Here is a 56581-nt window from a genome sequence, read left to right on the forward strand (position 1 = left end):
TGCTGTATATCTGCAGAGGAGTGTTTTCATGGTCGTTGTTTCGTTGTTAGAAGTTTTCTTTTTCGAAGGGATGTCAGGGAGCCTGGTTTTCGTAAAAGATGACGGAGGAATGAGCTCCGTTCGGCTGGGGGGCGGGGGAAGGGGTGCTGTTGAGGTAGGAGGCGGTCGGGGAGACCAGGGAGATATCCAGCTCGCTTGGAAGGGGGGCGGGACTGGCATTGAGGTAGGAGGCCGCTTGCGAGGCGACGACAAACTCGAACTCATCGTCCAGAGTCTCCGGCACGGCATTCAGAAAGCTGCTGACCTGGGAGGAGACGGCGAGGTTGAGACCCTCGCCTTCCGCGCCCAGCAGGCCGCCATGGAGGTAGGAGACGACTTGTGAACTGGCTATCATCAAGGGGGCGGAATCCGCATTCAAAGGATCGCTGCCCTCGCGCAATTCATCTGGATCGGAGATGCCATCGCCATCGCTGTCGATTTTGGTGGGGTCGGTATTGCTGCGGATTTCGTCGCCGTCGTTCAGGCCGTCGAAGTCGGTGTCCTCGTCCCCGTCTTTGATGCCGTCGCCATCGCTATCGGCCTCGGCGGGATTTTGGAAAAGAATCACTTCCCCGACGTTGGGTAATCCATCGTTGTCGAAGTCTTCCATCCCGTCGCGGATGCCGTCGCCGTCGCTGTCGGGGTTTTGCGGATCAAGCCCCAGTGCTTCTTCCAGATCGTCGGGCACACCATCGGCATCGCCATCTTCAAAGCCGTAGATTTTGAAAGTGGAAACGAAGGGCTCGCTCAGGCGATTGCCAGCCAGATCGGTGAGCCCGGTCTCTATCCGGAATTGGTAGATGCCGGGCACGGCGTCGGAGGGAAATTTGAGGAAAAGAGTGGAGGTGTCGTCGTAATACTCGCGGGAGATACTCACGGTTTCGTCATCCGAGGTGCCGAAGACGCCATCATGCCCGGAGCGCCGCAGGCTCACATTGCGGGCGAGGAGCTCGGGCTTGATGGGCTCGCTGAAGACTGCCAGCAAGCTGGTCAGAGAACCGATGAGGTCGCCATCGGAAGGGTTCACGGCCCGCACCCGGGGAGGGGTGGCATCGGGGACGAGCTGGAGGCTGACCGTCTCGGAGCGGGCAATGTTTCCTCCCGTATCGGTGGCAAGGGCATAGACCTCGAAGGTGTCGTCCCCATCCTCGATGGCCGGGCTGATGAGGCCGAGTTCGAAGGGAAAATTGCCATCTAAGGCTACGGGGACATCGTCGATAAAGTATTCCACGCTGCGGACCATCACGTCATCAGTGGCTGGGGTGCGCACGGAGAAAACCTTGCCTTCTTCCACTTTGCCGTCGGAGGCTTCCACTTCAATGGCGATGGTGGGGGCCTGTCCGGCGGTGTCGAAGGCCAGAAAGTTGATAACCTGCAGCCCGCTGGAGCCATCGGCAATGTAGGCGAGACCGTTGTAGAGGGAGACGGCAATGGCCCGGCCCGGAGTGGGGTAGGTGGTGATGAAGTCGTCTTCTCCAAAATCACCGTCGAGCCGATAGAGGCTGACGTCGTGGGCTCCGTCGGCCGTGCTGTTGGGGCTCAAGGTGCTCACTCCGAGGGCGCTGCCGGTGGGGACGATTTGTTTCCAGCCTTGGGCGGCGGTGGAGTTTTGTTCCGAGAGGGAGGGATCGGCCAGATTCGCGAGGTCGAAGACATTGAAGCCAGAGGTGTGGAGGGCGAAGAGAAAATCGTCGCCAATGACGAGTCGTTGTCGGATTTGACCGGCCCCCAGGGAGCCCGGGGAGTTGTCGTCGCCCAGCAGGGTGAGTTGATCGCCAAAGGTCTCGAAGGTGTAGAGACGTCCGGTGACGAGAGCATAGAGGTAGCCTCCCCGTTGCCCAAGGTCCTGGATGCGGGAGCGCACCTGGGTGTTCCGGGCGATCTCCAGGCCAGTGACCATGTCGACCATCACGATGGTGCCATTGTTCAGTCCTGCGAAGGCCACGTTGCCTCGTGCGGTGACGGCATTGACGGGGGAATTGAACTTGAGCTGGTGCAGCACGCGGGAGGCGGGAGGGTCGGAGATATCAATCACCGCCAAGCCGCCCGGCCCATCGGCCACCGCGATGTAGTTGCTGAAGCAAGCGACCCCGAGGGCGTTCCCCTGGGTATTGACTTGAGCAATCCGGGTCGGGGCGTCGCCTTGGCGCACATTGAAGACGGAGACGCCGGCTTCGCCACAGGGTACGATGGCAATGTTATTGATGGTGCAGACGTCCACGGCGGGGGCGGGGGTCGGTCCGCTCGCGATAATGCCAGTGGCCGCGAAAAAGCCATCAAGGGGATCGCGCCCTTGCCTCACCTCGGCCCCGTCGGAAAAACCATCGCCATCAGTATCGGGGTTGTTCACATGGGTGCCGGCGATTTCCTCCAAGGGATCGGGTAGGCCATCATTATCGCTATCCGGGGCGTTCTCGAGGAGGGCGTAGTCCATGCAGGGGATTTGGAAGGCCCGCCCCGCGCCGGGAGTGGTGAAGTCGATGGTTCCCAACGAAAGGGTTTCTTCGTAGAAGGACAACATGCGGTAGGCGGTGCGGGGGCGCAGAATGATATTGTCGATTCCTTCCACGTCCATTTTGCCCCGGGCGATGATTTCCGAGCTTTCCAGCTCAGCCATGGCCCAGTAGAAATTACCGCCGCCGAAGACGTCGCGGTCCACCACGAAGTTGGAGATGATTTGCCCCTTCTCAATCGCGCCTCCCTCGAATTGACCGCCCGGGGTGGTCGGTGAGGGCTCGGAGGGGACGGGTTCCTCATCTTGAGCGCCGGCGAAGGGCGCTGTCGGAAGAAGCAGCCCGAGGAGAAGTGCCGGAAAGAGCGGGCGCGGCGGGTCGCCCAAGCTGCAGAGGGAGGGGTGGAACCGTTTCATTGTTTTGATTTCTTAAGGAGAAGGCTCAGGATGATCAGAAAGGCGAGTAGGAGGAGGCCGATCAGCACGGGGACGAGGGGAGAAGGGGACGAAGGGTCGGCCTGCTCTTTTGTCTGGTCCTCTTCAGACTCGGGCAGGGGCTCGATGAACCCACTTTCTCCAGCCCTAGCAGCCTGCGCCGGAGCATTGGCCGAGTCCGGCTCTTCATCCTCTGCGGTGGCCGGAAGGGGGGCTGGGCCAGCCAGCTCTCCCCGGAAAAGAGGCAGGAGGACCGGGCCGAAGAAAAAGTTCTCGTCTTTGAGGAGACTGTCGAAAATGCCTTCCATGTAAAAACTGGCCAACTTGTAGTCTCCGCTCTCCGGCTCCCGGTAAACGGTTTGGGTGCGGACTTGGCCGTCACTAGTTTCGTAAAAGACGAGGAAGACGGGATCGGCTTTGAGGAGAAAGACGACATGGCAGCCCATGGCCTGCATGTCCCGCACGTAGTCGGCATAGCCCCCGGCGGGCAAAGAGCGGGCCCAAGCGATGAGCTTTTGCGCGGAAAGCGGCGTGAAATGAGCGGCATACCTAGTGGCTTCGCCGCTGGTGAGGTCTTGTTGGGCCCGCCAGAAGGCCTCTGCTGCCGGATGGTCAAAGATGTCCGCAGGTTTATCCTTGGCAAAAGCATCCCAGCTACCGGCTTGCCCGTCGAAACGCCAGAAGCCGTCGACCAGAGGGATTTCCCGTCGATAAGCCAGCGCGAGGGCTTCAGCCGCAGGCACAGGCTCGCTCCGTTCTTCCAGAAGCAATTGTTCCGCCTCCGCCAACACGTTCTGGAGCGCGGTGAGTTGCACGGGCTCCATCTCCTCCAGCCAAAATTGTCCAGCTTGTAAATCCGCCCGCTTCTTGCTAATGCGAGTGATGCGACGAAAGCGGGTGTCCTCGACCTCGATTTCCCAGGCGACATCGACCTCGGTGCCCAAATCATAAAGCCCGGTGACTTGCATGCTATCCCAAGAGTCGGCGAAGCCTTGGATGAAGAGTGCCGCTAGCTCCCTGCTTGGTGTGCCGTCAGGCCCTTGGCGGTTGTGGCTGGCGACGAGACTTTCCGTATCTCCTTCGGCCATCGCTTGGACAAGCCCCGCAAAGAGGCGCTGGGCGTCAGTCCCGTCATCAGGATTCAGCTGGGCAAAGGGCCGTTGCCAATCCGCGTGGGGCAATTCCAAAAGGAGGTTAGAGGGGACTGCCTCTTCATCGATTTGCATCGCGACTCTCAGATATCGCTGGGAAAACTCGGGTTCCCCCGGGGCCTGCGCGAACAAGGGCAGTTGGCTCAGGCTTGCCAAAAGAAAGCTGGCGAGGAGAACTCTCATCTAAAAGACCTTTCCTCCTTTCCAGACCAACTGGGTGAACTCGAGAGGAACGCCACAGTAGCTGATGGCAGCTCGGAAAATGATGCCCCCGATCGTCACGCTCCCATTAAAGCCCGAGCAAGAGGTTCGGGAGTTCCACCCAATAGAGCCGGAGATGGGGATGTGGAGGGATAGGGGGGTCACTTCAATGTCTTTGAGACCAACGGTGCTTCCAAAAATGCGGACGTAGGCGCTGAGCTTGATGGTGACATTTGGAATGAGGGTGAAATTGACTCCGACTTGTCCATAGTTACAAGCCACGCCTTCGCAACGATTTTCCCGGGTTCCGCCGCTAGCGTGAAAGCGCACATCGGGAAGATCCACATTGATGCCGGCATCCAAAACGAGCGCCGCCTTTAGGACCTTGAAGTCCGCCACGTGGCGAATGGTGGGAGGGCCCCAGAGTTTCGCCTTCGCCTGGCCTGAGATCGCGTATTGCCCTTCTGTGAAGAATTCGCCCCCAGTGAGAAGTTCGCTACCTTGACAGCAATCCCGGATGCCGCTGCTTAAGGAACCGACGGTCTCCTCAAGTTTCAGGTTCAACCGTGGAATGCGGTTTACCGTGTTCTCGATCTTGCGCACGAGAGGCTTGATGTTAGGGAGTTTGAGCGAGCCTGAAACGGTGCTGAACTCACCCTCTTCACAATCAGGATCAGGATCGGGGTCTGGATCAGGATCAGGGTCTGGATCAGGGTCTGGATCAGGGTCTGGATCAGGGTCTGGATCGGGATCGGGGTCTGGATCCGGGTCTGGATCAGGATCAGGATCGGGGTCAGGATCAGGATCAGGATCAGGATCAGGATCAGGATCGGGGTCTGGATCGGGATCGGGATCTGGATCGGGGTTGCCATCCGGGCCGCCATTGGGGTTGCCGTCGGGGCCTCCATTGGGATCACCTCCCCCCCCACCAGTGCCGGGGCCTTGACCATGCCAACCGGGTTGGCGCACACCCACGCCGAGATCGGTCACGACCCACAGACCGTCTTCGGTGACGTGCATGGGACCGGCAATTTCCCAGTCTCCCGTATCGTGGTTGAAGCTCCAGAGGGCGGACTCCTCGCCCGGGGCCAGCCGTTGTCCGGTGATGGGGTCGGGGGTATTGGGAAGTCGCACCGGAACGGGACGGTCGAAGTTGGTCGCTCCATCCGTCTGAATGGTGATCACGAGCGGGAGATCGAGACCTTCGGGAAGAGGTTCGGGCAGTCGGTCTGGCGGGACCGGGGCGATACCGACGCGTCCTCCGCGGGTGCCGTCATTGTTGAAAAGAGAGTTGGCGGGGACGTCGATGCGAGTGCCTGCCAGCTCGGGTGATTCCTCGAGAACGTCACCAGGGAAGGTGACCTCGGTATCGTCGGATGGACTGACAGGTTGCAGACTGCCGGGACAAATGTAGGGGAGAAAAATTTCTCCCGTGCCCGCCGCGAGGTTGTCGAGCTTGCCCGCCTGGGCTTGCCACACCTTTCCAATGAAAGGGTAGTAGCCACCCTCGGGAAATTCGCCGGTGACCGGGCGCCCATCAATATTAACGAAAAATTCGCCCGCAGGCACCGGGGTGAGGGTGAAGGAGCCATCGGCGGCAGTGGTGGTGCGGGTGCGCTCTTCATCTCCCACGACTTCGATAATCACTCCCGAGAGGGGGAGGTTGTCTCCTTGGGGGCTCCGCTTGGCCTCGTAGACCGTTCCAATCACGGCGGTCTGGGCTACGGGGGTGATAGTGGTGGTGTCGAAGTCAAAGACGAGCTTGCCACCGGCGGAACCATCGCGATCCATGTCGAGTGGGCGGCCTTGTGAGTCGCTGATACCTGCCCCGTCAAAGGTTACCCGCACCCGGGCACTGCTGGGGAGATTTTCCAAGTAGAAGAGGGTGGCTTTGAGGCGGTCGCTGGAAAGCTCGATGCGGGTGAGCAGCTTTTGGCCGCCGAAGGTAGCGTAGAAATTGGTGTTGTCCAAGACGGTGCCCTCGGCGAGGGGGAGAGAAAAGCGAACCACCGATTCGCGGGTTAGCGCCACGTTATTCTCGCCATGTCGCGGACTGGTTTCCAGTGGTCGGGCGAGGGGAAGCTCCGAGATGTCCCGTTGTTCGAGCACGGCTTCAATGAGGCGGTCGACGTCATCCCCGTCGATGTCGCCGTCGGAATCAATATCTGCGAAAGCCTGCGAAGTAGGGTGCAGGAACTCGCGCATTTGGATGTGGTTAACCACTCGGACGACATCGCGAATGGTGAGGCGGCCATCTTCATCGAGGTCACCTTTAGCGGACGGCAGGGCGCTCACCATATTCCAACAGACTGCGGAGAGCAGCATGAAGAGGAGGAAAGGGAGCGACCGTCGGGGTGCGATTGGAAAAGACATGGGTAGGCAGGCTTCGGTAGAATGCGAAAAGGAAAGGCGGACAAAAGGACAAGGAGGAAGGTGGCTGGCACCCTTGGGTCGATGCTTAAGGGGTCGGGCTTTCGGGTTGCGAGATTTCTATGCGCATAAACCCTTTGGGTTCATTGGATACCGAGTTGACGGCATGAAAGGTGACCACTTCGAAAGAGCCTGCTTCTTCCAGATCGGTCACGGCCGATTCCTCGCCTGGTTGGGAGAGATCGGTGGTGGAGAGAGCGCGCACGTTGAGGTCTTCGACTTCGATGCGGCGGCGCATTCTCACCGCAAAGTATTTCTGGTTTCCCTCTTGCAAGAAGAAGGGAGTGCTCGGGAGAGGGGCCTGATCCCACACCTTGGGATTGGTCCCTTCGGCATATTCCCAAAGATTGCTGCGGCCGTCGCCATCGTGATCTCCTTCGGGTTGCAGGGAGGGAGTTTCTTCAGAAAGGGTGGGGAAGTGATAAGCGACCCAAGCTGGGTAGTTGGCGAGTGGGTCGCCGGCGACGGTGACCTCGACCTTGCTGGAGTTGATGATTTCTCCAGTGCTGGTGGTGGCCACTGCGCGCACCAGGGCTGGCCCGGGCTCGAGGGGGGCCCACGTGACATCCTCCTCCGACGAGCCCAAGGAGCCAATAATCTGACCATTGGCAAGAATGTCGACGTGCGTGATGCCATCCGCCGCGAAATCGGCAAGAGCTCCGATGGCGAGAGGATTCCCGGGGTCCACCGGTTCGCCGGTATTGGGTAGGGAGAGTTCAATGTAGGGAGCGACCCTGAAGGATTTCTCCAGTCCATAATCGTCTGAGACGATGACGCCCGACATCGCCAAGGCCCGGGAGCCTTTCGGGACGTCGGCCTTCAGGGTGACGGGTAGGGTCAGCAAACGCCCATTGGGGAGCAGATCGCCTTCTTCTCCGAGGATGAGCAAACGATAGTGAGTGTCCGAGATGGCGGCACCCACGGCGCGAAAGCGATGAATGCTTTCTTCCTCTTGCGGGATGCCAATTTCTGCAAGCGAGGAATCGAATGATATCTCTATCTGTAGACCACCCAGTCGATTGTCACTATCTAGCAAGATGGGAATCGCTAGCGTTTCCCCCGAAGTCCCGGAACTCGGCCCTAGCGAGAGCTGGGTTCCTGCCAGCAGGAGAGGAGAAATCAAGGGGGCGAGGCTCGCCAGACCCAAGAATGAAGGGCCCCGAGTGAAAAGAGTTGAAGCAACCTTCACGAAGGAAGGTTGGTCAGATTGTATAGCTTTTAACAAGAATAAAGGTAGATATTTCGGAAGTAATTGCGACTAAAACTGTAAGGCTCTTAGTCTAAATGTTTCTCAGGATTATAGATAGATTTCCTTTGCGGATATTGATGGCTTGAGGATGTGAAAGGAATTACCTCGCAAAGATGGGAGGTGAATCTAACTATCTATCAAGGCGGTAATTTACAATTACGATGAGGGGCTCCCTCTTGTTGGGAGGGGGGAAGAGCGCACGCTGCGGGGATCGTAGATTTCCCCCTTCTGAAGGCCGCCCTCTTGCCAGAAAATACGGTACCAGATTCGGCTTCGGACGGGGTGCTTGTGGTTATCGTGATTGAGCGAGTGGGAAAAGTCGACCGGGATGGAATAGCGGTAAATCTCGACTGTCCGGGGATTCCGCCCGGCTTGGAGGGCCTGATCGACCGCCCACTGGGCCATGGCCCGCAGTCCCCGCTCTTGCCAGCTGCCCTGCGACTTGTGCCAGTAGGTGAGGGCTTTGCGGGAAGGGTGATGATGATGACCTCCTTCTTCAAAAGCGAGCCGTAGACTGGAGGGCCGTCCGGTGAAGGGATCCCAGAGCTTTCCTTCGCTGGTGCGCACCAAGAGCCGGAGGGCTTGGTAAGTCTTCTCCGGGTTGCTTCGATTGGCGCTGTGTTCGAAGGAGCTATGGGTGAACATGCCCCAATGTTGATCGAAGCGGAGGTGGCGGCTGAGAAAGCTGAGGGACTTGTCGGCCCAGGGGGGCTCGATGCCCAGACGCGGAAGCAAAGTCTGTACCGTAACGGCGTAGAGAGTGAGTAGAAGCACTGCTCCGGCTAGCATCTCCCGCCCCCGGTGGGAGCAGAAACGACCGGTGCAGCGTCCGAGCTGCGAGATGGAGGTCACCATCTCTTCGTCCCAAAAGATGGTCAGAGCAGCGATCATGACCCAAGGGAAGAATCCCAGTGTCATCGTCAGGGCCATGCCCAAGTGGAGGGCGGTGAGGGAGAGCACGGCCACCCGGCGCACGAGGGTAAATTGAAAGCCGCCGAGCAAAGCCAGCGGGGCCGCGAATTCCAGCCCTACCACCGTTTGCCCAAGAAGGTTGAGCAAACTTACCGGGAGATGTTGGCTGAGCCAGAAGCCCCCATCGCTGGCCCAGGTCATTCCTGCCAGGCTTCCGCCCAGAGGGTAGCCTGCCACCCATGCCGGGTCACTGAGCTTAAAGAGCGAGCCCGCCAGATAGATGAGACAAACCTGCAGCCGTAGAGCGAAGATGGTCAGGCTCCGGCCTCCTTGCCCTTGTGGCAAAAGGAGGAGATAGATCATGAGGAGAGCATAAACACTGGCTGCCGAGCTCGTCAGTGGGCGGGCGGTGCAAATGACCCCCGAGATGAAAAGGAGGAGATAGCCTGCGCTCCAGCGGGTGGCTTTGCCGCGAAGGAGCGAAATCCCTGCCACGGCGGCCGTGATGAACAGAAGGTAGGTCCATGCCGCGCTGGGGAAGAGGGCGAAGAGATTCGCGGTGCCCGGGTATTGGGTCGGAAAGGGAGGGAGGAAAAACGGGGTGAGGAAGGGGAGCAGATTGCCCAGCATAAGCAGGGTGACCAGGCCGGCGGCCTGATGGAGTAGACGACCCACCTGCGAGTCGGCCCTCGCGAAGTCCCTGCTCCAGGTAGCCAAGTGAGGCCAGAGGGAAATGCGCTTCCGTGGTCCCGACCCCTCATCCTTGGGTGCTGTCATCTTGCCAAGGTTCTAAGAAGCTCCTCCCACCCTGCCAAGAGGGAAAAATAGCAAAAAACGCAGAATATCAGGTTTGGTTTAAATTTTTCTTTCGTGGAAAATGGATTTTTCTGTCATGCTTGCGCGGCTAGAAGCTTCCGCTATGAGATCGCGCGCCCTTTACCCCTTCAGAGGCCTTTGCCTGCTGGCTCCGTTCTTCTTGTTGCCTGCCTGCCAGGTGAGTTCCCAATGGGAGGGGAGCCGGGTGTCTCTCGCCAAAGCGGCGCCACCGTATCGCTTTCAGGAACGTTCGCCGGTGAGCTCCTATGCAAGCTACCCCAGCTATCGGGTCCCCTTCTTCCCGGCACGGGGTGAGGTGCGGCTGGTCAATGGCCGGGCTATTGCTCCTCCCGGGGCCCCTGCGGTGGTGCAGCGGGCGGTGGCGGCGGGCAATCGTTTGCAAAACAAGCCCTACAAGTGGGGCGGGGGGCATGCCCGACTCGATGACTGGGGCTACGATTGCTCGGGGGCGGTGAGTTATGTCTTGCGCGAAGCCGGTCTCCTCCAGGGTCAGATGCCTTCTTCCGGATTTTTTAATTACGGAAACCGTGGCGAGGGCGATTGGATCACGGTTTGGGTGCGCGAGGGCCACGTTTACATGACCATTGGTGGCCTGCGCCTGGATACCGGGGGCTCGACTGATCGCACCGGGCCGCGGTGGAAGGCCAAGCCCCGCAATAGCCGGGGCTTTCTCGCCCGCCACCCTCGCGGGTGGTAGGGCGTGCCTTTCGGTCGGACCGTTTCGCTTATTGTTGGGCGGTGGCGGTGGGGGGCTCGATGGGCTCCAGTTTCACACAGGCTCCACCACCGGGAGCGAGGCGCAAGGTGAGGGTGTCTTTTCCTGAGACGGTGCGGGTTTCGACCTTATATTGTTCGCGATTTTCCTGATACGAGGTGGTCGCCGCATCTTGCATGATGGTGGCCTTCATCTGCTGGTTACCCAAGAAGTCCAAGGCCACGGGGAGTTCGCGAGCCTCCTCATTGGTGGTCGCGCCCAGCAGGATGGTGCCGTCGGCCGCCGTGCGCCGCATCATCAGGTATTCTCCAATCTGACCGGCAAGGGTCTTGCTCTCTTGCCAAGGCTGCTTCTGGGCAGCCATGAAGTCGAAGAGTTCTGGATGAGCGCCAAAGGACTCGGGTGCGTCCAGGACGATGGCTTGTCCGCTGAAGGTCAGCAGCGTGCGGGCACACTCAGCCACGATGGTGGAGGGGATGGCCTCAAAGACGCGTGGGCGGTTCACCTCCACCCCTTCCAGAGAGAACATCCCGTTGTTCATGTCGATGGGGCCACCGATCATGTTGACGAAGACTGAGGTGTTGAAGGTGGTCGGCTGGAAGGATCGCTTGGCATCTGCTTGCGCATGGCAGTATTCCCGCGTGGTGCAGTTGGGCCAGGTCCGGTAGTCGCCACTTGGGGCCACCGGGCCGTCGTGGAAATTACACATCAATTTATATTTCGCACACAGGCGAATGATCTCATTGGTTTTGTTGACCTTTTGTTGGCGGTTGCGGGCTCCCATGAAGCCATACTTGATGCCCACCGCGCCCCATTTCTGATAAGTGGCCAGGGTTTCTTCGAAGTCGAAGTTAATGCGTGCTTTGTCGTTGATATAGAGGAAGATGCCTACTCCTTTTTCTTTGGCGTAGGTGATGAGGGCGGGCACGTCAATGGGGTCCTCCCAGTCAGCAGGAGCGGCCTTGCGGACAATCTTGCCATCGGGGAGCTGCTCCAGCATGTGGTCGCGGCTCACCGTGGGATTCATGGTCGGATCAAACTCCGGGCCATACCAGTTGGCATCGAGAAGGAGGTAGGGCACCTCGTGCTCGCTCGCGAAGTCGATGAAGCGTCGCCAGGAAGCCATGTCGAGACCATATTCGAAGCCGTCCGGAGCCTCGTAGCCCCAGGTCCGCCAATCCCAGAAGGTGAGGCCTGGCTGAATCCATTCGGGGTTCTCGATGGCGCAGGGTGGGTTGAGGTTCTCCAACAAATGGGCGTCCACGAGATCGCCCGGTTCGTCTCCCACTACCACCGCGCGCCATGGGGTGGCGAAGGGGAGCTCGATGCGGGAACTCTCCAGAGCGGCCTGGAAGCCGAGGTCAGCCCCGATTGGCTTGAGATCGATCCAGCTGAAATCATCGATAGCGGCTTCCGAGAGGGAGGCGTGGGCTCCGTCTTCAAAGCGAACCGTCAGTGGTAGGCGGCGCGTCTCTGTGATACTGGAGAGTGTTTCCGGTCCCTTGTTGGCGCGCTCCCCATTGTAGGACCAGGCTGTGCCATCTTGCGCAAAGTTGAATTCCGACAAATCTTCGCGCACCTCCAGAGGAGAAGCATGCTCGCCGGGCGAGATTTGATAACGGAAGGCGAATCCCTCGTCAGTGACCCGAAAGACCACCGCGAGTCCCGGGGAGGCCGGGTCTTCCGCCTCCAGGGTGACCACCGCCTGCTGGTAGTGATTGAGCACTTCGGCTTGTTTACCCCATACGGGCTGCCAGCGCTCCTGGCCACTGCTGATTTCCGCCGCCAGCCCAGTCCACCGGGTCGTCTCCTGGCTCCAGCGGAGTCCGGTCGCACTGGGTTTGATCAAGGCTTTGCCATCCCGGTTGACCTCATAGCTCAGCACTCCCTCATGCAGTGCCCAAGAGAGCGAGAGGCGGCCGTCGGGCGATTGAATTTGTGGGTCGGGAGCTCCTTGCGCCAAGGTTGCGAAGGTCAGAACTGAGAACGGAAATATGAAGGAGGATGTCATGAGATTGCGGAAAAAGTCTTCCTCTATCAACTACCTCCCGAACGAAGATTGGACAGAAATCGAAGACGAATATCTCCAATCCTCTCAAGGTGCGCCCTTTTCGGGAAGGAAGAAAAATGTGCAACAGTTTACTTGTCCGGCGTGGTCAAGCCGATCACGAGGTCCCATTTCACCGCGAGTTCACCGGTTTCTTTTTGAGGAAGAGCTTGGAAATCACCAGTCACCAGCTTGCGCTCGGCCTCGCTCATGCGGCGGTAGATGCCATCGCGAGCGTTCTGGGGCTCTCCTTTCACATAGAGTTGCGTGGTCAGCACGCGGCGACCCTTTACGCTCACTGCGGCATGGATGTGCGGGGTGCGCCCCGGGTAGGGCACCGGCTTGATGGTGCGGAAATAGTAGCGGCCCTTGGAGTCTGTCGAAAAGCGCCCGTAGCCCTGGAAGTTCTTATCCTGTCCTTCCTTGTCGGCCGCAGTGTGGAGATAGACCCCTTTGCCATCCACTTGCCAGATCTCGACCAGAGCATTGCGCAGCGGTTGACCCTGAAGGTCGCGCACCGTGCCCGAGAGATGAGTCACCTCGCCCACCGCCGGCGTGATGCCATCGTTGATGATGAGGAGGTCGTTGTCGGTATCGAGCGGTAACTGATCGGGATAAAAAGGCCCCTCGGTCTGGCGGGGAGTGGCCTGCAAAGCCTCCGCAAAGGCCCCGGGAGTGAGAAAAGCGCTGGCCCCCATTCCCAAGCCCGTCAGAAAATGGCGGCGATCCCAAGTCGTGATCCTATCAAATTTCATCTCTGGAGCTTAGCACAGGGAGAGGTTGAGCGGGAAGAGGGAACTTCCTGGCGCCGACTGCCGCTCTCACCCTGTTAAACCGAGGCCCGGGAGCTTCTTATTAGGCTTGCTTCAAGTGGAGCCAGTCGGCAAGGAAGGGGACCCCGCCCCCGTTTGAGGGGGCTTTTTCCTTCTCTCCCTCAATGAGTCCGACCACGCGCTTTCTTGTCTCCCACGTTTTCATCGCCCTTGTCGTCAATTTCTCCATCCTCTCGGATCTCATTCGATTCGACAATACGGCTCTTTGTGAGGAGGGGAGTTTCGTGGAGGACATCTCTTTCTTTTCTTTCCTGGCGGGAGCTTTCGTCTTCTTTTCCGCCTCCTTTCATCGGGAGGGCTTTGCCCGCTTCGGAGCGAGAGCGCTGGCCGTGGCCTATCTCGCCTTCTTTCTCCGCGAAGTGGATGTGGCTGATCACAACGTCCCCTTTCCCCTCAAGCAGCTGGGTTCCAATTTGCTGAAAGACACTCTGGTCGGGCTGGCGGCGCTGGCTTTTGGCTTTGTTTTTCTCCGTCGTTATCGCGATCGCATTCCAGCCCTCCTTGCCAGCCATCGTCTCCTCTTCACCCGACTTCTCCTCTTGGGGTCTGCTTTGTTTGTTATCGCTTCTGGCTTTGAGCAACGGGACCTGATGGTGGTCGAGGAGATTCTAGAAACCAATGCCGCCTTCGCCTTCTTCGTGGCTAGTCTCCTCTTCAGTCAGAGCGATCCCCTCCGCTGAACCCCCGTCACGGCTTTCGGGAAGACCCTCGGATGATGAGCTTGCCCTGCAGAGTGATGCGCTGGAAGGGGGCATCGGGATTCTTCAGCCGGTATTGCATCACCTCGGCGGCGACGCGTCCGATGTTTTCGCAGGGCTGTTGGAAGGTGGTGAGGGGGACGCTGAGCAAAGACGCGTATTTGACATCGTCGAAGCCGCAGACCTTGTGCGTTCCCGGAATGTCCGCTCCCGCGTCGAGGAGGCTGCGGAGAAGGGGGGCGGCGGTGGCGTCATTGGCGCAGATGATGCCGTCGATGTCTTCCGCCAGTAGCTCGGCCACCGCTTCTTCGGGGGCTTCTTTGTGAAAGTCGACGGTGAGCAGGCTGCGGGCCCGGAGCCCGTTCTGCACGAGGGCTTCGCGACAGCCGATGCGGCGCAGCTGCACGGTGGCGGCAGGATTGGGGCGGGAGACGAAGGCCAGCTTGCGACAGCCGGACGCGATGAGGTGGCTGGCGACCACGTATCCGGCTTCAATGTTGTCGATACCGACGAGATCGCAGGGGGATTGCCGGGGCCAGGGATAGATGTCGCGGTCGAGGAGAACGACGCGAATCCCCAGCTCGCTGAAGCGCTCGATGAGGCGGAGATTGAAGGCCTGTTGGTCGGGTATGTGCTCGGCGGGAGCGAAGAAGACGCCCTTGACCTTTTCCGCGATGAAGGTTTCCGCCAGGGAGGCGGTGACGCTCTTGAGGTCGCCGGCGAAGTTCAGCTGCGAGGGGTGGATGACCCGCATGCCAGCCTGCCCGGCGGTATTGGCGATGCTGGCGCAGATGGGCTCAAAGATCTCGGTCTCGAGGATCTGGGGCACGAGGAGGCCGGTGAGGAGCTTGGATTGGCTGGGAGCCAGCACCTGGGTGCCGAATCCGGCTTTGCGGCGCACCAGCTTTTCCTTACCAAGAAGATTGAGGGCCTTGGCCACGGTGGGACGGGAAGCCCCGAATTCTTTCCCTAACTCGGTCTCCGTGGGGAGGAAGTCGCCCGGCAGATAGCCTTGATTACGAATCCGTAGCAAGATTTCATCGTATATCTGCAAGTATCTTGGCTTTGAGTCAGTCACGGGCGAAATGTCAGTTATTTGCAATTATAGGTCAATCTTTTTGTGAGCTTTCTTCTTTTCATTTTAAAGAAAATGCGAATAGTTGATGACCTCGCGGGAGCCGATGGTCGGTCCAGCCGCGATTGCTACTTATGAAACCTCAATTCAAAATCGCCGGACTGGGGGAGACGCTCTGGGACTTGTTTCCCGATCGGAAACGGTTGGGCGGAGCGCCCACCAATTTCGCCTGTCATTGCCAGCAGCTCGGGGCCGCAGCCTCCCTGATCAGCTGTCTGGGGGAAGACGAACTCGGACGCGAGGCCCGCACTGAACTCGCCGCTCTCGGTCTGGACCTCGCGGCCCTCGCCGAGCACCCCCAGGCGCCCACCGGGACGGTGGGGGTGGCTTTGGATGAAGGGGGCAAGCCCAGTTATCAAATCGCGGAAGCGGTGGCTTGGGACGAGATTCCCTTTTCTCCAGCAGCCGAAGCTCTCGCGTCCGAGTTGGCTGCAGTGTGCTTCGGCAGTCTCTCGCAACGCCATCCGGTCAGCCGCCAAACCACCGGGAAGGTCCTGGCCGCCATGCCGGAGGAGGCCCTCAAGATCCTCGACGTCAATCTGCGTGCGCCCCATTACTCGCAGGAAATCATCACGCCGTTGCTGGAGCAGGCCAATGTGCTCAAGCTCAGTGACGAGGAGCTGCCCGTGCTGGCGGACTACTATGGGCTATCCGGCGATCTTGGCGGGCAGTTGCAGGCCTTGCGCGAGCGCTTTGCCCTGCAATTGGTGGCCTACACCCGGGGAGCGGAAGGCAGCATTCTGCAAACCGCGGAGGAGGAAGACCACGCCGCCGCCGTGCCCACCACTCCGGTGGATTCGGTGGGAGCGGGCGACTCCTTCACGGCGGCTCTGTGCATGAGCCTGCTGCATGGCCGTTCCCTGGCCGAATGTAATCAATTTGCCAATCAGGTGGCGGCCTATGTCTGTTCCCAGCAAGGAGCCTGTCCGGCCCTGCCCGCCCGCCTGCGTCCTTTTTCCTAAACCCTCGCAAGAAACCCCAACCTCAACCCCTATAAACCTATGAACGAACCCTCCCAAGCGGAAGCGCTGAGCAAGCTCAGCGAAGAACAACTGCCGGTGCCCCCGCACAAGCTGCACGGCTGGCGCCACTTTCTCGGTCTCTACGCGGGCGAGCACGTCGCGGCCACCGAATTTGTCATCGGTGCCACCTTCGTCGCCCTCGGAGCCACGACCATGGATATCATCCTCGGCCTCTTCATCGGCAACATTCTGGCCATCCTGAGCTGGACCCTGGTCACCGCGCCCATCGCGACCCAGACCCGGCTCAGTCTCTACACTTACCTGGAAAAGATTGCCGGCCAGTCCATGACCAAGCTCTACAACTGGGCCAACGTCCTCATCTTTACCGTCATTTCCGCCGCCATGATCACGGTCTCGTGTTCCGCAGTGCGCTTCCTTTTCAATATCCCGGCCCAGCTCGACTGGTATCCCAATGATATCGGCTTCGTCTTTGTGGTGCTGGCGGTGGGCACCATCGTGGTGCTGGTGGCGATGTATGGCTTCAATGCCGTCTCCGACTTCTCCGGCATCTGTGGCCCGTGGCTCTTCACCATGTTCCTCGCCGGTGCGCTGGTGATGTTCCCCGCTCTCGCCGAGGGCGTCCTCGGCCGCACCACGCTGCAGGGCTTTGGCGACTTTATCAAAATCGGCGACCAGTCGATCTGGACCGGGATTGCCGCCAATGGCGAGCCGGGTATCGGGCTGCTCGAGGTCATTGGCTTTGCTTGGGCGGCCAATACCATCACCCATATCGGGCTCATCGACATGGCTCTCTTCCGCTTCGCGAAAAAGCCTATCTACGGTCTCTGCACCAGCTCGGGCATGCTCTTCGGCCACTTCATTGCCTGGATGTCGGCCGGCATCATGGGGGCGGGAACCGCCATCATCCTGGGCAAGTCCATTGCCGCCCTCGACCCCGGTGACGTCGCCCTGCAGGCTCTGGGCTGGTCGGGATTCGTGATTGTGGTGGTCGCGGGTTGGACCACTGCCAATGCCAATCTCTATCGCGCCGGTCTCGCCGCGCAGGCTATCTTTTCCCAGTATTCCCGGCGCAAGACCACTCTCGCGGTCGGTATGGTGACCGTGGTGGTGGCCTGTTTCCCCTTCGTCTTTTCCAAGATGCTGCCTCTGCTCACCTACGCGGGATTGCTGGTGGTGCCGGTGGGCGCCATCGTCTTTACCGAACACATGATTTTCCCCCGCCTCGGCTTCACCCGTTATTGGGCAAAGTTTCGCAATCTCCATCACAGCACGCCCGCCATCGCCTCCTGGGCCATCGGGCTGGCCTTTGGCTTCGGGCTCAATGCCCTGCAGGTGATGTCCTTCTACTACCTCTTCATCCCCACCTGGTTCGTGACCGCCATCAGCTACACTTTGTTGGCCAAAAAATACGGCGCCGACCAAGCCTATCCTGAGGAGCAGGCGGCCCTGGAGGAGCAGGAAAAGGCGATCGCCGACTACCAGGCCCGGCAGGCCGAGGAGGCCCCCGCCGTCGTCGTGGATCCCACCCCGCAGACCCGTATTTTACAGACCGTGGCCTGGCTCTCCCTGGGCGTGATCAGCATCCTCGCCTTTGTCACCCTGTTTGGCAGTGACGACCTGGCAGCCTACGAAGAGCACCGCGACCGCTTCTATGCCATCGCCTTTGCCTGCACCGTCATCTACTTTGTGACCGCCTATTGGGCCTTGCGTCGCAAAAAAGCCCTGAACGCCAACCCTCAACCCGCTCCTAAAACCGCATGAACCCTCCCTACCGTCTCAATCAGAAAAACCTCTCCCAGCTGCCCGTCGACCTGCGCGTGCCCAGCTATGACCGCAGCCAAGTGCGCGCCGGCATCATGCATATCGGCGTGGGCGGCTTCCACCGCTCCCATCAGGCCGTTTACACCGACGAATTGCTCGCTCGCCCGGGCAATCTCGCCTGGGGAATCTGCGGGGTGGGCTTGCGCGATGGCGACCGCAAGATTGCCGACGTTCTCCGCCGGCAGGACTTCCTCTACACCCTCATCGTGCGCCATCCCGATGGGAAAATCGAGAACCGCGTGATTGGCTCCCTCGTCGACTTCATGCTGGGGTGTGACGATCCCGGCGCGGTCATCGAGCGCATGGCCAGTGAGGAGACCCGCATCGTCTCCCTCACCATCACCGAGGGGGGCTACAACTTCGACTCCGCCACCGGCGAGTTCAATTTCGGCAATCGCGACGTCATCCACGACCTCTCCCACCCCACCGCGCCCCGCACCGTCTTCGGCTACCTCACCGAGGCCCTGCGCCGCCGCCGGGCCGTCGGGCTCGCTCCCTTCACCGTGCAATCCTGTGATAACATCCAGCACAATGGGGCCGTCACCCGCGAGATGGTCCTCGCCTTCGCCGGTCGGCAGGACCCCGACCTCGCGGCCTGGATGGAGAAGGAAGTGTCCTTCCCCAACGCCATGGTCGATCGCATCACCCCCGTGACCACCCCCGAGGATATCGAATACCTCGAGGATGAAGTGGGCGTGAAGGACGAGTGGCCGGTCACCTGTGAGCCCTTCACCCAATGGGTCATCGAGGATGACTTCTGCTGTGGTCGGCCCGATTGGCAGGAGGTCGGCACCCAGTTCGTGCCCGACGTCACCCCCTATGAAAAAATGAAGATCCGCCTCCTCAATGCCGGCCATTCCGTGCTGGGCATTTTGGGCTCGCTGCACGGCCACCACACCATCGACGGTGCTGTCGGTGACCCCCTCTTCGAGGCCTATCTCCGGCGTTTCATGGATTCTGAGGCCACCCCCGTGCTCGATACTGTGGCAGGCATCGATTTGGACGCTTACAAGGACTCCTTACTGGAGCGCTTCAGCAATCCCAACATCAAGGACAAGCTCTCCCGCATTTGTCTGGAGAGTTCTGCTAAATTGCCCAAGTTCCTCATCCCCACCATTCGCGAAAATCTCGCGACGGGCGGGAGCATCGAATACGCCACCCTCGTCCTCGCAGCCTGGTGCTACTACTCCGCCAAGGGACAGGACCGTCACGGCAAGGCCCTCGAGATCAGTGATGGTTTGAAGAACGAGCTCCACGAGGCGGCCGCCCGCACGCCTCAGGACCCGGTTGCTTTTCTCAAGGTCGAAGCTGTCTTTGGCGATCTGAGGAAGAACGCCACCTTCACCGCTGTCTACACCCGCATGGTGGGGGAAATCTTCGAGAACCCGAATATTTCCCAGCACATGCAGGCCATCCTCTTCGGTCGTGATTGAGGCTTTTCCCCTTCGCTTTTTTCCAGAGAGAAGCGAAGGGAGAGCGTTTGGCAAGAGTCCCAAAACCGCAGCGGTAGGGAGGTCTCGCCGAGACCTCCGCGAGGACGGGGAAGGCGGGGAGAAAGGGGAAGGCGTTTGCCGGGATAGAAGGTGGGGGGTGGGTCGAGGGGGGCAAGGGTGAATTCGGTGGATACCTCGGCGAGGCATCCCTACCCAAAGGCATCCCTACCCAAAGCCATCCTTACCGGCAGCATCCCTACCAATTATCGCGGTGGCTCAGCGAGGAAGGCTTCCACTGCCTGCCGATCGGCTGTCGGAAGGGCGGCCACCCACTCCCGGGCCCCGTCGGGGTCAAGATTTTGCCAATTGATGGCGAGATTCTTCAGGCTCCACTCCCGGACCTCTCCGGCGGGTAGATTTTCTAGCCAGGCGCTGGCCTCCGCCGGGTCGCGCTGAAGTTCCGTCATCGCATGCTGGGAGGCGGCCTGAATGAGGGTGGAATCGTCCTGCCAGTTGGCCAGCTCGCGGATCTCGGGATGGGCGAGGGCGTATTCGATAGCCTCGGTAGTCACCTCAGGGTGAAGGTTGTCCGAGTTGAGAATGGCGGCAGCCAGGCGCAGACGCTCTTCCCCTTGCGCATCTTGGAAGCTTTGCGCGAATTCCTCGTGCTGCTCCGGGGACCAGTTGTAGGCGTAGATACTGTGATGCTGAAGTTGAGCCGGTGACATTTGCGCGATCTGCTCGCGTTGATGGCCGGGTTCATATTGATCGCTGGAGAAGGCGCCTCCGAGGCGTCCTCCAATCGAAGCTCCCCCGGAATTTTGGGTCAGCAATTGCTTCGCGTATTGCCGTCCTTCCTCGTCCAAGTATGGCTCCAGCATGTCCACTGCGTCTTCCGGTCGGGAGCTGATAAGGTTGGAAAGGATGCTTCGCATCCAGTTGGCTTCCGGTTGATAGCCCGACTTCAGCACCGCCAAGAGTTGATCAGGATTCGAGCGAGCCAGTTCTCCAAGGCGATAACCGAGGATGTTGCTCTTATGACTTTCGGAGAAACCCAGCTCCTGCCAGTTTGTCGTGAAGAGGGTGTCCACGTCCAGCTCTCCAAAAAGGTATCCCCTTTGGACGAGAGATTCCTTCCAGTTTTCGGGAAAGTCTCCCACGTGGGCGAGGATCTGGCTGATATTCTTCCGGGCAAATTGGTAGTCGTTGAGGAGCAAGTCGATTCCCTGAGGATGGTCGTAGAGCCGAGGCAGGGTGTTGGCAAAGTCCTTCTGGAGGTCGGCCTTGATCAGTGCGGTCTCCGCTGCAGTTGCCAGCGAAAGAGGGAGGTCGGCGAGCGAGCTTTCCAGCAAATCGCGGTTTCCTTCCGCCAGTTTGTTGACGATTTCCTCGTAGTAGTGCGGCTCCACCGAAAGCAGGATGCCGTCCCCGATGGCCTTCAAGACGAGCTCCGGTCGCGATTGCGCGAGGGTGGCTAGGTATTGCGAACGCTGGTAGCCGACGGAGGTTTGTTCCAAGGCGGCGAAGAGTCGTTCTGGATCCTCATCGGCCAGTCGGGCCAGTTGCTCGGCGCTGGCTTGTTTGCCATTGCCAATCTGCCAGACCAGGTAGCCATTGGGGTCCTCTCGCTGCCAGCGTTCCTGCAGGATTTTGATGAAAAGTGTCTGCGCAAAGCCCTCCCGCTGCGAAAAGAGGCCTTCATCCAGCCAACGGGCGGCCTCTTCGATGGGCAGGCTGCGGGCGAGGGCAATGGCTCCCCGCATGCGCTCGCCTTCCGAGCGGGCACTCCGGATCCCTTTCAGCGCGTTCAGCGAAGGGGAGGGCGCTCCCTGTCGGGCCCGGCTCTTGGTGCTCCGGGTCGATTTAGTCGGGGTGTGCTCGGTCGCTCGCACGGCTTCTTTACTGGAATGGTCCGATCCGGGGGCGAGGGTCCAGCCAAGGGCTCCGGTGACGAGAAAGAGCGCGGCTCCGGTGAGGAGGGAGGAAGTGAGTTTCATGGTTAGGGTTCTTCGGTCGCTTCGGGGAGGGGGAAGTGGTCTGGATTCCCTTTGAAATCCGGTGATTGTCGCCAGGCCATGGCGGCCTCGGGATCAGATCTGAGCCACCGATGATAGATGCTTCGTTGCTGGTGTTCGGGCTCCGTCGCCAAGGTCTCACTCCAAGCCATCGCGGCGGCAAATTCATTTTGGTGATTGAGCTGGTTGATGAGAATGCCCGCGCTGGCTTCGTAGGCCTGCGGATTGCTCTCCTTCTGTTGCGTGGTCCATTCCGCGAACTCGTTGAGATTGTGATTGGCCCATTTTTGGGCGGCGTGAGTGAAGCTGTTGGACTGGTGGCGATTCGGCTCGAATTTGCTCTGGCTCGCTAGTCCCGACATCAATTGGGCGGGATCTTTGCTGAGGAGACTGTCCAGAAAGGAGGGGATGGGGTTGTTCCCTCCTCCTTTGCCGCTAGTTCCGTTGTTGTAGTGAAACCAAGTTGTCCGGTCGGGATCGAGGTCGCTGTTCGCGAGTGCTTTCACCGCAAAGTCGATGCCCGCTTGCGGATCCTCGCGAAGAAGTTTTTCTCCATAGGCCACCACCATGTCCTGCTTGAGCCAGCCCTCAGGCGTCTCCTCCAAGACCTGCCGAGCGGCTTCTGGTTCTTCCGCAAGAAGACTCTCGAAGTGGGCCTTGGCCAGCCGGTTTTTGTCACTGGGGCCTTTGACAAGCTGGCTGAGGTCACTCAGAATTTCGGGTTCGAATCGGCGGGCGATCTCAATCAGGCGATCCAATTCCGACTGGTCGGAATGATTGAATGCGGATAGACCGTGTTCCTTGATCAAGTCATAAGCCTTGCTGGGGTCCTCGCGGGCGAGAGCAAGAAGAGTCTGGGAATGGGCCGTGCGATTGCCTTTTTTCGTCAGCAGATAGGAGGCCTCCGGAGTCTGGCTGTCCGGCCATTTGGAAAGCCCGTTGAGGATACTGCGCCGGTTCTCCTCTGGAAAGCGGTCCCAATTCTCCAGTGCCCACTGGGGATGGAATTCGCCAATACCCCAGAAGGTCGGCCAGGGATCGGGACCCGCTTCGCCTGCGAGGGTAGCCTGCAGCGCAGCCTCGGGATCATGGCCCGCCCAAGCCCACCAGGCATAGCGGCTGTCGTTGGTGTCCTTGGTGGCTAGGATCGCCGCCGCTGGATCCACTCGGGTCCAGGCCATGAAGAGCAAGTCATTGAGGTCATTATTGCGGTCCTCGCGCTCCAGATAACGGGAGTAAAAAGCAGGAAACTCCTCTGCCGGCAGGTCGAGGAGGAAAAGCGCCATGCGATCATAGAGTTGGCTGGCAGGGAGAGCATGGATGTCCTCCGCCGTGTCGGGGGACTGGATGGGCGGGAGGGTGGGTGCTCCGCCCCGGGCCTGCGGGCTCTGCGTGGTGGCTGCAGATCGGGCCGATTCTCTTGCACGATGACTTTTGGTCGCCGCCGCCCCGGCCATCGAAGGCACTTTTGAGGCAGAGGAGGCTTGTCTGAAAATCCAACCCGAGCCGAAGCCAGTGAGAGCGAGGATGACGAGGACGAGGAGGGAAGATCCTTTCTTCATTCACTCATCTCCCTAGCAAGAGAGACTGCTGAAGGGAAGAAGATTGTTCTTCCCACCGTCGCGGAACGAATAAGAGAAGCACGCCCAGATGGATTCGAACCATCGACCTACGGATTAGAAGTCCGTTGCTCTATCCAGCTGAGCTATGGGCGCTTTGTTTATTGTGAATGAGTTGTGAAGTTGTCGGGTTCTTCGTTGACCACTGCTGTTGACCACTGTTTGACAACAGGGCGCAAGCCGTGCGAAATGCTCGCATGGCTGGCGACTGGGAACAGGTTGCGGAAAACTTGGTGAGACATTGCCCTTCGGGAGGCTTGTATCTACGAGCGCGGGTTGGTGGCAAGCTCATTCGGAGGTCCCTCGGGACGAAGGCCGTCAAAATCGCCAAGATGAAGCGCGACGATATGCTTTCCAAGCTCCGTGCTCAGGCGGGTGTGATCGCGAAGGGAAAGGCGCTCTCGCGAGAGGGAGCTTTTGAACTTCTTCGTGCTCATTATCGAGCCCAAGACATTAAGCCGCGCTCGCTCGACTATCGAGAAGAGTTGATCGGCTTTCTCGAACGCACCCTGCCGAAGACTCCGATTTCCCAATGGTCGGAGCAGGAGATCGAGCGTTGGTGGCAATCGCCGGAGTCGACCCGGCTGAGGTCTTGAGTCGGGCGAGCGTCTTCGAAAGAGATCTCGCAGTAGAAGTAGAGGCGGAGAAGTTTCGAGCGAGTTCACGGCGGCGGGTTATTCATACCCGGCGACGACTAACCCTCTCGTTCCAGCTGGATATTATCAGGCTGACGGTGGGCCAATGCCAGACCCGAGCGGTCCAATGCATGTAGGCACGGAGCTTGGCGAATATTTCCACGTCCAGCCGAACCCCGCAGGAGGTTTTCTGGCGTTTGGCCACTCACAGATTCAGTCTCAGGACGGAACCGACGAGGAGGGCGGAACCTACACGTCCGGCCAACGAGAGGCGGTTTACGTATCGATAGACTTTATCAACTGGACGTTTGAGCGATGGATTGACGCGGTCGGCAACGGTTCCGCGCACTCAGGCTACAGTGTAACCGCCTACCTTCCCGGACTGGTCATGCAGGCGGCTGATGCGGGTTCCGGTGCCGGCACAAAACGCGCGCTTGGTTATTCGGTGGATGGGCTCCATTGGCAAAAAATGCCTCGTCATACGTCTGCTTGGCCCGTTCTTTACGGCAAGCGTCGTTATGCGGTGTCCTGTAGTTATCTTGTTTTGGATGGGCAGGAGTTCGGGCTCTACCAATACACCGATCCTATCGTTAACTCCGCAAGCACTTCCGCCTTTCAACGCTGGATTGGCCTCGCCCGGCTTTCCCGTGACCTCCGCCGCCCGGCTTCTCCTTTTTGTCGGCTACGCCTAGCGGGTGGACCTCATCGGCTGTTATTGGCGGTGGTCTGGGTCCCTACGCGATTTCTTACGACCCTGTGACCTCTGGCGGACAAGGGATGGCTGAATTGACGGGACGAGGAGAAGGGCTCATCGAATGGGACGAGGAGCTGGTTCCGGAAGACTTCGCCGAGTTGTGGGTCGAAGTGCCTCGCATCGAGAACTCGGACCGGGGATTTTGGGCCGTTGGATTCGGAGATTGCGCGGTGGATTTTGACGTCTCCGGCCCGACCGGCGACCACACCAAAGGCTTCCACTATTTCTCTGCCCAGTTCGCTCCGGAAGCGTCAGGGACCGAGGAGGACCGCCGAGGGTTTCGTTACATTGGATGACAGCTCAACCTCGGTTGATTATACGTCTAATCCAGACCTGACAACGCCAATCGAATATCCGGGTTTTTCCGATGAGGCATGGGCTGATCCTCACTCGCTACGAGTGGGTATCTGTCGTGTCCGCAGCACGGACGGAAACGAAATCATCACGTATCTGCAGGCGTGGTGCAAGGACCAGATCGCTCATTGCGTGAAGCTTGACGACATGGAACTAACAACTGCCGTCAAGCCATTCTTCTTCCATTCGACCGAAAAGGGAGGCGCGACAATGACCGAGTTCTGCCGGATCAAAGGAATACGCGTCTTAGTCTCCCAACACCCGCCGCTCATGGACGAGACGCCGGCGTAAGAAGATGCTCTTCGATGAAAGTTGCATTTCTTAAAGCTCCCTGTGTCGATAGGTGTTGTTCGTCATGATAGAGAAGATGACCATTAAACTCAGCAATAAATAGGTCTTCGGAGAGAAAGTTTTTCTTGGGGTTAAGAATAGTTGATCCTGTATTTTTAATCAAACGTAAGATTTCGCTATCAATGCCGTCAAACTTATCTAGGTCAGCGGTGTTTTTGAGATGGCTTTCATAATCTCTACCCAACCATCTGGAAATTGCGATTTCTTTAGGGATGTCGATCGTATGCACTGGAACATCAAGAAGTAGAACGGGGTGCGCGCCAATTGCAATGACCTCCTCTATAGTTTTCAGTAAATTTATCTGAAGATCGGGCTCGCTGGAAACTGCGCTCCAATAAGCATTTAAAACCACGGTGTCTACTTTCTCGGATTTCACAAATTCAAGCACAGCTTGGTTGAAGGCTGGGGAATCTTTTCCTAGTCCATATTGACTTTCGTGGACAAAATCTAGGACTGGTGGAGTGGATGGGTGCGCCGCCACATAGCCTTTCCATCCTCGCTTTTTCAGGACCTCGTCAAAAGCGGGAGTGATGCTCATTGCATGGCTATCTCCCCACAGCAAAAGAGTCTTCTTGCCGTGAGGGTCGCCGATTTCCGGGAGATTTCGGGACCGGACATCTCTTGGTTTAACTTGGACGCGAAACTTGCGGTCATGCTTGGCCTCGGCAGCTGCGAGGGCGTCAGCTGGGAGGCGCGAGGGGATTCCATTGAACTTGGCGACGACAATTCCGATCACGAGCACGGCGGCTTGCACGGCTCCCACTCCAAGCAGAACAAATCTTCCCTGCTTTGTTGTTTGTGGGCTGCGAAAACGGTTCTCGATGAACTTCCAAGAAAGAACAGCCAAGACGAAGCTAGAAAACAAAATGGAAAGCCCTGCCCCCGTCGAAATCTCGCCAAAGGAAAGATAGCGAGTAAAGGCAGCCATTGGCCAATGCCAGAGATACCAGGAATACGAAATCAACCCGACGAACACGACCGGGCGAGACGCAAGGGCTCGCGACACTACCGGCATCGGGGAGCCATCATGGGCTCCAGTCCGCAACCAGATGAGGAGAGCGGCACCAAGAACGGGAGGAAGTGCGGCCATTCCGGGAAAGGCTGTTTCGGCGTCGAAGAAAAAAACGGGTAAAATGATTCCGCTCAAACCCGCCAAAGAGAGAAGGCTCGAAACGACCTTTCGCTCAAACAAGCCGGGGCGTGGTAGAAAAGCCACGAGGACTCCGGCTAATAGCTCCCATGTCCGAGTCGGCAACAGGTAGAAGGTTGCATCGGAATCTTTCGGCAAAGCGTAAATGCTGAGAGCCAAGCTCAACAAGATGCCAGTGAGGATGAAGCCTAGAACGAACCGAACTTGACCGTTGGCAATCTTGAAAATCGCCCACAGAAATAGTGGGAGGAAGAGGTAGAATTGCTCTTCTACCGCCAGCGACCACATGTGCAGAAGCGGCATTTCCTCGGCACTGGAAGCAAAGTAGCCCCCGCTTTTCCAAAAGAAAAAGTTCGCCCCCATTACGGAGGCATAGAACGAGGACTTGCCCAGTGAATCGTAATCATCGGGCAATAAAATGAAATAGCCGGCTGTGAGCGTGGCTAAGACAACCGCCAGAAAGGCCGGAGTGATCCGGCGAATGCGGCGGACCCAGAAATCTCGAAACGAGAATTTATTTTGGCCCAACTTTTTCCAAATTATTGAGCTGATCAGGTATCCGGATATGACGAAAAAGACGTCAACCCCAATGTATCCACCGGGCATGCCAAGGCCGCAATGGAACAGGACGACAGCAATGACTGCGAGAGCCCGGAGGCCGTCGATGTCGGGGCGGTAGTTGATAGCGCTCATGAATGGAGCGGAGACTAGAAAAGAACTCTAAAATAGTGAAGTCGTGATCTTCTGGATCTTGCCCGACCTCGATTAGGGATTTGAGGCAGCAGATTTGAGGACTGTTAGAGAAATAAAATTGACCACTCCATTGACCACTCTAGCTTCAAAATAGGCCCAAAATCGACCATTTGAACATGCTTATTCGAACAAAACTAACTTCATAAATGGTTAATTATGAGCGAAAATAAAAACCATGAAGCAAATGAACACCAATTAGAAGTCCGTTGCTCTATCCAGCTGAGCTATGGGCGCTTTGTTTCTACCGGGAAATGGCAGGGGAAGGGCGGAGGCTTACACTGAATTCCCGCTGCCGTCAACGCTGTGCCACGGCGAGGAGGGTTTGGAAGTGGGGGGGCTGGTCTTCTTTGTCGACGAGGGTGGTGGTGGGTTCGTGGAACCCGGCCGCTTCCAGCAATTCGCTCAGCTGCACTTCGGAGAAGCCGAGGTGGACGTCGTGGTGAATGTCGCGCGCTTGTTGGAAGCTGTGTTGGAGGAGGTCGAGCACGATGAGGGTGCCACCGGGCTTGAGGATGCGGTGAGCTTCGGCGAGGGCCCGGGCGGGGGATTGTGCATGGTGCAGGGCTTGGGAAAAGAGGGCGAGGTCGACGGTGCCGTCTTCGATGGGGATCTCTTCAATTTCGCCCAGGCGGAATTCCAGATTGGCGAGCTGGTGGGTCTGGGCCAGTTTTTGTCCGAATTCCACCATTTTGGGGGCGTTGTCGATGGCGATCACTTGGCGGGCACGCTGGGCGAAGAGTTGGGCCACGGTGCCTTCCCCGGCTCCCAGGTCGGCGACGGTCTCGAACTGGTGCACCTTGAGGAGGGCTTCGGCGAGGGATTTCCAAGAGCGGCCGGGGACGTAATGTTTGCCGAATTTACCCGCCAATTGGTCGAAGTAGGCGCGGGTGGTGTCTTTGCGCTTGAGGAGGATGTGCTTCAGGCTCTGCAGGTCACTGCGGTGTTCGGGCAGTTCCCGGCCCGCCTCTTCGGCGAGTTCGGCCAGCTGGGGAGGGAGGGTGGCTTGGTAGATGTTGCTCTTGCCCGCGCGGGTGTCGTTGATGAGTTCGGCTTTCTTGAGCTGGGCCAATTGGGTGGAGATGCGGGATTGCCCCATGGCGAGGATTTCCTGCAGCTCGGCCACCGAGAGGGATTCGCGGGAGAGGAGCAGGAGGATGCGCAGCCGGGTGGGGTCGGCGAGGAGTTTCAGGGAGTTCAGGATTGACGGCATGGGTAAGGGGATTTATCCGTTGCATCAACGAATCGCGATTCGTTGATATCAAAATTTGCAAATTATGGCCAAGACCTTTATTTTCTCTTCCGAGTCGGTGACCGAGGGGCACCCCGACAAAGTGTGTGATACCGTATCAGACGCGGTGTTGGACAAGTGTCTGGAGTCTGACATCAACAGCCGGGTGGCTTGTGAAACCTTTGTGAAGGACAACGTCATTGGCCTGGCGGGTGAGATCACCACCAGCGCGCTCTTCGACTACGGCACCCTGGTGCGCGATACCTTGGCCGAGATTGGCTACGATGCCGATTACGCCGAGGGCACGGATTACAGCTACACCTGCAAGTTTGAGAAAAACGCCTTTCTCATGAATCTTCTCGGTCGCCAGTCGCCCGACATCGCCCAGGGGGTGGATGCCAAGGGGGCGGCGGACAAGGGTCACGAAGAACAAGGTGCTGGGGACCAGGGCATCATGTTTGGCTACGCCACCAACGACACTCCCGAGCTCATGCCCGCGCCGGCGCTCTACTCCCACAAGCTGGGCCTCGAGCTCACCCGCCTGCGCAAGGATCGGGTGCACACCTGGTTGCGGCCCGATTCGAAGACTCAGGTCTCCATCGAGTATGTTGATAACAAGCCCAACCGCATCACGGCGGTGGTTGTTTCCACGATGCACGCCAAGGAAATCACCACTGCAGAGATCCGGGAGATTCTCAAGAAAGACCTCATCGAAAAGGTCCTCCCCGCCGATTTGCTCACTGACGAGACCGAGCTTCTCATCAATCCCACCGGCCTCTTTGTCATTGGGGGACCCGAGGGCGACGCCGGCCTCACCGGACGGAAGATCATTGTCGACACCTACGGCGGCATGGGCCGTCACGGCGGTGGTGCCTTCTCCGGCAAAGACCCCTCCAAGGTGGACCGCTCGGCGGCCTACATGTGCCGTTGGGTGGCCAAGAACATCGTGGCGGCCGGTCTCGCCCGCGAGTGCGAGTTGCAGGCGGCCTATGCCATCGGCTATCCCCAGCCGGTGAGCCTGAATGTGAACACCTTTGGTTCCGCGGAAGTGGACGAGGAAAAAATCGAGAAAGCGGTGCGCGAGGTCTTCTCCTTCAAGCCCGCCGACATCGTCAGCCAGCTCGATCTGCTGCGTCCCATCTACCGCAATTCCACCAACTACGGTCACTTCGGTCGCGAAGACGCCGGCCTTCCTTGGGAAGAGAAAAACAAGGTCGACGAACTCAAAGCTGCAATTGGTTAAAGACTCAAGATTGGAAGACGCAAGACCCAAGAATTCCGATGTCGAGCCACCATCATTTCGAAGAGCTTGAGGTTTGGAAGCGAGCTTGCCGTCTTTCCGTGGAAGTCTTGTCCCTGATAGAACCGCTGAAGCTTTACGCGCTTCGGGACCAGATGGCTCGCTCGGCAATTTCGATTCCCTCGAACATTGCCGAAGGGGCTGAACGGGAAACGAACAAAGAGTTTCGGCGTTTTCTCAACATCGCCAAAGGCTCCGCCGGAGAGCTTCGCACCCAACTCTTCATAGGAGTCCGGGCGGGATACTTCGCCGCCGACCCGACGAAAATAATGATCAACGAAACCAAGGAAATCAGCTCCATGCTGCAGGGCCTGGCCCGCTCCTTGGACGTGAAACCCTAACATTCAACCGGAAGTCTTGAATCTTGCTTCTTGAAGTCTTGCGTCTTCTCTCTGCAACGTCCTTGACTCCCAAATAATCTAAAAAAATGAGTAACGACTACAAAGTAGCAGATATCAGCCTGGCCGATTTTGGCCGCAAGGAAATTGACATTGCCGAGCACGAGATGCCCGGCCTCATGGCCACCCGCGCCAAGTATGGACCCGAGAAGCCCCTCGCCGGAGTGCGCATCATGGGCTCTCTCCACATGACCATTCAGACCGCCGTCCTCATCGAGACTCTGACCGAGCTCGGGGCCGAGGTCCGCTGGGTCTCTTGCAACATCTTCTCCACCCAAGACCACGCCGCCGCCGCCATTGCTGCTTCCGGCGTGCCTGTCTTTGCCTGGAAGGGCGAGACTTTGGAAGAATACTGGTGGTGCACCTGGCAGGCCCTGCAGTTCCCCAACGGCAAGGGCCCCCAGCTCATCGTGGACGATGGGGGCGATGCCACTCTTCTTCTCCACAAGGGCTATGAAATGGAGAATGGTTCCGACTGGGTCAATACCCCCAGCGGCAGCAAGGAGGAGCAAGTCATCAAGGATCTGCTCAAGCAGATTGGCAGCGAGCGCCCCGGCGTTTTCGCGGAGATGATTGCTGAGATGAAGGGAGTTTCCGAGGAGACCACCACCGGCGTGCACCGTCTCTACAAGATGCACGAGGAAGGCAAACTGCTCTTCCCCGCCATCAACGTGAACGACTCCGTCACCAAGTCCAAGTTCGACAACCTCTACGGTTGCCGCGAGTCCCTGGTGGACGGCATCAAGCGCGCCACCGATGTGATGATTTCCGGTAAGGTGGCCGTGGTCTGCGGCTACGGTGATGTGGGCAAAGGCTGTGCGCAGGCTCTGCGCGGTCAGGGCGCGCAAGTGGTCGTCACCGAGGTGGACCCCATCTGTGCCCTGCAGGCGGCGATGGAAGGCTTCCGCGTGCTCACCGTCGAGGACACTCTTGGCTGGGGGGATATCTATGTCACCACGACTGGCAACTTCGACATCATCCGCCTCGAGCATATGGAGAAGATGAAGGACCAGGCCATCGTCTGTAACATCGGGCACTTCGATAACGAAATCCAGATCGAGAAACTGGATGCCGCTGAGAATGTCACCAAGCTGAACATCAAGCCTCAGGTCGATAAATACACCTTCCCGACCGGCAACAGCATTTACATGTTAGCGGAAGGTCGTCTCGTCAATCTGGGTTGCGCCACGGGTCACCCCAGCTTCGTGATGTCCAATAGCTTCACCAACCAGACCCTGGCGCAGATTGAGCTGTGGAACACCAAAGACAGCCGCGAGATTGGGGTGGAAGTTCTTCCCAAGCAGCTCGATGAGGAAGTGGCTCGCCTCCACCTTGAGAAGATTGGCTGCAAGCTCACCAAGCTTACCCAAGAGCAGGCTGATTACATCAGCGTGCCGGTGGAAGGTCCCTACAAGACCGATCACTACCGCTACTAAGAGTGCCGTAATCGCCGAGAGCGACCTAGTTTTTTCCAAAGCCTTCCGTGTCGTGCGGGAGGCTTTTTTCTTTAGAAAGCAGAGAGCAGTAGGGTAAAGCCAATCATGACAAAGGGAGCAAAGAGGATTTGCAAAAAGTAAAAGCTAAGGGCCAGTCGCAAGCAGCGGGTGAACTTGCGAGCTTCCCCTTGGCCTTCTGTCCGGGTAAGTTGAAGATAGGCAGCTGCATATCCGGCGAGAAGAGTTAGGGGAAGGCAACTGATGCAGAAGATAATGGCAAGGCTTTGCCAGAGTGGTGGTGTTGAGGGGGAGGAGCTTGCTGAGATTATGATGATTCCGAGCAAGAGAAGCGTGCCGGGTAGGAACCAGCAGAGAAATATGAGAAAATCTATTGCTCTGTGGTGCTGAATGTTTGCCATTGTTTGAGAGCGAGGAAGAAAATGAGGTTGAGAGTGGCAACCGATCCGCTGAGTAAGAGCAGGAAAATGATTGGTTTGAAATATTGAGACTGAAATGGAGTTTGGGGGTTGTGGAGGACAAAATTCCATTCTCCCAGCATCGAAATTGCGGTGTAGAAAGAGCCGCCGATGAGAGTGCCGTTGAGAAAGAGAAGCGCTTTTCGGATCATAGCTTTTCAGAATACTAGTGCTCTCTATCAATGAGAGGCAACCACGAAAAAAGCCGCGCTTTGGGGGGCGCGGCTGGGGTGGTTTTGGGGAAAGGAAAGGGAGGGGAGGAGGAGGGGTTAGATCACCCGGTCATTGCCGCCGTCGATAGGAATCTGGGCACCAGTGGTGGCGTAGAAGACTGGGCCTGCCACTTGGCTGACCATGGCCGCGACTCCGGGAGAGGTGATTTCGGCCCGGAGAAGGTTCTTGGTTTTGTATTCCTCGACGGTCATGCCGTAGCGTTCAGCGGATTTTTTGAGGGCTTCTTCGGTCCAGATTTCGGTATCGAAGACGGCATCGGGGTGGAGGACATTCACGCGCACGCCGAAGGGAGCGAGCTCCAGAGCGGCCACGCGGGCGAGCTGGGTGACTCCGGCTTTGGTGACCGAGTAGGCCGAGGCGCCCGGGCCGGGTGCGGCAAAGTTGCGTGAGCCGATGATGATGATGGAGGGTTGCTTGGTGCTCTCCTTGAGGGCGGGGATGGAGTATTTGAGGAAGCGCTGGGTGGCGGTGAGGTTGATCTTGAGGTGAAGGTCCCAGGAGTCTTCCGGGGCATCAATGTATTCCCCGGATTTGAAGATGCCGGCGTTGGCCACGATGAGGTCGAGCCCGCCGTGATCGGCGATGACTTTGTCGACGGCAGCTTTGAGGGCGGCATCATCGGAGATGTCGCACACGGCACCGGAGAGTCCGGGTTGATTGAGGTTGTCGACGACGGCGGGGTTGATGTCGAGGCCGACGACGGTGGCTCCATCGGCGTGGAGACGTTCGGCAGTGGCACGGCCGATGCCGCCGGCTGCTCCGGTGACGATGGCGACTTTTCCTTCGTGAATGAGTTCAGACATGATGATGTTTACGGGAGTTGGTTTCTTTGCGGGAGGGGATCTTTGGACAGAATTGACAGAATGATTGCTGACGAATGCTCTGTGTGAGTTTGTGGGACAGGATGATGCAGGATTGTGGTTCTGCAGGGGTTCTGACGGGCTTTGGTTTTTGAGTTTTTGGTCGTTCGGTTTTTCCTTTTTCTAGGCTTGTGCGCTTGCGATTTCTCCCTTCATGAAGGTGATGTTGGCAGCGGGATCGACGCCATCGAAGACGGCGGAACCGGTGGCGATGAAGTCGGAGCCCATTTTGGCCACTTCGCCGACGTTGTCTTTCTTGATGGCTCCGTCGATGGTGATGAGGAGCTCGGGCTTCCATTCGCGCAGCTGCTTCACCTTGGCAGGCAGGGTGTCGAAGAAGGTTTCTTTTCCGGTCTCGGGCCCGATGGCGAGGAGGATGACGAAATCGATATCGGCGAGATGGGGCTGGATGAGGGCGAGATCGGTGTCGGGATTGAGCGAGACCCCACGGAGAATCTGGTCGCCGCCGTCGGTGATGAGCTGCAGGCAGTGGGCGATGTCTTTGCTGTATTCGATGGAAAAGGAGATGAGGTCAGCGCCTGCCTGGGTGAAGAGGGGGATGTGGACCTCGGGTTCGGCGACGAGTAGATGGACATCCTTGAGGAGGGCGGAGCCGAGTTGGCTGAGGAACTCCGGGCCGACGGTGGCTTTGGGCCAGACCTGCCCATCCATGATGTCGATGTGGAGAAGAGGAATCTGATGATCGCGCAGAATCTGCACCGCTTCGAGCTGGTCGTCGGTGGTGAGGGTGCCGATGGTGAGTTGCGGGTGGTTGGCGCGGAGGTGATCGATGGTGGCTTGGCGGGACATGGTTGGACTTGGGACAGAATGAACTGAATTTATCTTTGACGAATGCTTGGGGAAAATTTTTGGAACGTGGGTTCGGGGAGGGTGTTTGGGATAGGATTGTTATTTTGGGGCCGGGAGAGCTTGTTGAAAGGGGATGGAGGCTGGGGGAGCAGGGGGTATTGATTTCTGAGTTTTTGGAGTTTAGGTTTTTTCTCCAGGGTGAGATATTGGTTTTAGAGTTTTTGAAATTTCGGATTTTCCGACTCAGGGCGGACTTTACCACCAGGCGAGGAGCGAATGGCTTGGGGGTGAAAAGAAAAGCCCCCGCACCGGGTCGGGATGCGGGGACTTGGGAGAAAGAGAAGTTAGGCGTTTTTGCCGTCTTCGAAGATTTTGATCGCTTCCTCGGGCTTGAGGTCCTCGTGGACCACGGCTTGCACGGCCTTCATCATGGCGAGGGGAGCCTCGGACTGGAAGACGTTGCGTCCCATGTCTACTCCGGCGGCGCCGCACTGGATGGCTTTGTAGCACAGCTCGAGAGCTTCCAGTTCAGGCAGCTTCTTGCCACCGGCGATCACGACCGGCACGGGGCAGGCGGCGACCACTTTTTCGAAGCCTTCGGTGTAATAAGTCTTCACGATGGAAGCTCCGTTTTCGGCGCAGACGCGGGAGGCGAGGCCGAAGTAGCGGGCATCGCGAGCCATGTCTTTGCCGACGGCAGTCACGCCCATCACGGGGATGGAGTAGGTGTTGCCGATGTCGACCAGTGCGCTGAGGTTGGCGATGGTGGAGGCTTCGGTGGCGGCGTCGCCCACGGCCACCATGGCGGCCATGGCGGAAGCGTTCATGGAGATGGCTTCTTCTTCGGAGATGAGCACATTGTGGTTCATCTCGGTCAGGATGGTGGTGCCGGTGTCGGTGCGCAGGCAGATGGGCTTCTGATTGTCGGCGGGGATACAGGTGCGGATCATGCCGCGCGTGCCCATCAAGCAATCAGCGTGGTCGGCGAGGGCAGCGATGTTGATATCGATGCGTTCCAAGCCGGAGGTGGGCCCCATGAGGAAGCCGTGGTCGAAGGCCAGCATCACGGTGCGGCCGGATTTCTTGTTGAAGATGCGCGCCATGCGGTTCTTCACGCCCCAGTCCGCTCCGTCCATGCCTTTCAGGTAGAAATTCTTGGTGGATGCGGGGGTGTTGAGGCCGAAGTTGTCGCCGTCGCGGATGTCGTCTAGGTCTGCCATAGTATTAGTCAGTTAGGATTTTGAGAGAGTGTCTCGGTTGGTTATTTTTCGATCAAATTGATGAGCGTCTTGACCGCGTATTCCACGAATTCGGGATCCTGCGCGGTGTAGTCAAGTGCTTCCGTCTGGATGGTGTCGGGGAGATACTTTTGCAAGGACTCCCAGTAGGCGGCATCCAGTTCGGGATTTTCCAGCTCTCCCCCGGCGGCGGAGTAGCTGCTCACGCCTTTGAGGGGCATGAGGAAGACGGTGTCCTTTTTGGAATGTTGGAGCTTTTCGCCGATGTTTTTGGCTACTTTGTCCTGCTCCTCGGCATTGAGGCGGGGGACGAAAACGTAGGGGGAATGCCAGGTGATTTGGTGGTCCTCGTAGCCCGCTGGCACCTTGTTGGGCTGGTTGACCAGGATGCCAAGGTGCTCGGAGCCGCCGGGCACGATGACTTGGGGGAGCCCCAGGTCCCCGGCTACAGTGAGGCGGTCGGGACCACCGCCACGAAGCACGCCGTAAGTGCCGTCGGCGATCTCGCCCAAGGCATAGTCAAAGACCGCCGTGATGATGCCTTCGCGCATCATTTGCTCCATGGCGTCACCCCCGGCGCCGATGGCGTGGAAGGTGATGACCTCGTAGCCGGCCGCTTCGAAGAGCTTGATGGCATGCATCGCGCCCTTGGTGAGCACACCGAGATTGGACATGCCAATCACGCCCTTGGCGGTCGATTGGGTGATGCATTGTTCGCTCTGCGCCATGCCCCAAGCGGCGGCAGCGGCGTTGGCAAGGATTTTGCGCGAGAACACGTTGAGTCCGAGAATGTCGGAGACGGCGAACATCATGGTGATATCCTTGATGCCGACGAAGGGGGAGGTGTCGCCCGCGGCAGCCGTGGAGAGCATGACCTTGGGGAAGCCATAAGGCAGTGATTGTAGAATGGGGCCGCAGGTGGAGGTGCCTTGGGTGCCGCCGAGAGCGACTGCACCGTCGATTTTTCCTTCGCTCTGCAGCTCGCCCAGAATCTTGGTGGCCCCGGCGACGACGAAGGGGTTGCACTTCTCGCGGGAAGGCTTGTCGAGCAGCTCCGCTAGGCTCGAGCCCCCGGCCGCGATGATGTCTTCTTTGACGTAATCGGCCTGAATGCCGGCCTCGCCCACGACTCCTAGGTCGAGGATGAGGGCTTTACCGCCCAAGGACTCGATCTCCTGGCGCATGAAGTCGGCTTCATCCGCCTTGGTGTCGAGGGTGGCCAGGATTGCGATGGTTTTCATGGCGATTATTTTGAAAAGCGGAGGTTGGCGAATTCTTCAGCGGCCGCAGTGACGGCCCGTTCGATCGGGAGGCGTTCGGTGGAAGAGCCCGTCCAGAAGCCGTGGCCGCTGGTGTGGTCGAGCATGTATTGCGCGTCCGGGGGATTTTCCATCGCCGCGCCGTGGGCCACGAGGATGACGTCGGGATGAATCTCGCGGCACTTCTGGTAAACGCGCTCGGTTTCGGCGGCGGTTTCCTCGATGGTCTTGCCAGAGTCGTAGCCCTTGAGACCGCCTTTGGTGGTTCCCGCGTGGTAGCAGAAGATGTGGGGCTTGGCTTCCTCCACGATGCGGTAGGAGTCTTCTTCCGTGAAGGCGAGACCGATGGAGACCATGTTCATCTCTTCCTTGGCCACGCGCAGAAGCTCGATTTCGTTGTCCAGGGTGATTCCGGCGGAGGTCATCACCTTGTAGATTTCGGAGTCGTGGTCGACGTAGGAGATGGAGGGGCCGATGTTGGAGACCGCTTGCACACCCATATCGAGGCACTCTTGCAGCACCATGCGCATGTCCTTCAGGGGGTCGTTGGCGTTGAGGCAAGCGCAGACGAAGGCGTCGCCATTGAGAGCGGGCATAATATCCTCGCGGGTGTAGTCGAGGGTCTGCTTGTTGGAGTCGAGGATGGGCCACATCATCGACATGGTGCCCATGCCGTTGGCGCGGAGACGGGCGCCGGAGAAGGTGTTGATGCAATCGGTGCCCGCTTTCTCCTGCAGTTTGGCCACAAGGCCGGAACCGGCGGAGGAGATCATGATTGGCACGCGATCTGCGACTTTTTTCTGCAGCCGCTCGAGAATGGTTTCGGTGGTAAGACGTTTGGTGAACATAAGGGTTTCGACTGCCCTCTGTTTTAGCCTACCGGAATGGAGGTGTCATGAAAAAATCGGGATAGGTTTTGAATGAAATCGTCAAATCACATTTGGTAGCGGGCGCGATAGGCGGAGGGAGGCTCCTTCATGATGCGGGTGAATTCGCGGGAAAAGTGGCTTTGGTCAGCGAAGCCGCAACGGTATGAGATGTCGGCGAAAGTCAGGGTGGAGCGGGCGATGAGATGGCAAGCCTCTTGCACGCGCAGGTGGCGGAGATACTCCTTGGGGGTCATGTTGAAGCAGGTCTTGAACTTTCGGAGGAAAGTGCTCGGCGAACAGTGGGTGGCCTTGGCGAGTTCGGCCATCCCGATGTTGTCGCGGTAGCCCTCGTGGAGGAGCTTGAGAGCTGGTCCCAGCTCTTCATTTTTGCGCAAGGTGGCGGTGCCTTGCTCGAAGGGCCGGGTCACCCCCACGATGCCGCAGATCGCGCCCTCTTGATCGTAGAGAGGTTTCTTGGTCGTTGTGGCCCAATCAACAAAGCCCGTTCCGCGCGGGACCAGTTCCACCCGGTTGATGACCGATTCACCGGTTTCCAGCACCCGCAGATCATCTTCGCGGATGAAGGTGAGAAGGTGTTCCGGGTAGTAGGGATCGTCGGTTTGCCCGAGGACGTCGTCTTCCTGCTCGGCATTGAAGATTTCGCACAAGCGCCGGTTGTAGGCCACGTAGCGCAGATGGCGATCTTTGATGAAGTAGACAAAACCAGGCAGGTCGTCGAAGAGTTCGGCGACGTAATTTCCGATTTCGTGCTTTTGAAAGAATCGGTCATCTCGCATGGGAAAAAACTAGCCCGGGAGGGACCGTTCTTCGAGCGATTTTGCGACGGGGGCTGTCGAAACAAAAAAAATCACAGGCTGGTCGGAGCCTGTGATGCTTGGTCGAAGGGAAGGAAACGGAAGCGGAGCGTCAAGCCCGATTGCGGCGAGTGGTCAGGGCGAGGCCACCGAGCGCGAGGAGGAGGGCGGAGGAAGGCTCGGGAATTTGGCTAATGACGATGGCGTTGACTTGGCCGTCCGGTCGGTCGCTTCCGTTGTTGCGCAGATGGGTGGTGAAGCTTTCGCTCCCTCCATTGGCCGTGAAGGTGCCCACGGCGAGGAGAGTCTCGCCCCAGTTGCCACTGCTCCCGACCGCATGATCGGTCAAATTGTTGTCGATATAAATTTCGCGGCCGGATTGGCCACTGCGTCCGTCCATGACGATGAGCTGCACCTTGTATTGCTGGCCATCGACGAGGGTCACGTTCAGGTCTTGTCCCGCCCCAATGGTGATGGTGCGGGAGGTGTCGCTATTGCCTCCGAAGGTGCCGGTCGCCGAGAGAGGGGAGTCCTCCAAGTCGTGGAAGCCGGTGAATACACCTCCATACGAGAAGGTTCCGGCCGCAAAGTTGATGCCATCAAAGGTGAGGGCGTCTCCTCCGAAGTTCTCGGCATAGAGCACGTTCGAGCTATCGAGAAAGCCGGTGCCGAGGGTGTCGTTGGTGGTTCCGTTGCTGGTATTGCTGATGTAACCGAAGTTCCAGCTGATCGCCGCAGAGGCAGTCGTTGCCATGGCTGCGACGAGGGTCAGGGTGAGGGCTTCTTGTTTCATGAATTTGTTTGGAGTGGGTTGATTCAGGCCAGGGAAAAAGGCGAACTCTTTCCCGGTGAACCTTAATCCTCCTTTTTAGGAGCCAAGGCTAGGAGCGGAGAGGTTTCCCTGTTGACTTTTTTTCATCGCCTGAAGGGAAGGGTTGTGGGCCCTACTTGCGTTTGCCTCCCCCTGTTCCGAAGTAGGGAAAGTCATCGAAGCCGGTGAAGTGGGGATTCTTCGCTCGCGGATCGTCTGCAGCCTCGAGCCGCTCTTGGAGCCGCTGGCGGAGTTTCTCCAAGGTGTCCCGGTGTTCAGAGGAAGCGGCGAGGTTGTTCACTTGATCGGGGTCGCTGCGCAGGTCGTAGAGTTCTTCCGCAGGTCGCTTGGCAAAGCAGAGCTCGTAGGCGCGGCGGTGGGCTTCATCTTTCTCGCGATTCTCGATGATCGCATTCTTGCTGGGGCCGCTGTCACAATCGGCATACCACTGGCCCGGGAGGAGCACTTTATCGGCATCACCCGTGCCCATGGGCCAACGGTCGGGCTCGTAGTTTTTGAGGTAGAGAAAGTCCTCGGTGCGGAGTCCCCGGGAGGGATAGCCTGCAGTGCTGGGCTTTTCCTGCGCGGGCACATGCCGCTCGCGGCCAAAGATGATGTCGGGCCGTCCCTCGGCATCGAGGCGACCCGATTCCCGGGCCAAGAGCAGGGGGGCGAAGCTGCGGCCAGAGAGTTCCTCGGGAAGGGCGGTGCCCGTCAGTTCAAGGAGGGTGGGAGCGATGTCGACAAAGGAGATAAAGTCCGCAATTTCGTGTCCGGAGCGCACTTTCTCTCCCCAGCGCACTGCGAAGGGCACGCGCACCCCCGAGTCGTAGAGATTCCCTTTTCCGCGGGGAAAAGGCATCCCGTGGTCGCCGGTCATGATCACAATGGTATCCTCAAGGAGCCCTCTCTCCTCCAGTTGCGCCAAGGCTTGGCCCACCAGCGTGTCCCAGCGTTGCACCTCGAAGTAATAATCGGCGACATCATTGCGAATGGTTGCGGTATCGGGAAAGTGGTCGAAGAGGTGCACCTTTTCGGGGTCGATGCCCGCTGCTTGGCCGGAACCTTTTTTGTAACCACGGTGGGGATCAGAGCTGGCGAGCCAGAAGCAGAAGGGTTGATCGGCGGGGTCGTTTGCTTGCAGGAACTCACCAAAGGTTGCGTAGGTGGGGCCGGCCGGGTCTTCGCCATGGACTGCTTGCCAGGACTTGATCCGCCCGGGGCCCCAGGTCTTGGGAGGATTCTGCCCGATGGCATAGCCCGCGTCGGCCAGGAGGTGAATAAAGCTCTCATGCTCGGCAGGAAGCGTGGACCAGAGGTTGGCTCCGGGGCCCAGTCGCCAGTGATACTTGCCCGTAATCACGCCATTGCGGCTGGGGGTGCAGGAGGGGCTGCAGGTGTAGAAATGATGAAAAAGCGCTCCTTCGCGGGCAAGGCGGTCAAAAGTTGGCGTGGCCACCCCTTCGTCGCCGTAGGCTCCGGCATGGGGCCACCCCCAATCATCGGCCATGCAGAAGAGAATATGCGGGCGGTCCTCGCCCGCAAGAAAAGGGGCGAGAAGCAAGAGGACGGGGAAGAGCAATTGTCGCATCAGGAGACATACGCAGAGCGGTTGGCGGGTTTTCAGAAGAAGACGGGGAACCTCAGTCCTTCGGGAGATGAGGATTTGGGGCAAGAAGTGGTTGGTTCCGAGTAGATGAATGGGAGCGCCAAGCGGTCCATCTTAGGGCATTGTTTGGCGATGATGAGTCGACTGATGACCGGAGTGATAGCGATGGGGCTGTGCCTGGGGGCCGTAGCCAAGGGGCAGGAGTGGACGGCCTTGGGGGGGGCGTGGGAGCAGAAGGAGACGCACTGGACGCTCAGGGGCGAGAATGGCCCTAAAGCGGTCTGGAGTGAAAAAGTCTCCACTGACTTTCAGCTCGATGTCTCGCTGCGATGCGAAGAGGACGGGGGGCAGGCCGGAGTGCTCTTCCGGGCGGGGGACTTTGCCGAAGGTCTTGACGCCTTTCGGGGCTACTATGTCGGGATTGTGGCGGGCACAAATACCCTGGTCTGGGGTGCGGTGGACCCCGTATGGAGGGCGATTGCCACCCGCCCGCTGCCCGTCAGGGTGGGGCATTGGTATCATCTCCGCATTCGCGCGGCGGGTGAACAGTTCCAGATTTATCTCGAGCCGGACGCGGTCGATGAAACAAGCTGGCCCCGCTTCGACGGGGTGGATGCGGCCTTGGCGCAGGGGAGTGTGGCGCTGCGGGCGCTCGATGGCCCGGCTTCGTTTCGCGATTTTCAAGTGGGACCTTGGGAGGCCCCGTCCATGCACGCGAGCTACACCAATCCGGTGCAGGGAGGAGCTGCGGATCCGGTGGTGCTTTTTCATGAAGGGACCTACTATGCCTACACGACTTATACCATCGATTATCCTCGCATGGTGCGGGGAATCCGCCTCTACACTTCCACGGATCTCGTTCATTGGAAGGATGAGGGCTTTGCGCTCAAGAATGAGGACAGCTGGGGCCATTCCCGCTTCTGGGCTCCCGATATTGTGGAGAAAGACGGTCTCTTTTATCTCTATTATGCCGCCGACGAGCGGATGTGCGTCGCAACGGCGGAGACCCCGCGAGGTCCCTTCCGGCAGGAAAAGCAGGAACCCATGGAGCCTGCCAGCATTCGCATCGACGGACACATTTTCGAGGATGAGGACGGGCAACGTTATTTCTACTACGTGACCTTCGATGAAGGGAACCAGATTTGGGGTGGAAAACTCAACGATGATCTACGAACTGTCGATGCGGAGAGTTTGCGTCTCATGGTCAAGCCCGATCAAGCTTGGGAACGCCATCAATGGCCTGTCACCGAGGGAGCGGAGGTCTTGAAGCACAAGGGGACCTATTACCTCACCTATTCCGGAAGTCATTTCGAGAATCCGGAGTATGCCGTGGGCTACGCCACCTCGGACAGTCCCTTGGGACCGTGGAAAAAGTATGAGTTCAATCCGGTCATGAAGTCCACGGCCTACGCTCACGGCACCGCTCATCACTGCTTCACCCGATCGCCAGATGGAGAAGGCCTTTTCATCATCTATCATCGCCATCATTCCTCGCAAGCCACCGAGCCCCGGCAATTATCGGTGGATCGGGTGCGCTTTGTGCCCCATCCCGAGGGGGGACCGGATATTTTGCAAATTCACGGCCCCACCAGCTCCCCGCAGCCCATGCCTCTGGAGAATGATAGGAAAATTAGATAGAAATATTTTTATATTATTGACGTAATCTTTGTTTACGTCTAGATGCGATTACGAGATTGCTGTTTTATTTATCTGATTCAGTGGCTTTTTTTGACTTGGAATTTCACTCGAAACACAAATGAAGGGGACATTTTTTGGCGTTGTTGGAGGAGTATTTTTCGCGGGGTGCTTGTGCGCGGAGACATACTATGTGAATAATAATACGGGGGTTCCGGCAGATTTCCGGAGCTTTCAAGAGGCGCACGATGCCGCTTCTGCCGGGGATACGATTATTCTCGCTCCTTCTGCTGAAAGGTACGGTGCCATCACGCTGACGAAGCAATTGATCGTGCGGGGCTATGGCTTCGGCGATGCGCAGGGGGCGGAATTGGCCGAGAATTCGCTCATCACGCAGTTTTCTACGGTCAAGGTTGGTAGTGAGCTTGATGATCATTCCGCTAGTGGCAGTGTCTTGGAGGGGCTTTATGCGACCCATATTTACACGTATTCTGACAATTGCCTGGTTTCACGATGTCGCTCGGAGAGTGTCTCCTTGAATGGTGATAATTGTTCGGTACAACAATCCTATTTTTTCGACCTCAGCCTGCGTAGAGAAACGCATGGGGTTGTCAGCAATTCTTTTATCAATAGCTCTTTAAGCGTCCCGGGCGACTCTTCGCTTTTCCTTTCGCAATGCACTCTTTATCGGTCAGGCTCTGACTTCGATTTTAATGCCGCTCTTCACGAGAATGATGGCGATGTCTTTGTGAAAAACAGCATCGTGGGTTCGTTCCGGGGAGCCGGTTCGGTGACCGCTGAATATTGCGTGATCTTAGACGAAGAAAATTTTCCCTTTGGGAGTCATTCGATGCTCGGCGAGGCGGACGCGGTCTTTCTCAGTGAGGGCTCCTGGGCTTTCAAATACCAGACCAAAGAGGGCTCGGTGGCTAAGACGGCCTCTTCCTCGGGAGGGGAAGTGGGAATGTTCGGGGGGAATTTCCCCTATGTGTTACGAGCGGTGCCGTCCATGCCCTTGATCAATTCCTTGGAACTGATCTCAGCCGATGCCACCACAGGGATCACCTTCGAGGTGAAGGCAGAAGGACGGGACTGAAAGAAAGCGGGTGATGAGGACAAACGTGCGATGCTTGGCCTACCTCGCGTTGGCGGGGCTCTCCTCGGGGGAGGTTCTCCAACGGGGTGAGTGGTTCGTGAACGAGGACCCTGGAGAAGGTCTTGGGGAGGAAATTGAGCTGAGCCCGGAGAGTGAGGAGATCGCCACCTCGATCACCCTCTCTCCTTCATTCTTGGCTGGTCTCAGCGACGGAACCCACCTTTTCGGGGTTCGTTTTCAGGATGAAGAGGGTGACTGGGGGCAAACGAGCTATCGGATGTTCCGCACGCCTGCGCCGGGCGCCTCCCTGCAGGGCGGAGAGTGGTTTGTGAATGAGGATCCCGGCCGAGGCGCGGGCACCTCCTTGACCGCTTCAAGCGAAGGCCAGGCGGTCACCTTGACTCCCGCATTGCTCGAAAATCTCAATGATGGGGTGCATCTCTTCGGCGTTCGCTTTCAGGATGAGGATGGTGATTGGGGTCACCCCACTTTTCATTCGTTCCGCACTCCTGCTCCGAGTTCGATCTTGTCCGAGGGCGAGTGGTTCCTCGATCACGATCCGGGCTTGGGGGAAGGGCGGGAGATTGCCTTGGAGGAGGGAGTGAGCAGACATGAGAGCACTCTGGCGATCACGGGGGAAGACTGGGAGGCGCTGGCCCCCGGAGTGCATGTTTTTGCCCTTCGTTATCGGGATTCGGTGGGGCAGTGGAGCCAGGTGAGCTCGCATCTCTTTGGCAAGATCGCTTCTGCGGTCAACTTGGCGCGCTTGGAATGGCGCTTGTTTCGCGGTGGAGAGCTTCTTTCCAACGGGGAAGTTTCTTCGCAGGGGAATCCTACCGAGCTGAGCACCCTGGTGCGGCTGTTGCCCGACTCGCTGCAGCCCGCAGACGACCTTCTGCTGGAGATTCGTGCAGTCGGAGACAATGGCGCGGTGGGCCAGCGGGCTTATCTCGAAATTGAGGTGCTCGCCTACGAGGAGGTCTTCGCCCATCGTTATTTCACGGTGGAGGAGCAGGGGAATCCCGACCTATCGGGGCCCGGGGCGGATCCCGATCAAGACGGGCGGTCCAATCTCTACGAAATGGCCCTAGGGACGGATCCTCGGGTGGCCGATGTCTCCAAAGGGCAGTTGCAGTTGCAGGGAGGGCAAGGAGCGGGCTTGTCGCTTCAGTTCTCGACTCCGACCGCGCTGACGGTGGATTTGCAGGCCAACGAGCTTCGCTTGCCGGGGACGGGGGTCCGCTATCGTCTCTTCGTCAGTGACAATTTAGAAAACTGGGAGTTGCTGCCATTGTCCGCTGAGGTTGTCTCCCAGCTTGAAGGCGAGGAGGGGGCGACCGCAGTGCCCCTGGTCCCGAAATCGGAGGGCCCGGCTTTCCTCCGGCTGGAAGTGGTCGAGGAAACCGAGTGAACGGCTGCGCTGCTTTTCAAGAAAGCCCCTGCTGAATCTCCCGGGCGGCGGCGGGGATGTCGTCGGCGAGGAGAAGGTCAGAGACCACCACCACGCGTCGGGCTCCGGCGGCGCGCACTTCGGCGAGGTTGTCGCGCTTGATGCCTCCGATGCAGAAGACCGGGATGTGGGAGCCGACTTCGGCGAGTACTCCGGCGATGTTTTCGAGGCCGATGCCGGGGCGACCCTGCTTGGTGGGGGTGGGAAAGAGGGGGCCAAAGCCGATGTAGTCCGCTCCTTCCGCCAAGGCGGCCCGTGCCTGCTCGGGCGAGTGGGTGGAGCGCCCCACGATCTTGTCCCCGGCAAGTTGCGCGCGGGCGGCGGAGAGAGGGCCGTCGTCTTGACCCAGATGAACGCCATCGGCATCGACTTCGACCGCCAGGTCGATGAAGTCGTTGATGATAAAGGGGACACCTGTTTGACGGCAGAGCGGAAGGAGTTCCCGGGCCCAAGCGCGGATCTCGCTTTGGTCCCGTCCTTTGGCGCGCAATTGGATGAGGCCGGCCCCTCCCGCGAGGAGGGCCCGGGTCACTTCAGGCAGGCGTTCTTCGGCCGTGTAGCCCAGGTCCACGATGCCGTAGAGGGAGCTCTCCCGCCAATGACTTGCCATGGCTTAGAGGCCCTTTTCCTTCAGGTATTCACCCACCCAGCCAATGTCGTAGGTGCCCTTGATGAAGTCGGGGTGGTCGATGATTTCCTGCTGGAAAGGAATGGTGGTCTTGATGCCGGAGATCATGAATTCGCCCAGCGCGCGCTTCATGCGGGCGATGGCCACGGTGCGGGTTGCGCCGGTGACGATGAGCTTAGCAATCATGGAGTCGTAGTGCGGCGGGACGGTGTAGCCGGAGTAGACGTGGGTGTCCACGCGCACGCCTTTGCCACCCGGGGCATACCAGAGGTCGATGGTGCCGGGGCTGGGGCGGAAGCCGTTGTAGGGGTCCTCCGCGTTGATGCGGCACTCGATGGAGTGGCCGCGGGGCTCGGCGTTGCGCACGTGGTCGGAGAGGGTCTGTCCGGCCGCGATGCGGATCTGCTCCTTGATGAGCTCACAGCCCATCACTTCCTCGGTCACGGGATGCTCCACCTGGATGCGGGTGTTCATCTCCATGAAGTAGAAATTCTCCTCCTCGTCGACGAGATACTCGATGGTGCCGGCGTTCTCGTAGCCGATGGCGGAGATGAGGTCCACGGAGGCCTTGCCCATGCGCTCGCGCAGGGCGGGGGTGAGCAAGGGGCTGGGGCATTCCTCGATGATCTTCTGGTTGCGGCGTTGCATGGAGCAATCGCGCTCGCCGAGGTGCATGTAGTTGCCGTGGCTGTCGCCAAAGACCTGGAACTCGACGTGGTGGGGCTTGAGGACGAGCTTTTCCAAGTAGCAGGCGCCATTGCCGAAACAGGCTACGGCCTCGTTGCTGGCGGCCTGGAACTGGCTGATGAAGTCCTTTTCCTCAAAGACCGGGCGCATGCCGCGTCCGCCTCCCCCGGCGGTGGCCTTGACCATCACGGGGAAGCCGATCTTCTTGGCCTCCTCGAGGCCTTCTTCCGCGCTGGCGAGCAAGCCGGTGCCGGGTGTCACCGGCACGCCGTTGGCCAGGGCGGTATTCCGCGCGGTGTCCTTGTCGCCCATCTTGCGGATGACCTCGGCGGAAGGGCCGATGAACTTGACGTTGCTGCTGGCGCAAATTTCCGCAAAGCGGGGGTTCTCCGAGAGAAACCCGTAGCCGGGGTGGATGGCATCAGCTTCGGTGATTTCTGCTGCTGCCAGGATGCGGTCGGGCTTCAGGTAGCTGTCTTTGGAGGCGGCACTGCCAATGCAGACCGCCTCATCGGCGAGCTGCACGTGCATGGAGTCCACATCCGCCTCGGAGTAGACGGCGACGGAAGAAACGCCCAGCTCGCGGCAGGCCCGAATGACTCGCAGGGCGATTTCCCCGCGGTTGGCAACGAGAACTTTCGAAAACATGATGAGAAACGGGGGCGATTACTGAATGCGGAAAAGGGCGTCGCCGAACTGCACCGGACTGGCGTCCGAGACGCAAACAGCCGTGATGGTGCCGGCTTTTTCGGCCTTGATTTCGTTCATCACCTTCATCGCTTCGATGATGCAGAGGGTCTGTCCTTCGCTGACGGTGCTGCCCACCTCGACAAAAGCCGGGGAGTCGGGAGAGGGCTTGGAGTAGAAGGTGCCCACCATGGGGGAAGTGATTTCATCCCCACTGGCTGCCGGGGGGGCGGCTTCCGTCGGAGGGTTGACCGGCGTGGCCGGGGCTGCCGCTGGGGCGGCGGCCGGTGCGGCAGCTACGGGCATACTGCCCAAGGCGGCGCGGATGGCCTCCGCGTCCAAGCCTTTTTTCATCTTGAGATTCACCCCTTCTTCTTCGAGGTGGAAATAGCTCAGCCCATGTTCGTTCATGAGCTCGACAATGTTACGAATTTCTTTCAGGTCCACAGCGTCCTCCCGGGTTTGGTTGAGTGGGGCAGAATAATGGCCCTCGCCCTCGGGTCAAGCTCCGGGAGAGACTGTGGGGCAGAAAGGGTTGTCAGGGCAGAATTTCCGCAAAGGGGGCGCAGGCCCGGGCTTCGTGTTCGCTGCCGAGCGCGCGGTAGAGATGCCAGACTGGTTTTTTTCCCAAGGGCTCCCGGTCATCATCGGGAAAGCGGCGCAAGCCGAGACGGAGCCCGCCCTCCCGGCGGTGGTCGAACCAGCGATGGTTGTGCCAGCTCGTGATGGTTTCCAAATCTTGGATGCTCTTCCAAGCGAAGGCCGTTCCTGCGGCTTGATCGTGGAGGGAGGCTGGGGAGTAGTCGGGCGAGTTGCAGCCGTTTTCGGAGAGATGAACGGGGCGGTAGCGGCCCTCAGCATCGCGCATGGCGGGGGTCTTCATCCATCGGTCCAGCACGGCGATGTTTTTGGGAGTGATCTTGGCGCTGTTGAAATCGTCTCCCACCGGATCTTCCCAAGTGCGGGGATTGCGCAAGTTGGCAGGATAGGGGTGAAAGGCCAGAGCCCAGGGGAAATCGCCTTCTGCCGCCGTCCATTTTTGCAGCTCCAGAAGGAGGGCCCGCGAGCCATACCCGCGGGGATGCCCGGGCTGGGCCCAGTGATGGGTGAGGGAGATGAAGGGGCGGGCAGGGGGATTCTGGCTCCGCGTGACTAGGTTCACGAGCCGGAGCGAGCGATGATAGAGCTCAAAGAACTCCGGCAGCGCCTTGTGACCGCAGTTGGTCCATTCGTGGCCGAAGTCGACTTCGTTGTGAACGATGTAGTGGTGAATGCGGCCGAACCGGCCATCGGGGCGGGAGTAGCGGGTGGCGAGGAGGTGGAGGGCGGCACCGTAGTGGGCGACGGCAGAGGGGTCGTTCATATTCGGCATGGCATAATGGGCCCCGGGCTCGCAATCGGGGTGGCCCAGGAGCCGGGTCAAGGAGTCTGCGCCTTCGCGCGAGGGTGGAGGGAGGAGGAGAATGGCATCGACCACGATCTCGCGCTCATAGGCAGCGCGCAGGGCACGGTCGTGCTGGGCCAGCACATCGAGGCGGGCGTGATAGGTTTGGCCCTGCCAGGTAAAGGGCTCGGTGTGGGGGCCGGATTTCGGGGCGAGAAGGTTGTGGAGGAGGATGTTCCAAGTCAGACTGGCAATGCCGAGTTCATCGAGGTCGGAGGCGGGGCCAACTACCGGTATCCATCCCCCGAGACCCTTTTTGCTCCGGGGTTTCAGGTCGGGGAGTTCCGGGTTCTGGCTGGGAAAGACGTCCGCATAGCGGGCGCTTGAGAGGGGCTGCCAGCTTTGGCCATCTTTCCATTGGCCCAACTGCCAGCGGGTGAGGAGTCGGTCAGGGCCCGCAGAACCCTGCGGATACCGGGGTATGGTCATGTGCCGGGAAGGGAGGGGATGCGAGGCCAAGGGCGCTTCTCCCTTGGCGGGATTCTGGTGGAAGGCGAAGGCCCCTAACTCGACCTCCGTCAGCCCAGGGGGGAGGTCGAAGCGGAGGGTGATGGTCTCGGCGGCGACTTCGACTCGAGTGATGCGGGCGGGGTAGTCTTTGGCCAAATAGGCGGAGATCGGGCCTGCCAGCGCGGGAAGGGCGAGGAGAACAAGGAGCGGAAAAAGGAGAAAGCGAGGCGCAGGCATAGCGGGTCTCTACGCCTCTGCGAAGGATGGGATTTCATTCTCAAGGGGCGCAAGTCTTGTGAAAGGGCGGCCCGGGGGGACGTAGAAGAAGGGATGAAAACGTTTTTCTTCTTTCTCGCCTGGACCACTTTTCCGCTGGGGGCGGAGCTCCCACAGGCGGTCTTCGAGGCGCAGACCATTGATGATGGGATTCAGGTGGGCTATGGGCTTGCGATTGCCGATGTCGATGGGGACGGGCGGGAGGATATTCTGCTTGTTGATGCCGGGGAGACGGTCTGGTATCGCAACCCCGATTGGCAAAAAGAGCGCCTGACGGGGGCTCTGACCGAGCGGGACCACGTCTGTCTCTGCGCCCACGATTTGGATGGCGATAGTCGGGCGGAGGTGGCCGTGGGTGCGGAGTGGAATCCTGGAGATACCGTGAACTCCGGTGCCGTCTTCGCGCTCTCCCGGCCGACGGAGGGCGGAGGACTTTGGGACGCCCGGCCACTGCACCACGAGCCGACGGTCCATCGCATGCATTGGGTGCGGGAAGCGGCCGGACATTTTCTCGCCGTGCTTCCGCTACATGGATGTGGCAATCGGGGCGGCGAGGGCGAAGGCATTCGCTTTCTGGGCTATCGGCCGCAGGAGAAGGGACGGGACTGGCCGACTTTCCTGATCCATCAGGGATTCCATCTCGCGCACAACTTCGACCCGGTGGCGTGGGGCGATCAGGCGCAGGAGAGTCTTCTCGTGGCCTGCAAGGAGGGGGTGCATCTCTTGCAGGGACAGGATGAGGACTGGGAAGCGACGGCCCTGACGGAGAAGGGTGCGGGCGAGGTGCGCTTGGGCCGGGGGCCTGGTGGGCAGCGCTTCGTGGCAACCATCGAGCCCATGCATGGCCACGAGGTGGTGATTAACCCGGAGAATGTCGACGGCCTCTGGTCCCAGCAGCGTCAGGTGATTGATGCGGACCTGGGGGAAGGCCATGCCCTTGTAGTCGGGGATTTTCTCGCTTTGGGCTATGATCAGGTGGTGGCCGGGTGGCGCAAGCCGTCTCGTCGCGAGGGCAAGGTCGGGCTCCGCCTTTATGCGGCCGGAAGGTCTCCCGGCGATCCCTGGCGGCAGCACGCCATCATCGATGACAATGGCATGGCTTGCGAGGATGCCAAAGCGGCGGACCTCAATGGCGATGGCAAGCTGGATATCATCGCGGCAGGCCGGGCCACCCGCAATGTGGTCATTTATTGGAACCGAAGCGGTGAGGACTCGTGAGAAATCGCTCCGCGATTCTTTCTTCCCCTTGTTCGGCGACCGATTTTGAATAAGTTTCCTCCTCGTTCGTCGTAGCAGAAATGATGGGAAGGTTTTTTAGCATTTTCGGGCTCCTTTTTCTGAGTTCCCAGTTCATCCTCGCACAGTCCACCCACCGCATCCGCGAAGGAGAGTCTCTTTGGACCATCGCCCGGCAGTATGGACTCACGATCAACGAACTCAAGGAGGCCAACAAGCTCGAGAGCGATGTCATCTGGGAAGGCCGAACCCTGCGCATTCCCGCACCTCGTCCCGAGCCGGTTCCGGAGCCCGCGCCGGTAGAAATTCCTCCTTTGCGGCCTGAGCCGGACTTCATTCCTCTCGGCAAGCCGATCCCGGTGGACCCCATTCCCGCCCCGACCCCCGCGCCCCGGGCCGCGCCGCGCCGGGCAACCTATGCCAATGGGGGGAAGGAAGCGGTCTTGCGCTTGCAGGTGACCCTTGATCGGGCGGGTTTCGGACCCGGGGTGATCGACGGAAAAGAAGGCTACTTCACCCTCACTGCCCTCCAGCTTTGCCGGACATGGAATCCTTCCGCCCTCGCGCAATCGGTGGAGCCCCTGCAGGAAATCTCTTACCAAAGTTCTTGGGAGCGCTACCTCGATCGCAGTCTCCCCGGCACCGAGGACACGCCTGACTTCACGGCCCTGAGTGAGAATCAGCGTCCCCTCAAATACTACCGGATGGCAGAGCTTCTGGCTGAGCGCTTCCACTGCAAAATCGAATTGCTGGAGGCCCTCAATCCGACCTTGGATTTGGAAAATCTCCCTCATGGCGAGACCCTCCTCGTGCCCAATGTGACCGCTTTCGAGATTGAGAACTACCTTTCTCCCATCGGGGTGGGGCAGTGGAGCGGGCTGGTGGGACATGGCAAGGGCGAACGCTGGCTGGAGGTCGCCAAGGACGACAAGTTTCTTTATCTCTGGGAGAATGAGCGCGTGGTGCGGGCCTTTCCCATCACCATCAATGCCGCGGAGACTCCTCCTGGAGTGCGCACCTTGGGTCACATCACCCCCGGTCCTCCCTACGAACGACGCAAGACCGGCTATGACCTGTTGCCGGGGCCGAATAGCCCGGTGGGCGTGATTTGGGCTCCGCTGGGAGATGGCTACGGCATCCATGGCACCAGCAATCCCGACTCCATCGGGCGCTCGGTGAGCTCCGGCTGCATTCGCTTGGCCAACTGGGATGTCGTGCGCCTCGCGGGCCTGATTCGCAAGGGTCAGCAAGTGCGCATCACCGGGCGGTGACAGCATAAAAAGTGTCCTTTTCTCTCCTGCAGGCTCGGAACTTGCCTCGGGGATGGAACGGGGCCAAGCTTGCGGCGATGGCGATTCACGCGGTATTTGGAACGGACGAGGGACGGGTGGTGGAGGAGGCCCACGCGCTTTTCGAGCAGCTCAAGCCTGAGGGGGGAGAGGAGTTCGCCAACGACATCATCGAAGGAGTAGCGGATGACGCCCAACATGCCTTTGACCTGTGCTCCCAGACCATCGAGGCCGTGCAGACGGTGGGCTTTTTCGGCGGAGCCAAAGTGGTGTGGCTCAAAGGGGCCACTTTCCTCGGAGACGACCGCACGGGGGGGGCGGAGCGGGCCAAGACGGGGGTGGAAAACTTGCTCGATTGTCTCAAGGCCGGGGTTCCGCCCGAAGTGGAAGTGCTCATCTCAGCTCCTGCCATTGACAAACGCCGCGCCTTCTTCAAGTGGCTGAAGAAGGAGGGCGAAGTGCGGGTCTTCGATAAAATCGATATCTCCAAAGAAGGCTGGGAAGATGAGGTGGCCGCCCTCGTCGCTCGCCGGGCCAAGGAGATGAAGCTCACTTTTGAGGATGAGGCCCTGGACCTTTTCGTCCAGTTGGCAGGGGAAGACACTCGTCAGATTGGCAGCGAGTTGACCAAGCTGAGCCTGTATCTCGGTGAAGGGAGCCCAGTGGGGGTGGAGGCCGTCCGCACTATGGTGCCTCCGACCCGGAAAGGGGTCATTTGGGAAATCTCCCGTGCCATCGAGCGGGGAGAGGCTGCGCGGGCGGTGGCGCTCATTGATGCCCAGCTGTCCAAGGGCGAGAGTGCCATCGGCCTGATGCGCGCGGCGGTCATCCCTACGGCCCGCAACCTCTTCTACGCCCGCCTGGCCCTCGATGCCGGGGTGCCCTTGGGCGGTGGTTTCAAGCGTGGGTTGGAAAATCTCCCTCCTGAAAAGCGATCCGTTTTTCCCAAGAAAAAAGACGGCGCCGTTAATTCCTGGGGGCTTTCCCAGGCTGCTGGCAAGGTCGGCAAACGCAGTCTTGCCCGCCTGCGAAAGGCCTTGGAAAGTTGTTTGAAGGCCGATAAGGCTCTCGTCACCACCGGGCTCGATCATCGCCTCGTGCTCCATCGTCTGGTGGTGGAGCTTTCCCAAAAATGAAACTTTTCCTAACAGCCCTCCTCATCGGGGCAGCCGCAGGCTTGGCCGGGGCCCTCCTGGGAGTCGGCGGCGGCATCATCATGGTGCCGGCCTTCGGCTTCTTACTTGGCATGGAGCAAAAAGCGGCGGTGGCGACTTCCCTGGCTGTCGTCGTCGTGACGGCGGTCATCGGCACCAGCAATCACGTCATCAACCGCACCGACCTCATCGACTGGCGCCTGGTGGGCCTCACGGCAGTGGGGGCTGCGGTGGCCGCCTGGTTCGGCTCGGACTGGATGCGCACCCTGAGCAATCCCCAGCTCACCCGCATCTTCGGGGTGCTGATGATCGTGATCGGGATCAAAATGCTCTGGAAGTGATCACCCTTGCCCCGGGGGGGAGATCTCGTGGAGGTGATCGATGCCGTGGCGGGTGAAGCGGTCCCAGTAGCGCTTCTGGAGGGGACTGATTCGCGTCATTCGCCGCTCTTCGGGGAGGCTCAAGTAGTTGTTTTCGCCGATCTCGCGGATCAGCTCGCGTTCGGCCAGGCGGAAGGAGAGCTCGTCCCAAAAGATCTCATTGCGCATCTCGTCGATGCAACTCTGGATGTAGGAGCCTGCCTGGTAGTCCGCCGTGACGCGATTTTTTCCCGTGTCGGGGTCGACCTCGATAATGCCGTGGTAGCCCTCGGCACGGGCGCGGGCGAGGATTTTGTCTTCGAGGTCGGCAAAGGACTCCGCCGAGGTTTCCGTGCCGGGCTTCTGATTGAGGGAGGCGACCTCCGCGGCCAGACTGACCATGTCGATGAGGGTAGTGAATTCGTCTTGGGAGAGGCGCAGATTCATGGGCGGCCCTTGTGGGGAGAATTTCTGAATTTCAAAAGTCCAAATCTTCCTTTTATATCCCGGGGCATGAAACTTTTCACTCTGCTGGTGGCTTCTCTCCTCCTCCAAGCCTGCGCCAATGAGGACAAATACGCGGAACAGCCGGTTGCTCCCTGGACCTATCCCATCTCGGAATACCGGGTCATCCAGACTCAGGCCGGTCGCCCAACGGAAGTTGGTCTCACCCGCCTGGTGGGATGGGACGAGGGGTTCTATTATTTCGACTGGTCGCAGAAGGAGGCCGTCATCGGCCGGGGAACCGGGCGGGTCGACCGCAAGCAATTTGACCTCGAAAATCGAGGAGCTTTGACTTTGGAAAAAGGGCCCGTTACCCTCAGCGGCGGGCAGGTCCGGACCGTGCTTGGAATGTGAAGCTTTTCCCGGCGGTCATTTCCGGAAAATCCCCCTTGCGCGGTGGTCCCGCCTCCGCTTTGGTTATTGCCAGTTTATCACCCGAAAATTTTTATTATTATGTCAGATTACGCCAAAGGTTTGGAAGGAGTCGTCGCCAATGAATCCGCATTGTCAAAAGTGGAAGGCCAGGAGGGACGCTTGTCCTACCTTGGTTACTCCATTGATGATCTGGTGGAGCACACCTCCTTTGAGGAAGTGACCCACCTTCTCCACCGGGGACACCTTCCCACCGCCAGTGAGCTGGCGGCCTTTGAAGAAAAGCTGCGCAACGACCGCGATCTCCCGGAGGGGGTGATTGCTTTTCTCAAGACCGCGCCGAAAGACGCCAAGCCCATGGACGTTCTCCGGACGGCGGTTTCCATGCTGGGCCTCACTGACAAGCGGGCCAAGATTGGCGAGCCTGATCAGGAAGCCAATCGCGAGGTGGCTCTCTCCCTTGTCGCCAAGACGCCCACCATCGTGGCCTACTACCACCGCTCCCGCCAGGGGCTCGACCTTCCTCCGGTGCGCACCGACCTCTCGGAGGCTGCTCACTTCCTCTATCTCATCAATGGCGAAGTCCCCTCCGAGGCTGCTGCCAAGACGCTCGATGTCGCCTACATTCTCCATGCCGACCATGGGATGAATGCTTCCACTTTCTCCGCTCGGGTTACCATTGCCACCTTGTCCGATATGTATTCGGCCATGACTTCGGCTATCGGCACCCTCAAGGGTCCTCTCCACGGAGGGGCCAACGAAGGCGTCATCAAGATGCTGCAAAAGATTGGCTCCCTCGATAAGGTGGATGCCTTTGTCGAAGACAGCCTGGCCAACAAGCGCAAGATCATGGGCATCGGCCACCGGGTCTACAAGGTTCTCGACCCCCGGGCTCCCCACCTGCAAAAGATGGCCATCCAGCTCACCAAAGAGCTGGGCGAAACCAAGTGGATCGATATGTCGGAGCGGATTGCCGAGCTCATGCGTGAGCGAAAGGGGCTGAATGCCAATGTCGATTTTTACTCGGCGACCGTTTATTACAGCCTCGGCATTCCCACCGATCTCTTCACCCCCATCTTTGCCATTTCCCGCATGGCTGGCTGGACCGCGCAGGTGCTCGAGCAGCTCGAGGACAACCGCCTTTACCGTCCGCTCACCAAGTATGTTGGGCCTGAGACCCTTTCTCCGGTCAAGCCCATTGCCGAACGCTAAACGCATTATGCAACGCTCTGGCCTTGCCAGAGACCGTTTCACTTCTAAATTCCTCTGAGATGAAAATTTCCAAATTGATTGCCCTTTCTCTCTGCGCCCTCTTCGCGGGGGCCTTGACTTCCTGCAACACCTTCCTCGGGGTGGGCCGGGACCTGCAACAAGCAGGTGAAGGCATTGAAAAGACGGTCTACGGCCGCAATTGATCTCCCCCTACGGGAAAGATTCACGACTTGGCGCGAACTTTGGTCCCCTCGCCGGAGGGGCTGGAGTTCGCTTTTTTTTTGCGTTCATGGGAAACCGCAAATCATGCGATTTCCCGGCAGGAAAACGACAAGAGGGGCCATCCCGGGCGTATAGCTGGGGTCATGACTCGAAATCTCTTTTTGTTTTCACTCGTTCTCGGGGGCTTCACTCAAGCCGCCCTCGAGGTTCCTGCTTTTTTTTCCGATGGCATGGTCTTGCAACAGCAGGGCAAGGCCAAAGTCTGGGGCTGGCTCGATAGCGAGGAGGAGGTCACCGTGACCTTCGCGGGCCAGAGCGAAAGCGCGCGGCCCAACGGTGAAGGCCGGTGGGAGGTCACCTTTTCCAACCTGGCGGCCAGTGCGGAGGGGCGCGACCTGGTGATCACCGGGGGAGCGGAAGAAAAGGTGATCCGCAATGTGCTGGTGGGGGAGGTCTGGCTGGCCTCCGGGCAGTCCAATATGGAATGGCCTATCGCGCGCACCGAGAATGCGGAAGAAGCGGCGGCCCAATCCGCTGATCCTTATCTGCGGGTTTACCTCAGCCAAAACGTGGCCAAGGCCGAGCCCCAGATCGATTTTCCCGGCCAGTGGGCTGCCGCCGCTCCCGAGACCACCGGCCAGATGACCGCCGTGGGCTACTACTTCGCCCGCAAGCTGCGCGCTGAGCTGGAGGTGCCGGTAGCCATCATTGAATGTTCCTGGGGAGGCAAGCCCGTGGAAGCCTTCACGAGTGAGGAAGCTCTTGCCCAACTCCCGGAGGCGGAGGTTCTCCTCGAGCGCAAAGCCAATGCCATCGCCAGCTGGGATGAGGCCAAGGCCCGGGCTGACTACGAGGCCGCCCTCGCCAAGTGGGAGGCGGACGGGAAGCAGGGCCGCCGCCCTGGAATGGCGACCGACCCCAGCATCAATCCCAGTATGCCAGCCACCCTCTACAACGGCATGATCGCCCCCCTCGTGGGCTACGGTGTCCGGGGCGCTATCTGGTATCAGGGTGAATCTAATGCCAATCCCGTGACGGCCGCAAATTACGAAGAACTGCTCGGTGGACTGGTGGCCGATTGGCGGCAGCGCTGGGAGGCTGATTTGGCCTTTTACTACGTGCAATTGGCCAACTTCCGTCAGCCCACCAGCGAGCCCGGGGTGGAGAGCCACTGGGTCACCGTGCAGGACGAGATGCGCCGTGCCCTCGATAGCATCTCACATAGCGGCATGGCCGTGATTAACGAGATCGGCGAAGCCAACGACATTCACCCCCGCAACAAGAAGGACGTGGGCGAGCGCCTCGCCCGGTGGGCTCTCGGGCAGGATTATGGCCGGGAGGACGTGGTCATGAGCGGACCGCTTTTCGACAAAGTCGAGAAGAAGGACCAGCGCTTGGTTGTCTCCTTCGAGCATAACGCCGGGCTCCAGTCCCGTGACGGAGAACCCTTGCAGCGCTTCGAGATCAAAGCAGAAGATGGTCCGTGGGTCTGGGCTCAGGCGAAGATTGAGGGAGGCAAAGTGATCGTCTGGTCG

49 protein-coding genes and 1 tRNA gene (2 of these 50 only partly in view) are annotated in these 56581 nt (G+C 59.2%); 22 read left to right on the forward strand and 28 right to left on the reverse strand.

The features are described from left to right. The 6 genes from JIN78_RS03895 to JIN78_RS03920 form a co-directional block, all read right to left on the reverse strand. Positions 1–30: the start of a Kelch repeat-containing protein gene (locus JIN78_RS03895; protein ID WP_200390627.1), read on the reverse strand. It extends 2070 nt beyond the left edge of the window; only the first 30 of its 2100 coding nucleotides appear in the window; its start codon is at positions 28–30; its stop codon lies beyond the left edge, outside the window. A gap of 43 nt (positions 31–73) precedes the next feature. Continuing rightward, positions 74–2908 (reverse strand): Ig-like domain-containing protein, encoded by a 2835-nt coding sequence (locus tag JIN78_RS03900; RefSeq protein WP_200390628.1) that lies wholly within the window; start codon positions 2906–2908, stop codon positions 74–76. Further along, positions 2905–4260 carry a hypothetical protein gene (locus JIN78_RS03905; RefSeq protein ID WP_200390629.1) on the reverse strand — a complete coding sequence of 452 codons (1356 nt, stop codon included), beginning with the start codon at positions 4258–4260 and terminating at the stop codon, positions 2905–2907. Before JIN78_RS03905 ends, JIN78_RS03900 begins: the two co-directional genes overlap by 4 nt. After that, complete coding sequence (locus JIN78_RS03910) at positions 4261–6651, reverse strand: Ig-like domain-containing domain (protein ID WP_200390630.1); 2391 nt, start codon at positions 6649–6651, stop codon at positions 4261–4263. It lies immediately after the preceding gene. An 85-nt stretch (positions 6652–6736) separates the two neighbouring features. Further along, positions 6737–7831, reverse strand: a complete 1095-nt coding sequence (locus JIN78_RS03915; RefSeq protein ID WP_200390631.1) for a hypothetical protein — start codon at positions 7829–7831, stop codon at positions 6737–6739. Positions 7832–8113: 282 nt separating this feature from the next. Further along, complete coding sequence (locus JIN78_RS03920) at positions 8114–9646, reverse strand: HTTM domain-containing protein (RefSeq protein WP_200390632.1); 1533 nt, start codon at positions 9644–9646, stop codon at positions 8114–8116. A 295-nt stretch (positions 9647–9941) separates the two neighbouring features. Here JIN78_RS03920 and JIN78_RS03925 point away from each other — a divergent pair, with 295 nt between their 5' ends. Then, positions 9942–10403, forward strand: coding sequence for an NlpC/P60 family protein (locus tag JIN78_RS03925; RefSeq protein WP_200390633.1), 462 nt, complete (start codon positions 9942–9944; stop codon positions 10401–10403). Between the two features lie 28 nt (positions 10404–10431). On the opposite strand, the gene JIN78_RS03930 is transcribed toward JIN78_RS03925, so the two are convergent. Then, positions 10432–12432 (reverse strand): glycoside hydrolase family 97 protein, encoded by a 2001-nt coding sequence (locus JIN78_RS03930; RefSeq protein ID WP_200390634.1) that lies wholly within the window; start codon positions 12430–12432, stop codon positions 10432–10434. A gap of 128 nt (positions 12433–12560) precedes the next feature. Then, the gene (locus JIN78_RS03935; RefSeq protein WP_200390635.1) at positions 12561–13223 is read right to left on the reverse strand and encodes a dioxygenase family protein; all 663 of its coding nucleotides are present in this window, start codon (positions 13221–13223) and stop codon (positions 12561–12563) included. Positions 13224–13405: 182 nt separating this feature from the next. Between JIN78_RS03935 and JIN78_RS03940 the strand changes: the two genes are divergently transcribed. Further along, positions 13406–13981 carry a hypothetical protein gene (locus JIN78_RS03940; protein WP_200390636.1) on the forward strand — a complete coding sequence of 192 codons (576 nt, stop codon included), beginning with the start codon at positions 13406–13408 and terminating at the stop codon, positions 13979–13981. Between the two features lie 7 nt (positions 13982–13988). On the opposite strand, the gene JIN78_RS03945 is transcribed toward JIN78_RS03940, so the two are convergent. After that, positions 13989–15077 (reverse strand): substrate-binding domain-containing protein, encoded by a 1089-nt coding sequence (locus JIN78_RS03945; protein ID WP_200390637.1) that lies wholly within the window; start codon positions 15075–15077, stop codon positions 13989–13991. 131 nt (positions 15078–15208) lie between these two features. On the opposite strand from JIN78_RS03945, the gene JIN78_RS03950 reads away from it, so the two are divergent. The 3 genes from JIN78_RS03950 to JIN78_RS03960 are packed head-to-tail and all read left to right on the forward strand — an operon-like array spanning position 15209 to position 19371. Further along, positions 15209–16096, forward strand: coding sequence for a carbohydrate kinase family protein (locus JIN78_RS03950; protein WP_200390638.1), 888 nt, complete (start codon positions 15209–15211; stop codon positions 16094–16096). 39 nt (positions 16097–16135) lie between these two features. Further along, on the forward strand, positions 16136–17878 hold the full coding sequence (locus tag JIN78_RS03955; protein ID WP_200390639.1) for a purine-cytosine permease family protein: 1743 nt from the start codon (positions 16136–16138) through the stop codon (positions 17876–17878). Then, positions 17875–19371, forward strand: coding sequence for a mannitol dehydrogenase family protein (locus tag JIN78_RS03960; protein ID WP_200390640.1), 1497 nt, complete (start codon positions 17875–17877; stop codon positions 19369–19371). The genes JIN78_RS03955 and JIN78_RS03960 overlap by 4 nt, the downstream gene beginning before the upstream one ends. A gap of 263 nt (positions 19372–19634) precedes the next feature. On the opposite strand, the gene JIN78_RS03965 is transcribed toward JIN78_RS03960, so the two are convergent. The 3 genes from JIN78_RS03965 to JIN78_RS03975 all read right to left on the reverse strand — a co-directional run bounded on the left by JIN78_RS03965 (position 19635) and on the right by JIN78_RS03975 (position 23101). Next, the gene (locus tag JIN78_RS03965; RefSeq protein WP_200390641.1) at positions 19635–21368 is read right to left on the reverse strand and encodes a hypothetical protein; all 1734 of its coding nucleotides are present in this window, start codon (positions 21366–21368) and stop codon (positions 19635–19637) included. A 2-nt stretch (positions 21369–21370) separates the two neighbouring features. Then, positions 21371–22948, reverse strand: a complete 1578-nt coding sequence (locus tag JIN78_RS03970) for a hypothetical protein (protein ID WP_200390642.1) — start codon at positions 22946–22948, stop codon at positions 21371–21373. Between the two features lie 79 nt (positions 22949–23027). Then, a tRNA-Arg gene (locus JIN78_RS03975) sits at positions 23028–23101 on the reverse strand. Between the two features lie 236 nt (positions 23102–23337). On the opposite strand from JIN78_RS03975, the gene JIN78_RS03980 reads away from it, so the two are divergent. From JIN78_RS03980 to JIN78_RS03990, 3 genes are all read left to right on the forward strand, one after another. Then, positions 23338–23601 carry a hypothetical protein gene (locus JIN78_RS03980; RefSeq protein WP_200390643.1) on the forward strand — a complete coding sequence of 88 codons (264 nt, stop codon included), beginning with the start codon at positions 23338–23340 and terminating at the stop codon, positions 23599–23601. A gap of 508 nt (positions 23602–24109) precedes the next feature. After that, positions 24110–24400: a hypothetical protein gene (locus tag JIN78_RS03985; RefSeq protein WP_200390644.1), complete on the forward strand. Its 291-nt coding sequence runs from the start codon at positions 24110–24112 to the stop codon at positions 24398–24400. A 17-nt stretch (positions 24401–24417) separates the two neighbouring features. Continuing rightward, positions 24418–24690, forward strand: coding sequence for a hypothetical protein (locus tag JIN78_RS03990; protein ID WP_200390645.1), 273 nt, complete (start codon positions 24418–24420; stop codon positions 24688–24690). A gap of 326 nt (positions 24691–25016) precedes the next feature. Here JIN78_RS03990 and JIN78_RS03995 read toward each other — a convergent pair whose 3' ends face one another. After that, on the reverse strand, positions 25017–26942 hold the full coding sequence (locus JIN78_RS03995) for an acyltransferase family protein (protein ID WP_200390646.1): 1926 nt from the start codon (positions 26940–26942) through the stop codon (positions 25017–25019). A 355-nt stretch (positions 26943–27297) separates the two neighbouring features. Continuing rightward, entirely contained in the window at positions 27298–28212 is a 915-nt protein-coding gene (locus JIN78_RS04000) for a metalloregulator ArsR/SmtB family transcription factor (protein ID WP_200390647.1), read from the reverse strand. 64 nt (positions 28213–28276) lie between these two features. Between JIN78_RS04000 and metK the strand changes: the two genes are divergently transcribed. The 3 genes from metK to ahcY all read left to right on the forward strand — a co-directional run bounded on the left by metK (position 28277) and on the right by ahcY (position 31364). Continuing rightward, positions 28277–29473, forward strand: coding sequence for a methionine adenosyltransferase (gene metK / locus JIN78_RS04005; RefSeq protein WP_200390648.1), 1197 nt, complete (start codon positions 28277–28279; stop codon positions 29471–29473). Positions 29474–29511: 38 nt separating this feature from the next. Further along, positions 29512–29871 carry a four helix bundle protein gene (locus JIN78_RS04010; protein ID WP_200390649.1) on the forward strand — a complete coding sequence of 120 codons (360 nt, stop codon included), beginning with the start codon at positions 29512–29514 and terminating at the stop codon, positions 29869–29871. A gap of 86 nt (positions 29872–29957) precedes the next feature. Beyond that, positions 29958–31364: an adenosylhomocysteinase gene (gene ahcY, locus JIN78_RS04015; RefSeq protein ID WP_200390650.1), complete on the forward strand. Its 1407-nt coding sequence runs from the start codon at positions 29958–29960 to the stop codon at positions 31362–31364. Between the two features lie 388 nt (positions 31365–31752). On the opposite strand, the gene JIN78_RS04020 is transcribed toward ahcY, so the two are convergent. From JIN78_RS04020 to JIN78_RS04060, 9 genes are all read right to left on the reverse strand, one after another. Next, positions 31753–31992, reverse strand: a complete 240-nt coding sequence (locus tag JIN78_RS04020; protein WP_200390651.1) for a hypothetical protein — start codon at positions 31990–31992, stop codon at positions 31753–31755. Positions 31993–32109: 117 nt separating this feature from the next. Continuing rightward, a complete protein-coding gene (locus JIN78_RS04025) occupies positions 32110–32877 on the reverse strand; it encodes an SDR family oxidoreductase (protein ID WP_200390652.1) in 768 nt (255 codons plus the stop codon). A gap of 180 nt (positions 32878–33057) precedes the next feature. Then, complete coding sequence (locus JIN78_RS04030) at positions 33058–33744, reverse strand: beta/alpha barrel domain-containing protein (RefSeq protein ID WP_200390653.1); 687 nt, start codon at positions 33742–33744, stop codon at positions 33058–33060. A 344-nt stretch (positions 33745–34088) separates the two neighbouring features. After that, positions 34089–34964: a 3-hydroxy-5-phosphonooxypentane-2,4-dione thiolase gene (gene lsrF / locus JIN78_RS04035; RefSeq protein WP_200390654.1), complete on the reverse strand. Its 876-nt coding sequence runs from the start codon at positions 34962–34964 to the stop codon at positions 34089–34091. A 41-nt stretch (positions 34965–35005) separates the two neighbouring features. Then, positions 35006–36223 carry a Tm-1-like ATP-binding domain-containing protein gene (locus JIN78_RS04040; protein WP_200390655.1) on the reverse strand — a complete coding sequence of 406 codons (1218 nt, stop codon included), beginning with the start codon at positions 36221–36223 and terminating at the stop codon, positions 35006–35008. A 5-nt stretch (positions 36224–36228) separates the two neighbouring features. Further along, positions 36229–37089 (reverse strand): phosphoenolpyruvate hydrolase family protein, encoded by an 861-nt coding sequence (locus JIN78_RS04045; protein WP_200390656.1) that lies wholly within the window; start codon positions 37087–37089, stop codon positions 36229–36231. 86 nt (positions 37090–37175) lie between these two features. After that, the gene (locus JIN78_RS04050; protein WP_200390657.1) at positions 37176–37907 is read right to left on the reverse strand and encodes an AraC family transcriptional regulator; all 732 of its coding nucleotides are present in this window, start codon (positions 37905–37907) and stop codon (positions 37176–37178) included. A 130-nt stretch (positions 37908–38037) separates the two neighbouring features. Then, positions 38038–38718, reverse strand: a complete 681-nt coding sequence (locus JIN78_RS04055) for a PEP-CTERM sorting domain-containing protein (protein WP_200390658.1) — start codon at positions 38716–38718, stop codon at positions 38038–38040. Between the two features lie 151 nt (positions 38719–38869). Then, positions 38870–40327 (reverse strand): sulfatase family protein, encoded by a 1458-nt coding sequence (locus JIN78_RS04060; protein ID WP_200390659.1) that lies wholly within the window; start codon positions 40325–40327, stop codon positions 38870–38872. Positions 40328–40477: 150 nt separating this feature from the next. On the opposite strand from JIN78_RS04060, the gene JIN78_RS04065 reads away from it, so the two are divergent. From JIN78_RS04065 to JIN78_RS04075, 3 genes are all read left to right on the forward strand, one after another. Further along, positions 40478–41983 carry a family 43 glycosylhydrolase gene (locus JIN78_RS04065; RefSeq protein WP_200390660.1) on the forward strand — a complete coding sequence of 502 codons (1506 nt, stop codon included), beginning with the start codon at positions 40478–40480 and terminating at the stop codon, positions 41981–41983. Between the two features lie 118 nt (positions 41984–42101). Next, positions 42102–43076: a right-handed parallel beta-helix repeat-containing protein gene (locus tag JIN78_RS04070; protein ID WP_200390661.1), complete on the forward strand. Its 975-nt coding sequence runs from the start codon at positions 42102–42104 to the stop codon at positions 43074–43076. Between the two features lie 13 nt (positions 43077–43089). Next, positions 43090–44487 carry a hypothetical protein gene (locus tag JIN78_RS04075; protein ID WP_200390662.1) on the forward strand — a complete coding sequence of 466 codons (1398 nt, stop codon included), beginning with the start codon at positions 43090–43092 and terminating at the stop codon, positions 44485–44487. Positions 44488–44503: 16 nt separating this feature from the next. On the opposite strand, the gene thiE is transcribed toward JIN78_RS04075, so the two are convergent. From thiE to JIN78_RS04095, 4 genes are all read right to left on the reverse strand, one after another. Then, positions 44504–45136: a thiamine phosphate synthase gene (gene thiE, locus JIN78_RS04080; protein ID WP_200390663.1), complete on the reverse strand. Its 633-nt coding sequence runs from the start codon at positions 45134–45136 to the stop codon at positions 44504–44506. Between the two features lie 3 nt (positions 45137–45139). Beyond that, positions 45140–46489: an acetyl-CoA carboxylase biotin carboxylase subunit gene (gene accC, locus JIN78_RS04085; protein WP_200390664.1), complete on the reverse strand. Its 1350-nt coding sequence runs from the start codon at positions 46487–46489 to the stop codon at positions 45140–45142. A gap of 18 nt (positions 46490–46507) precedes the next feature. Continuing rightward, on the reverse strand, positions 46508–46939 hold the full coding sequence (gene accB / locus JIN78_RS04090; RefSeq protein WP_234037780.1) for an acetyl-CoA carboxylase biotin carboxyl carrier protein: 432 nt from the start codon (positions 46937–46939) through the stop codon (positions 46508–46510). Positions 46940–47066: 127 nt separating this feature from the next. Beyond that, complete coding sequence (locus JIN78_RS04095; RefSeq protein ID WP_200390666.1) at positions 47067–48659, reverse strand: DUF5722 domain-containing protein; 1593 nt, start codon at positions 48657–48659, stop codon at positions 47067–47069. A gap of 93 nt (positions 48660–48752) precedes the next feature. Between JIN78_RS04095 and JIN78_RS04100 the strand changes: the two genes are divergently transcribed. The 4 genes from JIN78_RS04100 (at position 48753) to JIN78_RS04115 (ending at position 52718) form a co-directional block, all read left to right on the forward strand. Next, positions 48753–49916, forward strand: coding sequence for an FG-GAP repeat domain-containing protein (locus JIN78_RS04100; protein WP_200390667.1), 1164 nt, complete (start codon positions 48753–48755; stop codon positions 49914–49916). An 80-nt stretch (positions 49917–49996) separates the two neighbouring features. Continuing rightward, the gene (locus JIN78_RS17695) at positions 49997–51205 is read left to right on the forward strand and encodes a L,D-transpeptidase family protein (protein WP_200390668.1); all 1209 of its coding nucleotides are present in this window, start codon (positions 49997–49999) and stop codon (positions 51203–51205) included. A 77-nt stretch (positions 51206–51282) separates the two neighbouring features. Continuing rightward, positions 51283–52359 carry a DNA polymerase III subunit delta gene (holA, locus tag JIN78_RS04110; protein WP_200390669.1) on the forward strand — a complete coding sequence of 359 codons (1077 nt, stop codon included), beginning with the start codon at positions 51283–51285 and terminating at the stop codon, positions 52357–52359. After that, positions 52356–52718 carry a sulfite exporter TauE/SafE family protein gene (locus JIN78_RS04115; RefSeq protein WP_200390670.1) on the forward strand — a complete coding sequence of 121 codons (363 nt, stop codon included), beginning with the start codon at positions 52356–52358 and terminating at the stop codon, positions 52716–52718. Before holA ends, JIN78_RS04115 begins: the two co-directional genes overlap by 4 nt. Here the strand turns inward: JIN78_RS04115 and JIN78_RS04120 are convergent, their stop codons facing one another. Beyond that, positions 52719–53183 carry a hypothetical protein gene (locus JIN78_RS04120; RefSeq protein ID WP_200390671.1) on the reverse strand — a complete coding sequence of 155 codons (465 nt, stop codon included), beginning with the start codon at positions 53181–53183 and terminating at the stop codon, positions 52719–52721. 66 nt (positions 53184–53249) lie between these two features. On the opposite strand from JIN78_RS04120, the gene JIN78_RS04125 reads away from it, so the two are divergent. The 4 genes from JIN78_RS04125 to JIN78_RS04140 all read left to right on the forward strand — a co-directional run. Continuing rightward, positions 53250–53594, forward strand: coding sequence for a hypothetical protein (locus JIN78_RS04125; protein ID WP_200390672.1), 345 nt, complete (start codon positions 53250–53252; stop codon positions 53592–53594). 99 nt (positions 53595–53693) lie between these two features. Further along, a complete protein-coding gene (locus tag JIN78_RS04130) occupies positions 53694–54824 on the forward strand; it encodes a citrate synthase (RefSeq protein ID WP_200390673.1) in 1131 nt (376 codons plus the stop codon). A gap of 59 nt (positions 54825–54883) precedes the next feature. Then, positions 54884–55027 carry an entericidin A/B family lipoprotein gene (locus JIN78_RS04135; protein WP_200390674.1) on the forward strand — a complete coding sequence of 48 codons (144 nt, stop codon included), beginning with the start codon at positions 54884–54886 and terminating at the stop codon, positions 55025–55027. 162 nt (positions 55028–55189) lie between these two features. Then, positions 55190–56581, forward strand: partial view of a sialate O-acetylesterase gene (locus JIN78_RS04140; RefSeq protein ID WP_200390675.1) — the 5' portion only. The gene runs 114 nt beyond the window's last position; the window shows 1392 of its 1506 coding nt (coding positions 1–1392); it begins with the start codon at positions 55190–55192; its stop codon lies beyond the right edge, outside the window.

The sequence above is a fragment of the Roseibacillus ishigakijimensis genome (assembly GCF_016595415.1).
In the GTDB taxonomy this organism is placed as follows: domain Bacteria; phylum Verrucomicrobiota; class Verrucomicrobiia; order Verrucomicrobiales; family Akkermansiaceae; genus Roseibacillus; species Roseibacillus ishigakijimensis.

What these genes read in the sequence shown, in the direction of transcription:
- JIN78_RS03900 (WP_200390628.1), bottom strand. Translation starts at nt 2,908, where the DNA reads ATGAAACGGTTCCACCCCTCCCTCTGCAGCTTGGGCGACCCGCCGCGC.
- JIN78_RS03905 (WP_200390629.1), bottom strand. Translation starts at nt 4,260, where the DNA reads ATGAGAGTTCTCCTCGCCAGCTTTCTTTTGGCAAGCCTGAGCCAACTG.
- JIN78_RS03910 (WP_200390630.1), bottom strand. Translation starts at nt 6,651, where the DNA reads ATGTCTTTTCCAATCGCACCCCGACGGTCGCTCCCTTTCCTCCTCTTC.
- JIN78_RS03920 (WP_200390632.1), bottom strand. Translation starts at nt 9,646, where the DNA reads ATGACAGCACCCAAGGATGAGGGGTCGGGACCACGGAAGCGCATTTCC.
- JIN78_RS03930 (WP_200390634.1), bottom strand. Translation starts at nt 12,432, where the DNA reads ATGACATCCTCCTTCATATTTCCGTTCTCAGTTCTGACCTTCGCAACC.
- JIN78_RS03935 (WP_200390635.1), bottom strand. Translation starts at nt 13,223, where the DNA reads ATGAAATTTGATAGGATCACGACTTGGGATCGCCGCCATTTTCTGACG.
- JIN78_RS03940 (WP_200390636.1), top strand. Translation starts at nt 13,406, where the DNA reads ATGAGTCCGACCACGCGCTTTCTTGTCTCCCACGTTTTCATCGCCCTT.
- JIN78_RS03950 (WP_200390638.1), top strand. Translation starts at nt 15,209, where the DNA reads ATGAAACCTCAATTCAAAATCGCCGGACTGGGGGAGACGCTCTGGGAC.
- JIN78_RS03955 (WP_200390639.1), top strand. Translation starts at nt 16,136, where the DNA reads ATGAACGAACCCTCCCAAGCGGAAGCGCTGAGCAAGCTCAGCGAAGAA.
- JIN78_RS03960 (WP_200390640.1), top strand. Translation starts at nt 17,875, where the DNA reads ATGAACCCTCCCTACCGTCTCAATCAGAAAAACCTCTCCCAGCTGCCC.
- JIN78_RS03965 (WP_200390641.1), bottom strand. Translation starts at nt 21,368, where the DNA reads ATGAAACTCACTTCCTCCCTCCTCACCGGAGCCGCGCTCTTTCTCGTC.
- JIN78_RS03970 (WP_200390642.1), bottom strand. Translation starts at nt 22,948, where the DNA reads ATGAAGAAAGGATCTTCCCTCCTCGTCCTCGTCATCCTCGCTCTCACT.
- JIN78_RS03980 (WP_200390643.1), top strand. Translation starts at nt 23,338, where the DNA reads ATGAAGCGCGACGATATGCTTTCCAAGCTCCGTGCTCAGGCGGGTGTG.
- JIN78_RS03985 (WP_200390644.1), top strand. Translation starts at nt 24,110, where the DNA reads ATGCCTCGTCATACGTCTGCTTGGCCCGTTCTTTACGGCAAGCGTCGT.
- JIN78_RS03990 (WP_200390645.1), top strand. Translation starts at nt 24,418, where the DNA reads ATGGCTGAATTGACGGGACGAGGAGAAGGGCTCATCGAATGGGACGAG.
- JIN78_RS03995 (WP_200390646.1), bottom strand. Translation starts at nt 26,942, where the DNA reads ATGAGCGCTATCAACTACCGCCCCGACATCGACGGCCTCCGGGCTCTC.
- JIN78_RS04000 (WP_200390647.1), bottom strand. Translation starts at nt 28,212, where the DNA reads ATGCCGTCAATCCTGAACTCCCTGAAACTCCTCGCCGACCCCACCCGG.
- metK (WP_200390648.1), top strand. Translation starts at nt 28,277, where the DNA reads ATGGCCAAGACCTTTATTTTCTCTTCCGAGTCGGTGACCGAGGGGCAC.
- JIN78_RS04010 (WP_200390649.1), top strand. Translation starts at nt 29,512, where the DNA reads ATGTCGAGCCACCATCATTTCGAAGAGCTTGAGGTTTGGAAGCGAGCT.
- ahcY (WP_200390650.1), top strand. Translation starts at nt 29,958, where the DNA reads ATGAGTAACGACTACAAAGTAGCAGATATCAGCCTGGCCGATTTTGGC.
- JIN78_RS04020 (WP_200390651.1), bottom strand. Translation starts at nt 31,992, where the DNA reads ATGATCCGAAAAGCGCTTCTCTTTCTCAACGGCACTCTCATCGGCGGC.
- JIN78_RS04025 (WP_200390652.1), bottom strand. Translation starts at nt 32,877, where the DNA reads ATGTCTGAACTCATTCACGAAGGAAAAGTCGCCATCGTCACCGGAGCA.
- JIN78_RS04030 (WP_200390653.1), bottom strand. Translation starts at nt 33,744, where the DNA reads ATGTCCCGCCAAGCCACCATCGATCACCTCCGCGCCAACCACCCGCAA.
- lsrF (WP_200390654.1), bottom strand. Translation starts at nt 34,964, where the DNA reads ATGGCAGACCTAGACGACATCCGCGACGGCGACAACTTCGGCCTCAAC.
- JIN78_RS04040 (WP_200390655.1), bottom strand. Translation starts at nt 36,223, where the DNA reads ATGAAAACCATCGCAATCCTGGCCACCCTCGACACCAAGGCGGATGAA.
- JIN78_RS04045 (WP_200390656.1), bottom strand. Translation starts at nt 37,089, where the DNA reads ATGTTCACCAAACGTCTTACCACCGAAACCATTCTCGAGCGGCTGCAG.
- JIN78_RS04050 (WP_200390657.1), bottom strand. Translation starts at nt 37,907, where the DNA reads ATGCGAGATGACCGATTCTTTCAAAAGCACGAAATCGGAAATTACGTC.
- JIN78_RS04055 (WP_200390658.1), bottom strand. Translation starts at nt 38,718, where the DNA reads ATGAAACAAGAAGCCCTCACCCTGACCCTCGTCGCAGCCATGGCAACG.
- JIN78_RS04060 (WP_200390659.1), bottom strand. Translation starts at nt 40,327, where the DNA reads ATGCGACAATTGCTCTTCCCCGTCCTCTTGCTTCTCGCCCCTTTTCTT.
- JIN78_RS04065 (WP_200390660.1), top strand. Translation starts at nt 40,478, where the DNA reads ATGATGAGTCGACTGATGACCGGAGTGATAGCGATGGGGCTGTGCCTG.
- JIN78_RS04070 (WP_200390661.1), top strand. Translation starts at nt 42,102, where the DNA reads ATGAAGGGGACATTTTTTGGCGTTGTTGGAGGAGTATTTTTCGCGGGG.
- JIN78_RS04075 (WP_200390662.1), top strand. Translation starts at nt 43,090, where the DNA reads ATGAGGACAAACGTGCGATGCTTGGCCTACCTCGCGTTGGCGGGGCTC.
- thiE (WP_200390663.1), bottom strand. Translation starts at nt 45,136, where the DNA reads ATGGCAAGTCATTGGCGGGAGAGCTCCCTCTACGGCATCGTGGACCTG.
- accC (WP_200390664.1), bottom strand. Translation starts at nt 46,489, where the DNA reads ATGTTTTCGAAAGTTCTCGTTGCCAACCGCGGGGAAATCGCCCTGCGA.
- accB (WP_234037780.1), bottom strand. Translation starts at nt 46,939, where the DNA reads ATGAACGAACATGGGCTGAGCTATTTCCACCTCGAAGAAGAAGGGGTG.
- JIN78_RS04095 (WP_200390666.1), bottom strand. Translation starts at nt 48,659, where the DNA reads ATGCCTGCGCCTCGCTTTCTCCTTTTTCCGCTCCTTGTTCTCCTCGCC.
- JIN78_RS04100 (WP_200390667.1), top strand. Translation starts at nt 48,753, where the DNA reads ATGAAAACGTTTTTCTTCTTTCTCGCCTGGACCACTTTTCCGCTGGGG.
- JIN78_RS17695 (WP_200390668.1), top strand. Translation starts at nt 49,997, where the DNA reads ATGATGGGAAGGTTTTTTAGCATTTTCGGGCTCCTTTTTCTGAGTTCC.
- holA (WP_200390669.1), top strand. Translation starts at nt 51,283, where the DNA reads ATGGCGATTCACGCGGTATTTGGAACGGACGAGGGACGGGTGGTGGAG.
- JIN78_RS04115 (WP_200390670.1), top strand. Translation starts at nt 52,356, where the DNA reads ATGAAACTTTTCCTAACAGCCCTCCTCATCGGGGCAGCCGCAGGCTTG.
- JIN78_RS04120 (WP_200390671.1), bottom strand. Translation starts at nt 53,183, where the DNA reads ATGAATCTGCGCCTCTCCCAAGACGAATTCACTACCCTCATCGACATG.
- JIN78_RS04125 (WP_200390672.1), top strand. Translation starts at nt 53,250, where the DNA reads ATGAAACTTTTCACTCTGCTGGTGGCTTCTCTCCTCCTCCAAGCCTGC.
- JIN78_RS04130 (WP_200390673.1), top strand. Translation starts at nt 53,694, where the DNA reads ATGTCAGATTACGCCAAAGGTTTGGAAGGAGTCGTCGCCAATGAATCC.
- JIN78_RS04135 (WP_200390674.1), top strand. Translation starts at nt 54,884, where the DNA reads ATGAAAATTTCCAAATTGATTGCCCTTTCTCTCTGCGCCCTCTTCGCG.